We start from the raw sequence: 54,446 nt of genomic DNA, 5'->3' as shown, positions 1-54,446 counted from the left end.
CCTCTCCGTCGAGGGCATGATGCTGACCGGCGCCTTCGCGGGCGCCGCCGGGGCCCTGGCCTCGGGGAGCGCGGGGGTGGGCGTGCTGGCGGCCCTCGCCGCGGGCCTGCTCTTCGCGGCTCTCCAGGCCCTGCTCAGCGTGGTCCTGCGCGCCGACCAGATCGTCACGGGCATCACCGCGAACGCCTTGGCGCTCGGGGCGACGACGTACGGCTCCCGTGTCTTCTTCGGCGACGGGGCGGCGGACTCGGTGCCCGGGTTCGATCCGATCGCCGTTCCCGTCCTGCACCGCATACCCGTGCTGGGCCCCGCCCTCTTCGAGCAGACCGTCCTCGGTTACGCGGCGTTCGCCGTCGCCGCCGCCCTGGCCCTGGGCTTCAGCAGGCGTACGGGGTGGGGTCTGGCGGTCGACGCGATCGGGGAGGACGCGACCACGGCGGACCGCTGCGGTCTTCCGGTACGGGCCGTACGGTTCGCGGCCGTGCTGCTCACCGGGGCCGTCTCGGGCCTGGCGGGCGCCCAGCTCGCCCTGTCCGAGGTGCACGCCTTCAGCGACAACATCACCGGCGGCATCGGATACCTCGCGGTCGTCGCGGTGATCGCGGGCCGTTGGCGTGCCTGGCCCACGATCGCGGCCTGCCTCTTCTTCGGGGTCGCGCAGGCACTGCAGTTCGCGGCGCCCGCACTGGGGCTGCACCTGTCCGCCCCGCTCCTGACCACGCTGCCGTACGTCATCGCGCTGCTCGCGGTGAGCGGGCTGGTCGGCCGGAGCCGGGCGCCGTCCGTGCTCACCGTCCCCTTCCTTCGCGGCACCTGACCACTCCCCTGAGGACGTAGAGACATGACACTGATCCTGACCCGCTCGGACATCGCGGCGCTGCTCGCGGACGTACGGGAGGACGTCGAGAAGGCGGTGGCGGACTGCCATCTGGATCTGGCCCTGGGCAGGGCGGTCCTGCCTCCCCCGCCGGCGATGCCGCTGCCGGGGTCGGACGGGACGTTCCTCGCGATGGCGTCGGCCTCCGCCCCGGCCGGCCTCGCGACCGTGAAGCTCCTCGCGGACCTCCCTGCCAACCGCGAACGGGGCCTGCCCGTGCAGCGCTCGGCCGTGCTGGCGGTGTCCGCCGCGACGGGTGCGTGCGAGGCGCTCCTGGACGGCGCCGAGGTCACCCGCGCCCGGACCGCCGCCGCCACCGCCGTCGCCACCCGTGCCCTGGCCAGGCAGGACGCGCGGGTGCTCGGGCTCGTCGGGACGGGCCCGCTGGCCCGCGCCCATGCCCGTGCCCTGCTTCCCGGCCGCTCCTACGACCGGATCGTGCTGTGGGGGCGTGATCCGGGCCGGAGCCACGAGCTGGCCGCCTGGATCGGCTCGGAGCTCGGTGTGGACGCGGCGGTGCTGGCCGGACCGCGGGCCGTCGTGGAGGCCGCGGACGTCCTGTGCACGCTGACGCCGTCGCGGGAACCGCTGGTCCGGGGCGCGTGGCTCTCCCCCGGCCAGCACGTCAACGCCGTGGGCGCCCCGCCGCGCCCCGACCACCGGGAGATCGACACGGAGGGGGTCGTACGCAGCCGGATCGTCGTCGACGCCTTCACGACGGCCCGCGCGAAGTCCGGCGAGGTCCTGATCCCGCTCGCCGAAGGCGCGCTCACCGAGGACGACTTCCGCTGCGAACTCGGCGAGGTCCTCGCGGGATCGAAGCCCGGCCGGACCTCGGAGGCCGACCTCACGCTCTTCGACTCGGTGGGCGTCGGCCTCCAGGACCTGGCGGTGGCCCGGCTGCTGATCGACGCCGCCCACGAGCGGGGCACGGGCACCCGCGTCGACCTCGGCAGCTGACCCCGGAGCGGCGGCGGGCCACCCTTGCCCGCCGTCTGCCGTCCGACGGCCGACGGACGGCGGACGGCGGACGGCGGACGCCGGCCGACGGACGGCGCCGGGCCGGCTGCGACGGCAGGGGCGCCCGAAGGCCGTGCCTGCGAGGCACGGTCGACGCCCGTCCCCCGGGCGGCCGCCTGGGGAGCCGCCTACGCGCTCAGCTGCTCGGGCGCGAGGTGCCCGGCGTCCGCCGGTCCGGCCCCGTCGTCGGACCGGCTGATCTCGGCCCACACGGCGTCCAGGGAGAGGCCGAGGACGTCCGCGATCACCGCGATCGTCGGAAAGGCGGGGGTGGCCACCCGCCCCGACTCGATCTTCCTGAGCGTCTCCGGGGAGACACGCGCGGCGAGCGCGACCTCCAGCATCGAGCGTTCCCCCCGGGCCCGGCGCAGCAGGACGCCGAGGTGCCGGCCGCGTGCGACCTCTTCGGGAGTGAGCGGCAGTCTGACCATGGGGCCGATTCTAGTACCGGTATAGTTTGACCGGTATAGTTGTTGGTACCTGAGGGAAGTGGCACATGATCGAGATCCTGAACCCCGCCCTGCTGGACCGGGCGAGAGACACGGGCGCCCTGGTCGCGGAGATCCTGCGGACGATGAGGAGCCGGAGCACGGTCGGCACGAACCTCCTGGACATCGACCGGTGGACCAAAACCATGATCGCCGAAGCGGGGGCCGAATCCTGCTACGTCGACTACGCGCCGTCCTTCGGGCGCGGCCCGTTCGGCCACTACATCTGCACCGCCGTCAACGACGCCGTGCTCCACGGGCGGCCCCATGACTACACGCTCGCCGACGGCGACCTGCTCACCCTCGACCTGGCCGTCTCCAGGCGCGGAATCGCCGCGGACGCCGCCATCAGCTTCGTCGTGGGCACCGCGCGGCCCGCGGAGAGCGTCGCGATGATCGAGGCGACCGAGCGCGCACTGGCCGCGGGGATCGCCGCCGCCGGCCCGGGAGCCCGCATCGGCGACCTCTCCCACGCCATCGGCACGTCGCTCGGCCGGGACGGATATCCGGTCAACACCGAGTTCGGCGGCCACGGCATCGGGTCGACGATGCACCAGGACCCGCACGTCCCGAACACCGGGCGACCCGGACGCGGATACACCCTGCGCCCCGGCCTCCTGCTGGCTCTGGAGCCGTGGGTCATGGCGGACACCGCCGAGCTCGTCACGGACGCCGACGGGTGGACCCTCCGGAGCGCCACGGGCTGCCGTACGGCGCACAGCGAGCACACCATCGCCATCACCGAGGACGGCGCCGAGATCCTCACGCTGCCGAGGCCCTAGGGGATCGTTGTGGTGTGCGCGCGGCCGGTTCAGTAGCGTGCGGGGCATGAGCACTTCCGACGCCACACCCGTCGCGTCCTCCTCGGACGCCCACCCCCGGTTCGCGGAGGCCCTCCAGGAGCTGGGGCTCCAGGTGGAGGTACGCCGCTTCCCCGACGCCACCCGTACCGCGGTCGAGGCCGCTGCGGCGATCGGCTGCGACCTCAGCCAGATCGTCAAGTCCCTGATCTTCGAGGCGGACGGCGAGCCCGTCCTGGTTCTGATGGACGGCGCCTCGCGGGTGGACGTGGAGCTCGTACGCAGTGAGCTGGGCGCCGGAAAGGTCGGGCGGGCCCGGGCCGACCTGGTGCGGGAGACCACCGGTTACGCGATCGGCGGCGTGCCGCCCTTCGGCCACCGCACGCGGACCCGGGTACTGGCCGACCGGGGCCTGCTCGCCCACCAGGCGGTGTGGGCCGCGGCGGGCCACCCGCACGCCGTCTTCCGGCTCGACCCCGCCACCCTGATCGAGCTCGCGGGCGGCACCCTCGTCGACGTCCGCGAGCGGACCGCGTGACCCCTCTGGTGGCGGCTGCCGTCCTGGCCGCCGCGATCACGCACGCCAGCTGGAACGCCATCGCCCACGCCATCCGCGACCAGCTGCTGTCCTTCACCCTGATCTCCGGCGGCGGGGCGCTGTTCGGCCTCCTGCTGGCCTGTGCCGCGCCCCTCCCGGCGGCCGGGGCCTGGCCCTACCTGCTCGCCTCGGCGGGCCTGCACGTGGCGTACATGCTGCTGCTGATGCGGTCGTTCACCCTGGGCGACTTCGGCCAGATGTATCCGATCGCCCGGGGCACCGCTCCCCTCGTCGTGACGGTGCTGGCCGCCGTCTTCCTCGGCGAACGCCCGGACGGCTGGGCGACGGCGGGTGTGGCGGTGGCCTCCGCGGGACTCGTCGGGCTCGCCCTGTGGGGCATCCGCGGCTCCGGGGAGCGCCCCCACCGGCCGGCGGTCCTGGCGGCCCTCGCGACCGGCCTGGCCATCGCCGGCTACACGACGGTCGACGGGGCCGGGGTGCGCGCCTCGGGCACGCCTCTCGGCTACATCGGCTGGCTGATGCTCGTGCAGGGCGTCGTCATCCCCGCGTACGCCTACTGGCGCAGGCGGGGTGAACTGGTGCGCCAGGTCGCCCCCTTCACCGCGCGCGGGCTCCTGGGCGCCGCCCTGTCGGTCTCCGCGTACGGCCTCGTCCTGTGGGCGCAGACGAAGGCCCCGCTCGCTCCGATCGCCGCGCTCCGCGAGTCGTCGATCATCGTGGGCGCCGCGATCGGGACCATGGTCTTCAAGGAGCGGTTCGGCGCTCCACGGATCGCGGCCGCCGGGCTGATGGTGATCGGCATCGGGCTGATGCTGCACACGAGTTGACCGGGCGGCTCAGAACCCGCCCGTCGGGGCGACCAGCTCCACCACCACCTCGTCGTCCTCCCGCGCACCCGTGGGACGGAAGCCGAGCGAGGTGTAGAGGTGCGCGGCCACCGTGTTGGCCGGGTCGTAGGAGAGCCGGATCACCTCGCAGTCCTCGCGGCGCGCGAGCCACCCGGTGAGCGTGCGTACGGCAGCGCGGCCGAGGCCCTTGCCCTGCTCGAGACCGTCCACGACCATCCCGCCGATCCAGTACGAGCCGTCGTCGTCCCGGGCCCACATCACGTGCCCGGTCACGGTGTCGTCGCCGTGGACGGCGAGGGAGTGCCAGGTGTCCTCGTACAGGGACAGCAGCAGGTAGCGGGCGGCCAGCGGGGCGACATGGTCGCGCTGGCCGTCCAGCGGTGCGATGTCGGCGACCGCGCGCCAGTTGTCGCCGTCCACCTCGCGCAGAGTGACATGACGGCCCGTCCGGTCCGTGAGGCCGTGGTCGATGAGTCCGTGATCGGTCATCCGGGCAGGTTAGGCGGCGCGACCCGGTCCCGGCGACCCCGTTTCAGCGCTCCTCCGCCACGCGCTCCCCTGGCGTCGGCTCCCCGGCCATCGCCGTGCGGAAGCCCGTGTTGACCCCGAGGAGACCGCCGTCCACGCGCAGCGTCGTACCGGTGATCCAGGCCGCGTCCCGGGAGGCGAGGAAGGCGACGGCGGAGGCGATGTCCTCCGGCTCGCCGATCCGGCCGAGCGGGTAGAGGGCGCTCGCCCGCTCCAGCGCCGCGTCGCGGCCCGCCCAGGCGTCGGTGCGGATCGTGCCCGGCGCGACGAGGTTGACGCGGACACCACGCGGTCCGGCGTGGCCCGCGAGTGTACGGGTCAGACTCGCCAGGCCGGCTTTGGCCGCGCTGTAGGCGTGACCGCCGAAGTCCTGCTCGCCGTTGACCGATCCGATGGTGACGATCGCCCCCCGGCCGGACTCCACGAGGTGCGGCAGCGCGGCACGTGAGCAGCGGTAGGGGCCGCTCAGGGTGATGTCCAGGGTGTGTTCCCAGGATGCGTCGTCCTCGTCCTCGAAGAGCGCGGCGTCGTCGTGGTTCGCGTAGGCGCTGTTGACGAGGACGTCGAGCCGGCCGAAGGCACCCGCTGCATGGGCCACCGCCGCGTCGACCGCGTCCCGGTCGCCGACGTCGCAGGCCAGGGACTCGGCGGTGCCGCCCGCCTCGCGTATCCCGGCGGCGGTGCGGGCGGCGCGGCCGGCGTCCAGGTCGGTGACCAGGACGGCCGCGCCCTCCGAGGCGAGCCGGCGGGCGGTGGCCGCCCCGATGCCCTGTCCGGCTCCCGTGAGGAGCGCGGCGTACCCGTGGAAGCGTGGTGAAGTCATAGCGCCGACCGTACTGCCCTGACCAGGGCCTGGGCGCGGGGATCGGCGGTGACTCCCTTCTGCAGACCGTTCGTCACATAGCCCAGTGCGATGCCCGATTCGGGGTCGGCGAACCCCAGCGAGCCGCCCCGGCCGGGATGCCCGAACGAGCCGGGTCCGAGCAGCGGTGCGGACGGGCCGTGCAGCATGTAGCCGAGGCCGAAGCGGGTGCTGACGACCAGCACCCGGTCCGGGCCCGCCGACTCCTCGGTGCGGGCCAGGGTGAGGGTGGCGGGGGCGAACAGCCGGTGCCCGTCGACCTCGCCGATCATCGCGGCATAGCAGCGGGCCAGTCCGCGCGCGGTGGCGACGCCGTTGGACGCGGGGAGTTCGGCCGCGCGGTAGGCGGGGGCGTTCTCGTCGGGGAAGGGGTCGATCGCCCCGAAGGCGCGGCGGGTGAGCGAGGCCGGGTCGCCGTACGCCTCGACGACGGACCGCTTGGGGCGCATCCGCAGGGTGCCGCCGTTCTCGGCCGGCGGGGGTTCGACGGGTCCGATCCGCCCGATCCGGTGCGCCTCGTCCTCGGGGAGCCCGAACCAGAAGTCCAGACCGAGCGGACGGGCGATCTCCTCGGCGACCCACCTCCCGATGGTGCGCCCGGTGACCCTGCGCACCAGTTCGCCGACGAGCCAGCTGTAGGTCTGGGCGTGGTAGCCGTGGTCGGTCCCGGGCTCCCACTGCGGCCGCTGGGCGGCGACGGCCTCCGGCCCGGAGGTCTGGTCGGCGGCCTCCTCGGGGGTCAGCGCCGTGTCGAGGGCGGCCACCCCCGCCCGGTGGGCGAGGAGATGGCGCACGAGGACGCGTTCCTTGCCGTTCGCCTTGAACTCCGGCCAGTACGTGCCGACCGGGGCGTCCAGGTCCACCTGCCCGCGCTGGTGCAGCAGCAGCGGGACGGCCGCGGCGATGCCCTTGCCCGCGGAGCGCACGATCTGCACGGTGTCCACGGCCCAGGGTTCGGCGCCGTCGACGTCCCTCGTGCCGGCCCACAGGTCCACGACCTTGCGGCCGTGCCGGTAGAGGGCGACGGCCGCTCCCCGTTCCCCGCGCTGTTCGAAGTTACGGACGAAGGCGTCCCGTACCGCCTCGAATCCCGGTGCCACCGTGCCTCGTACGTCCACGCCTGCTCCCGCACTCCCGCTCATCCCTCCATGGTGCATCCCGCCGCAGGTGGAACGGGGGGCGGGTCACCATCTGTTCATGGACGCGGAACGGACACGGAACGCGGATCGAAGCCGAAGGGCAGCTCCAGCCGGTGGCTGCGCATGAGTGCGTCGTCGCACAGCAGGTCCTGCGTGCGGTCGTCGGCGGCGATCACCCCGTCGCTGAGGACGACCGCGCGCGGGCAGAGTTCGAGGGCGTACGGCAGGTCGTGGGTGACCATCAGCACGGTGACGTCCAGGGAGCGCAGGATGTCGGCGAGTTCGCGGCGGGAGGCGGGGTCCAGGTTGGAGGAGGGCTCGTCCAGGACGAGGATCTCCGGCTCCATGGCGAGGACGGTGGCGACGGCGACCCGGCGGCGCTGGCCGAAGGAGAGGTGGTGCGGGGGCCGTGCGGCGAACTCCTCCATGCCGACCCGCCGGAGCGCGGTGACGATCCGGTCCTCCAGTTCGGCGCCGCGCAGCCCGGCCGCGGCGGGGCCGAAAGCGACGTCCTCGCGGACCGTCGGCATGAAGAGCTGGTCGTCGGGGTCCTGGAAGACGATGCCGACGCGGCGGCGGATCTCGGCGAGGTTCCGCTTCTCGACGGGCAGCCCGGCGACCCGGACGGTGCCGGCTCCGGCGTCGAGGATGCCGTTGAGGTGGAGGACCAGCGTGGTCTTGCCCGCCCCGTTGGGCCCGAGGAGCGCGACGCGTTCGCCGCGGGCCACGGTGAGGTCGACGCCGAAGAGGGCCTGGTGGCCGTCGGGGTAGGCGTAGGCGAGGCCGCTGACCTCCAGGGAGGGCGCGGGTGCGGTGGGCAGGCTCATACGGTCCATCCCAGCAGACATACGACGAGGGCGAGCACGGGGAGTGCCGCCGCATGCGCCCACTGGGTGCGGGAGGCGGTCACCTCGTCGATCACCGGCATGGTGCCCGTGTAGCCGCGGCTGACCATCGCGAGGTGGACGCGCTCGCCGCGCTCGTAGGACCGGATGAAGAGGGCACCCGCCGTCTTGGCGAGGACCCCCCACTGCCGGACCCCGCGGGCCTCGAAGCCGCGGGAGCGCCGGGCGATCGACATGCGGCGCAGCTCGTCGGTGATGACGTCGCCGTAGCGGATCATGAAGGACGCGATCTGGACGAGCAGCGGGGGCATCCTGAGCCGCTGGAGACCGAGCAGCAGGGCCCGCAGTTCGGTGGTGGAGGCGAGGATCACCGAGGCGGCGACGCCGAGGGTGCCCTTCGCCAGGACGTTCCAGGCGCCCCAGAGTCCGGGGACGCTGAGGGAGATACCGAGCACCTCGGTCTGCTCACCGGGCACCACGAACGGCATGAGCAGCGCGAAGGCGACGAACGGCACCTCGATGGCCAGGCGCTTCAGCAGGAAGCCGGGCGAGAGCCGGGCCACCGCGGCGACGGCGGCGAGCAGCGCGGCGTACAGCGCGAAGGCCCAGACGGCCTCGCGCGGCGTGGAGACGACGGCCACGACGAAGCAGAGGACGGCGGCGAGCTTGCAGTGCGGGGGCAGGGTGTGGACGGGCGAGCGTCCGTCCCGGTAGAGCGTGTGGGCGTGGCCGGCACCCATGTCAGACGGACTCGGCGGTGCGGGCCGCGGGCGTACGGCGCTTGCGGACGACCCAGAACACCCCGGTGCCGACGGCGACCGTGACACCGACACCGATCACTCCGGCGAGGCCTCCGGAGACACGGGCGTCGGCGATGTCCTTGACGCCGTAGTCGGCCAGCGGGGAGTCGGCCGCGCCGTGCTCCTGGACCTTCTCGTCGATGCCCTTGTCGGCGGCGACCTTCTCCAGGCCGTCGGGGCTCGCGGAGGCGTAGAAGGAGACGAAGCCCGCGAGGACGAGGGCGGCGACCATGCCCGAGGCCCACACCTTGCGGGTGGAGCGGGCGGCGGCGGGAGCGGGCGAGGGAGCGGCAGCCGGGGCGTCGACGAGTTCGCCGTCGACGCGGAGCTTGAGCGGGGCGGCGAGCCCGCGGGCCCCGTGCACCAGGTCGGGGCGCACGGCGATGACGGCGCCGACGGTCAGCGCGGTGATCGCCGCCTCCCCGATGCCGATCAGGACGTGGACGCCGACCATCGCGGTGAGGACCTTGCCGATGGGGACGTCGGTGGTCCCGCCGACGGCGTAGATCAGGGTGAAGGCCACGGCGGCGGCCGGCACGGAGACCAGTGCGGCGACGAAGGCCGCGACGGTCGTCGACCGGCGGGTGCGGGGCAGGACCCGGGTCAGCCCGCGGAAGAGTGCGTAGGCGACGACGACGGTGACGACCCCCATCACCGTGATGTTCACGCCGAGGGCGGTGAGGCCGCCGTCGGCGAAGAGGATGCCCTGCATCAGCAGCACGACCGCTATGCAGAGCACCCCGGTGAAGGGCCCGACCAGGATCGCCGCCAGCGCCCCGCCCAGAAGGTGCCCGCTGGTGCCGGCGGCGACCGGGAAGTTCAGCATCTGCACGGCGAAGATGAACGCGGCGACGAGCCCGGCCAGCGGGGCGGTCCGCTCGTCCAGCTCCCGCCGGGCGCCCCGGAGACTGACGGCGACCGCGCCGGCGGCGACGACACCTGCGACGGCGGAGACGGGTGCGTTGATGAAACCGTCGGGTACATGCATGGAGTGGCTCCGCTTTCGGGCGTCAGTGCGGGCGGGGTCGGGAACCGCTCAATGATAGTGCCCTGTTGCAAACAGCTCGCAAGAGCACAGGGACGCCAAGTACCCCACCCCCGACATGCCCAAATGGGAAAATATGGGACATTAGGGGAAGAGATTTTCACACAGGAGGAGCCGGCCATGTCCCTCGTGATCCAAGAACACGCCCGAGCCCGGCTCATCACCGACGGCCCCGACCCCCGACTGGTCCCCGTCGAACTGCGCTACGACCCCGAGGAGCCGGACACCGTCCGCCTCCGGCTGCCCGGAGGCGTCGACTGGGCCTTCGGCCTCGACCTCCTGGAACGCGGCCTGCGCTCCCCCGCCACCCGCGGCGACGTACGGATATGGCCCTGCGGCCGGGCCCAGCTGGTCCTGGAGCTGCACTCACCGGAGGGCGTGGCCGTCCTCCAGTTCGACATCGGCCCCATGATCCGCTTCCTGGCGCGCACCCGCCCGAAGACGGCGAAGCGTCCGCCGGCCACCTCCGCCGCACCCGCCTCCGCCACGCCCGTCACCCGCGCCTGAAGACGACGAAGAGCCCTCGTGCCGCGTGCACGAGGGCTCTTCTCCGCTCCGGTCCCCCGTCCCCACAGGTAACCGGCGCTCCGGGGCCGCGCTCCGCTCAGACGCGGACCCCGGGGTACGGGTGGGTCACACGCGGACCAGTTCCCGCTCGCCGCCGCCCTCGGCGGGGCCGTCGGAGAGGTCCTTGCGCAGGCCCTCCCCCTCGACGTCCACGTTGGGCAGCACCCGGTCGAGCCAGCGCGGCAGCCACCAGGCACGCTTGCCGAGCAGGGCGAGCACCGCGGGCACGATGGCCATGCGGACCACGAACGCGTCGAAGAAGACGGCGATGGCCAGCGAGAAGCCGATCATCTTGATCATCTGCTCGGAGGAGCCGATGAAGCCGGCGAAGACGGCCATCATGATCACCGCGGCTGCCGTGACCACGCGTGCCCCGTGCTTGAAGCCGGTGACGATCGCCTGGCCGGAGGACTCGCCGTGGACGTATGCCTCGCGCATCCGGGTGACCAGGAAGACCTCGTAGTCCATGGCGAGGCCGAAGACCACGCCGACCATGAAGATCGGCATCATGCTCATGATCGGACCGGTCTGCTCGACCCCGAAGAGCGAGCCGAGCCAGCCCCACTGGAAGACCGCGACGACCGCGCCGAGGGCCGCGACCACCGAGAGCAGGAACCCGAGGGCCGCCTTCAGCGGGACGAGGACCGAGCGGAAGACCACCATCAGCAGCAGGAACGCCAGGCCGACGACGAGCGCCAGGTAGGGCAGCAGCGCGTCGTTCATCTTCTGCGAGAAGTCGATGTTCATCGCCGTGGCACCGGTGACGAGCACCTCGGCGCCGGTCTCGCTCTTGATGTCCGCACCCGCGTCACGGATGGAGTGGACCACGTTCTCCGTCTCGACGGAGCTCGGCCGGTCCTTGGGGATGACCGTGATCGTCGCGGTGTCGCCGGCCTTGTTGAAGGTGGCCGGGGCGACGGCGGCGACGCCACCGGAGCTCTCGATCTCGTCGGAGACCCTGCTCACCGCGGCCTTGCCGTCGGAGCTGTTCGCGGTGTCGACGACGACCATCAGCGGACCGTTGAACCCGGGGCCGAAGCCGTCGGAGAGCATGTCGTACGCCTGGCGCTGGGTGGTCGACTTCGGCTGGGCGCCGTCGTCCGGGAGGCCCATCTCCAGCGAGGCGGCCGGTACGGCGATCGCACCGAGGCCGAGGACGCCCACCAGCAGGACCCACACCGGCCTGCGCAGCACGAACCGCGCCCAGCGGGTGCCCATGTTCGGCTTCGCCTCGGGCTGGTTCTCCGCCTCGGCGGCCTTGCGCGCCTTGCGCCCCATGACCCGCTTGCCCGCGAAGCCCAGGAGTGCCGGGACGAGGGTGAGCGCGATGAGCACGGCGATGGCGACGGTGCCGGCGGCGGCGAAGCCCATCTTCGACAGCATCGGGATGTTGACGACGGCGAGGCCCACCAGTGCGATGACGACGGTCAGACCGGCGAAGACGACCGCGGATCCGGCCGTGCCCACGGCCCGCCCGGCAGCTTCCTCCCGCTCCCTGCCCTCGGCCAGTTCGGCACGGTAGCGGGAGACGATGAAGAGCGCGTAGTCGATGCCGACCGCAAGGCCGATCATCATCGCGAGCGTCGAGGTGGTGGAGCCCAGGTCCAGGACGTTGGCCAGCGCGGTGATCGTGGAGACCCCGATGCCCACCCCGATGAGGGCGGTCAGCAGCGGGAGCCCGGCCGCGATCAGCGAACCGAAGGTGATGACCAGGACGACGGCGGCGATGGCGACGCCGATGATCTCGGTGGCCCCCGTCTCCGGCATCACCTGGAGGGCGTCACCGCCGATCTCCACCTTCATCCCGCTGCTCTGGGCGTCGTGGCCGACGTCCTCCAGGGCCTCACGCGTCGAGTCGGTCAGCTCCATGGAGCTGACCTTGTAGGACACCGAGATGTAGGCGGTCGAGCCGTCCTTGCTGACGGCGTTCGCCTTGTACGGGTCGGCGACCGAGGCGACCTGGTCCGAGCCGGACTTCAGCTCGCCCACGATGTCCTGGATCTCGGCCTTGTCGGCGGCCGCGGTGACCTTCTCACCGTCGGGGGCCTGGAAGACGATCCGGGCGGACGCGCCGTCGGCGCTGCCGCCGGGGAAGCGCTCGTCCAGCAGGTCGAAGGCCCTCTGGGCCTCCGTGCCGGGGATCGAGAAGGAGCTGGAGGTGGCGGTGGCGGCCGAGGACGCGCCGAATCCGGCCAGCGCCAGCAGCGCCACCCAGATCAGGGCGACATAACGGCGGCGCCGGAAGGCGAGCCGTCCGAGTTTGTACAGGAATGTAGCCACGGAGGGGGTACTCCCGGTCAGGTCGTTGAGTGGAATTGGGCGTGAGGAACCAGCCCGACGACGAGAGCGGCGTGTCAGGTGGAGCGTCGGGGAGTCAGGTCGTACGGGAGGAAGAGGGGACGTCAGACGCCGAGGGCGGGGAACACCACGGCTTCTGCGTAGTCGGTGAGGAACGCCTGGTCGACAGGCTTCTCCTCGACCAGCTCACGAGCGGCGAAGGCGCCGATCATCATGTGCGACACAAAGGGAAGCGCTGGGTTGTCCGCACGCACTTCCCCCCGGTCCACGGCTCGCTGGAGCAGAGCACCGAGACCGGTCATCTCCGGCTCGATCATCAGCTCCCGCAGCGCCTGGAGGAGGTCGGGGTTGTTGTGGACGGCATGGGACAGACCTCGCATCAGCGCGGAGTTCCGCTCCATCTGGCAGTCGTCGGTGCGGTGCAGCACGGCCAGGAAGTCGCCGCGGAGCGAACCGGTGTCGACATCGGCAAGGTGCACCGGCTTGTCGTGCCGGAGTGCCTTGACGACCAGCTCGGCCTTGCTCCCCCACTGGCGGTAGAGGGTGGCCTTGCTGGAACGGGTGCGGGCGGCGACGGCGTCCATGGTCAGGGCTTCGTAGCCGACCTCGCCGAGCAGGTCGAGCACGGCGGTGTACAGCTCGCTCTCGCGTTCGGGCGTGAGCCGGCTGCGTGCCATGGATCGACCTCCTCTTCCTCGCGCCTGCTGGATCGTACGTCAGCCGAAGATCAACTAACGGAACGAAACTGTTTCGTACACTTCGAATGTACCCCCCTCCTCAGCGAAACGATGCGGTTTCGCTTGTGTCCTGCACCACAAGTTGCCGCGGGCCCTTCCCACCGGAAGCATTGGAGGGTGAGTGACGACGTCGCGTATCTCCGTTTCCCGCACCTCCACGAGGACTTGCTCTGTTTCGCGGCCGAGGACGACCTCTGGGTCGCCCCGCTGGCCCCGGCGGGGCAGCGGCCCGGCCGGGCGTGGCGGCTGACCGTCGACCGGACCAGGGTCGGTCATCCGCGCTTCTCGCCCGACGGCAGCCGTATCGCCTACACGACCTGGCGCACGCTCGACCCCGAGATCCACCTCGCCCCCGTCGACGGCGGGCCCGCCCGCAGACTCACCCACTGGGGTTCGACCGACGCCCGTGTCTGCGGCTGGAGCCCCGATCCCGGCGACTCCTCCCAGATCCTCGCGGTGTCGTCGCACAACCAGCCGTTCTCCTACTTCTCCTGGGCCTACAGCGTCCCCACCGACGGCAGCCCCGGCGGCAAGCTCCCCTGGGGGCCCGTCTCCGACATCGCGGTCGCCGACATCGACGGCTCCCGGCGCACCCTGCTCCTCACCGGGAAGCCGCCGCACGAGCCGGCCGCCTGGAAGCGCTACCGGGGCGGGGCGATGGGGCGGCTGTGGCTGCACGGCGAACGGCTGCTGCCGGACATCGGCGGCCACCTGGACGCGCCGATGTTCGTCGGCCGCCGGATCGCCTTCCTCTCCGACCACGAGGGCGTCGGCAATCTGTACTCCTGCCTGATGGACGGCACCGACCTGCGCCGGCACACGGACCACGACGCGTTCTACGCCCGGCACGCCTCCAGCGACGGGACCAGGGTCGTCTACCAGTGCGCCGGCGACCTGTGGCTGGTCGAGGACCTGGAGTCGCCCGACGCGGTGCCCCGGAAGCTGGAGGTGCGGCTCGGCGGTCCCCGGACCGGACGGCGCACGTACCAGGTGCCGGCGTCCAGCCATGTCGACTCGCTGGCCGTGGACGAGACGGGCAGGGCGAGCGCCGTCTCCGTACGCGGCAGCCTGTACTGGCTCACCCACCGCGACGGCCCCGCCCGCACGATCGCCGACACCCCGGGGGTGCGGGTCCGGCTCCCGGAGATGCTCGGTAGCAGCGGACAGGTCGCGTACGTGACGGACGCCGAGGGCGAGGACGCCGTCGAGATCGCCTACCTGCCCCGCGCCAGCGGTGACCGCCCGCCCCGCCGGCTGGCCGCCGGGCGGCTCGGCCGGGTCCACGAGCTGATCTCCGACCCGGAGGGCGAGCGGCTGGCCATCGCGTCGAACGACGGCCGGCTCCTGCTGCTGGACACCACGGAGGAGCCCGGGGAGCCGGGCGGGGACACGGCTCCTGCCGGTCCGGACGACGCCACGCCGCCCGAGCCCTCCGAGGGGGTCGCCCCGCCGAGAACCCTCGCCCCGCCGGGCGTCCTCACCGCGCAGGATGCCGCCGCACCGGACCCCGCCGAGGCGGCGCACGACGAGACGGCGCACGACGAGGACGGCTCCACCACGGACGAGGCCGCCGGGGACCAGAACCTCGGGGACGGGAACCTCGAGGGCGGGAACCTCGGCGACGGGAACCTCGGGGGCGGGGTCACCGAGCTCATCCGCTCCGTGAACGGACCGGTCCGCGATCTGGCCTTCTCCCCCGACGGCCACTGGCTGACCTGGTCGCACCCCGGCGTCGGGCGCTCTCTGAGGCAGATCAAACTGGCGCGGATCAGCGGCCCGGACGCCCCGGTGACGGTGGACGTCACCAACGGCCGCTTCGAGGACGAGAACCCCGTCTTCACGGGCGACGGCCGCTATCTCGCCTTCCTCTCCTGGCGCGGGTTCGACCCGGTGTACGACGTCCACACCGGCGACCTCTCCTTCCCGCTGGGCTGCCGCCCCTACCTGGTCCCGCTCTCCTCGGCCACCCCCTCCCCCTTCGCCCTGCTCCCGGACGGCAGGCCCGCGGCCGGCGGGCTGGACCCGGTGGACATCCCCGAGGGCCCGGTCGAGGGGCCCACGGTCATGGTGGAGTTCGAGGGGCTTCAGAACAGGGTGACCCCGTTCCCGGTCTCGGCCTCGAAGTACTCCGGGCTGCAACCGGTCAGCGGCGGCGGCCTGGTCTGGCTGCGCTGGCCGATCTCCGGCGCGCTGGGCGAGACGTTCGCCAACCCGGCGGACATGTCGGGCCGCCCCACCCTGGAGCACTTCAACATCTCCAAGGCCCGCAAGACCGAACTGGTCGGCCATCTCGACTGGTTCGCGGTGAGCGGCGACGCGAGCCGGCTGGTCGTCATGGACGACGGCGAGCTGCGCGCCGTGCCGTCCAACGAGCCCGGCGACAACGACACGACGGTCTTCCTCGACTTGCGGCGCATCCTGCACGACGTCGATCCGGCGGCCGAGTGGCGCCAGGCGTACGGAGAGGCGGGCCGCATCGTCCGGTCCTACTTCTGGGAACCGGACATGTGCGGCATCGACTGGGACGGTGTGCTGGAGCAGTACCGCCCCCTGCTCGAACGGGTCGCCTCCCCCGACGAGTTCGCCGACCTGCTCCGCGAGGTCCTCGGCGAGCTGGGCACCTCCCACGCGTACGTCTCGCCCGCCCGCCGCAACGAGGGGCCCCCGCACTACCAGCGGGCGATCGGCCTGCTGGGCGCCAACCTCGTCTGCCGGGACGGGGACTGGACCGTGCAGCGCATCCTGCCCGGCGACTCCTCCGACTCCAAGGCCCGTTCACCGCTCGCCGGTACGGGGATCAGGGAGGGGGCCGTGCTCACCCATGTCGACGGCCGTCCCGTCGACCCGGTGGCCGGGCCGTACCCGCTGCTGACGGCGGCGGGCGGCACGACGGTGGAGCTGGCGTTCCGCCCCGCCGGGGGCGAGTGCGGCGGCCGGTCGCGCCGCATCGCGATCGTCCCCCTGGTCGACGAGAGGCCCCTGCGCTACCAGGACTGGGTGGCCAAGCGCCGTGAGGTGGTACGGGAGCTGAGTCACGGGAAGTGCGGCTATCTGCACATCCCCGACATGGGCGGCTCCGGCTGGGCCCAGTTCAACCGCGATCTGCGGCTGGAGGTGTCCCGGCCGGCCCTGATCGTGGACGTGCGGGGCAACGCGGGCGGTCACATCAGCGAGCTGGTCGTCGAGAAGCTCACCCGCACGATCCTCGGCTGGGACCTGACCCGCAACGCCCAGGCCGTCTCGTACGCCTCCAACGCGCCCCGGGGGCCGGTCGTGGCCCTCGCCGACGAGGCGACGTCCTCCGACGGCGACATGATCACGGCGGCGTTCCGGCTGCTGAAGCTGGGCCCTGTGGTCGGCCAGCGCACCTGGGGCGGCGTGGTCGGCATGACCGGCCGGCACCGGCTGGGCGACGGCACGGTGATCACGGTCCCGATGAACGCGGCCTGGTTCGACACGTACGGCTGGTCCGTCGAGAACCACGGCGTCGAGCCCGACCTGGAGGCGCTGCGCACCCCGCTGGACTGGGCGGAGGGCCGCCACGCCGTGCTGGACGACGCCGTCAGGATCGCCCTGGACCTCCTGGCCGCCCACCCGGCGTCCACACCCCCGGGCTACGACACGGCCCCCGACCTCCGGAGGCCCCCGCTGCCCCCGAGGTGACCTCGAGGCCGGCCGGACCCACAACACCCTTGCCCAAGAGGCCACTTCCACGCGGAAAGCGCAACTTCGACACCACGCGCAGAGGCAGCTACCTTCCCCCTGGACCTCGGCGATCCCCCACGTTCGTACGGGAGTTCGTTCAGGCCGAGCCACCATCCGACGCCCGACCAGGGAGATACGCATGCCCCGACTCGCGCTGTACACATTCGGCGTCCTGAAGTCGCCACTCGCCGAACCCGCCCCTCTGACCCGCGAGTTCTACGACATCGGTGCGGTCGTGTACCGGAAGATCGGCGAGGCACCCGGGTACCTCGCTCACGCAGAACCGGCAAGCGTCGAACAGGGCATGCTCTTCGAGGCGGAGTGGGGTGCGTGGGGGGACTTCGCCGTGCCCGCCTGGTACGACAAGGGCCGCACGGCGAAGACCACCGCCCTGGCGACGACCCTGTCGCTCTGGACCGGGCTGCGCCCGGCCTTCGACGCCGTCTACACCGGTCTGCACCGTGAGGCGCTGAACCGACGCCACGACTGGTTCGAGAGGACCGGACACCCGGCCTACGTGTTCTGGTGGGTCGCCGACGGCGTGACGCCCACCTGGCAGGACGGGGTGTCCCGGCTGGAGCACCTCCACGACCACGGCCCCGCGCCGCACGCCTTCACCTTCCCCCGCCCGTTCTCCCCGGAGGGCGAGGAGGAATGAAGGCCCGACCGGTCCCGCGGCGCGGCCCGCACATGCGCGAAGGGGCGTACCCGGCAACCCGGGTACGCCCCGACAGACCACGGACGCTCAGCGGCGTCGGCCGTCAGCGCTCGGAACGCTCACGCGGACGGTCCTGGCCGCCCTGCGTGCGGTTCTGCGGCTCGGACCGACGGCCCTGAGCCTGGCCCTGGGCCTGGCCCGGGCGCTGGCCCTGGCCACCGGCGCGACGCGACGCATCGGCGGAGCGCTCGCGCGCCTCACCCTGCTTGCCACCCGCCTTCTGCTGCTTGGCCTGGTCGGCGAGCTCCTGCGCCTTGTCCTTGAACTGGTCTGCGATGCCCATGCTGTTCACTCCTATGTGGGTGCGTGGGGTCGGCCCCGGTGGGGCCTCGCTCAGACTTACACACCCGGACATTCGCCGCATTTCGATCATTGACGCTGCGTACGCGCCTCCTGGTCGGCCGCTCCGCCGGCTCCCACGAGCCCCTTGCTCACGCCGTCCAGACGGGCTCCGAAGCGCTTCATCTCCCGCTGCCCGACGGTCCCTGTCACCATCGGGAGATAGCCCCGGATCGACTGCATCCCCCGCAGCCACCACTGCGCGTACACGTGCGCGGAACGCCGCTCGATCCCCGCCACGATGCGGTCGACCGCCGGGCCCAGGGGGTAGGTGCGGTTCGTCGGCCACGGCAGCCGCTGCCTCAACTCCCGCATGACGTCGTCCTCGTCGGCGCCGCGCACCATGTCCGTGTCGGTCCAGGACAGATAGCCGACACCGACCTTCACGCCCCGGTGGCCGACCTCGCCGCGCAGGCAGTGTGCGAACGCCTCCACCCCCGACTTCGAGGCGCAGTACGCGCTCATCATCGGCGCCGGGGTGATCGCGGCCAGCGACGCTATCTGGAGGAAGTACCCGCGGCTCTCGATGAGCACGGGCAGGAACGCCCGCGCGGTCACCGCTCCGCCTATCAGGTTCACCTCCACGACCCGGCGCCACGCCTCCGGATCGGAGTCCACGAGCGGCCCGCCGGTGGCGACGCCCGCGTTGGCGACCACGATGTCGATCTTCCCGAAGCGCGCCTTGACCTCTTCGGCGACCCTGCTCATCGCCACGTGGTCGGTGACGTCGGCGTGCCAGTGGTCGCTCTCCGAGTGCAGCCGCTCCGAGACCTTCTTCAGCTCGTCCGGCTCCAGGCCGACCAGCGCCAGCGTGGCACCGCGCGCCGACAGCTTGCGGGCCAGGAGCTCGCCCACTCCCCGCGCCGCGCCCGTGACGACGACGACCTGTCCTTCGAGACTCCGCCTGCCGCTCATGCGACCTCCTCCTCGCTCACGGCTGTCGCCGTGCTGCCCGCACCGTCCACAATGACGTACGAGGCCACCAGTTCGCGGAGCTTCGCCGTGACCACTTCGGGCGCCTCGACCGGTGTCATGTGCCCCATGCCCTCCAGCTCGGTGAGCCCGAGGCCGTTCGGCAGTGCCGCGGCGATGGCCCGCGCGTGCACGGGCGGCGTCAGCCGGTCCGCCGTTCCCGCGATCACCGCGGCCGGCAGCCGCAACTCCCTGACCCGCGCCTCGAGGTCGAGCTCCGCAAGAACGCGCCCCCAGGCGACGCGTGCCCCGCGGGGACACGCATGGACGATCCTGGCACAGGTCTCCACGCGGTCCGGGGCAGAACCACGCCCCATCGTGACGTACCTGAGGATCACCTTCGACACCCCGTTGACGGGTCCGAGGGGTGCGCGGGCGGCGAGGACCGCCGCCGTCATCCGCGTACGGAGCGCGCCGGCCCGCAACGGGAGCACCAGCGACTCGGCCGTCAGGCGCGAGCTGCCGGTGCTGCACAGCAGGACCGCCGCCCCGTGCTCCCGCACGGCGTCGCGCCCGGCGGCCGCCATGATCGTCATCCCGCCCATGGAGTGCCCGCCGAGCACCGCCTTCTGCCCGGGTGCGAGCGTCGCCCGCAGGACCGCTTCGAGGTCGTCGGCCAGCGCGCGCGTGCTGTACCCGTCGGGGCCCGCCGCAGGGGAACGGCCGTGGCCCCGCTGGTCGTAGACGACGACCCGGTGGTCCACCGCCAGGTCACGCACCTGGGCGTCCCAGAAGCGGGTGTTGCAGGTCCAGCCGTGCGCCAGGACCACGGCGGGCGCACCCTCGGGTCCGTGGACTTCGACGTGGACGCGCGAGCCGTCCGCGGAGACGACGCTCAGTTCGCGTTCGGGCACGGGGGCGGACGCGGTGGCCGCCGTCTGCGTCAGCCGGCTCATCGTGCTGCCTCCTCGGTGACGGCCTGCGCCACGGCGCGGGCGGCAGGGGGGCGGATGACGTCGTACTCGCCGAGGTCGACCGCGCGCGTGGCCCGCCGGAACTCGGCGGTCGTGCCCGGCCAGACGGTGGTGTTGCGCCCGTTGGCGTCGAGGTACCAGCTGGTGCAGCCGCCGGTGTTCCAGACGGTCCGCTTCATCCGCTCCTGGACCCGGTGGCTCCAGGCGCCCACGGCGGAGGGCCGCGCGTCGAGCGCCGCGCGTCCGCCCAGGACGTCCAGCTGGCGCATGTAGTCGGCCATGTAGTTCAGCTGGGACTCGATCATGAGGATCATGGAGGAGTTCCCGAGCCCCGTGTTGGGGCCGATGATCGTCATCCAGTTGGGGAAGCCGGCCACCGTCGCACCGCGCAGCGCCTGCATCTCACCCTTCCAGGACTCGGCGAGGGTGATGCCGTCGGCGCCGACGACCCGTGTGGCGATCGGCATGTCCGTCACGTGGAAGCCGGTGCCGAGGATGATCACGTCGGCCTCGGTCTGCGAGCCGTCCGACCCGACCAGGGTGGAGCCGCGGACCTCGGACAGGCCGGAGGCGACCACGTCCACATTCGGCTGGGCGAGCGCGGGGTAGTAGGCGTTGGAGAGCAGGATGCGCTTGCATCCGATGCGGTACGAGGGGGTCAGCTTGGCCCGCAGCGCGGGGTCCTTGATGGCCCGCGCCATGTTGGACTTGGCTATGGTCTCGACGAGTCCGAGCTGGTTGGGGTGCTTGGTGAAGGCGCCGACCTGCAACTCCCTGATGCCCCAGAGCAGTCCGCGGCGCGCGGTGGCGGTGAAGGGCAGCGCCCGGTGCAGCCACTTCTCGGCCCCGCTGATCGCCCGGTCCATGCGCGGCATCACCCAGGGCGGGGTCCGCTGGAAGAGCGTGAGGCGGCCGGCCCCGCGCTGGATCTCCGGGACGATCTGGATCGCGGAGGCGCCCGTGCCGATCACGGCGACGCGCTTGCCGCTCAGGTCGTAGTCGTGGTCCCACTGCGCGGAGTGGAAGACCTTGCCGGGGAAGTCGGCGAGCCCGGGGATGTCCGGCAGCTTGGGGTCGGAGAGCGGGCCGGTGGCGGAGACGACGGCGTCGGCGGTGATCGTGGTGCCGTTCGTCGACTCGATCACCCAGTGCAGCTCGTCGTTGTCCCAGCGCATGACCGAGACCTCGTGGCCGAGCCTGAGGTGCGGGCGCAGCCCGAAGGTGTCGGCGACGCGCTCCAGATAGTTGCGGATGTGCTGCTGCCCGGAGAAGGTGCGCGGCCAGTCCGGATTGGGCGCGAACGAGAAGGAGTACAGGTGGGACGGCACGTCGCAGGCACAGCCCGGGTAGCTGTTGTCCCGCCAGGTGCCGCCGACGGCTCCGGCCCGTTCGAGGACCAGGAAGTCGGTGATGCCTTCACGACGGAGGCGGACCGCGGCTCCGAGGCCCCCGAATCCGGATCCGATCACCGCCACTCGTACGTGCTCGTGCTGGGCCATGCTGCCGCCTCCCCGCGGTACGTGCCACGACTCTGCCAGCAATCACTGGCATGGTTGGGAGGGTAGAGCAGCTCCGTACCGATGGGTAGGGGTCGGGACGAGGAAAGTTACCGGCGGTACAACATAGGGTGCGAGGGTGGCTGAAGGACGCGAGCACCGTGAGTACCGCATGGAGGAGCTGGCCGAGAAGGCCGGTATCACCGTGCGCACCCTGCGCTTCTACCGGGAACGCGGCCTGATCCAGCCACCCCGCCGCGAGGGCCGTATCGCCTGGTACGACGACCACCACCTGGCCCGGCTGCGCACCGTCACGGGCCTGCTGGAGCGGGGCCACACACTCAACGGGATCGCCGACCTCGCCGCCACCTTCGACAGCGGCCGCGACGTCGCCGAGGTGCTGGGCCTGGGCGAACCGACCGAGGAGACCCCGGTCCGCCTCACCCCTGAGCAGCTGGCGGACTACTTCCAGGACCAGGCCACGGCGGAGAACCTCGCCGCGTCCATGGAGCTGGGCTACCTCGGCATCGACGGCGACGAGATCGTCCACATCAGCCGCCGCCTCCTGGAGGCGTCCTCCGAACTGGTGCGCGCCGGGGTCCCGCTCGACGCCGTGCTCTCCGCCGGCCGCCACGTCCGCGAGCACGCGGACGCCCTGGCCGACCTCTTCGTACGGGTCCTGCGCGCCCACACGTCGCAGACCGGGCCGGACCAACTGCGCACACTGGCCCAGGCGGTGGTGGACGCCGAGCTCTCGATGGCCCTGGACCGCCGGCTGCGGGACGACAAGGCCGCGGGCGGCGACCAGGCCGCGCCTTGAGAACGGCGCACGACGGGGTCGGCCGCGTTCCGATCGAAGGAAGCGCCGTGGTTGACCCCGCGCTGAAGCACTCCTTGCGCCACCTCCGCTCCGTGAAGTCGCATCCGCCGCCCACGGCGGACTCCGTCGAGTTCGCCGACTGGAAGGAGGAAGTCGCCGGTGCCTTGGAAGCGTTGGCCTGCGTGCTGGCCTTCGAGGCTGACCGCGCCAGGGCCAGGGCGGAGGCAGCCGCTGCGCGGGAGCAATCCGCAGAGATTCGACGCCGGTGCGGGTTCGGGGCCACTCGGGTGTGAGTGGTCGGCGTACCGGAAGTCCCGGCGAGAACGATCAGGGTCCGGTCGCCGGCTCAGGGAGCCGGCTCCGACGCTTCGCGCAGCTGCGGCAGCGGAGTCAGCCCTGCGCCTGCCGGGCGGGAAGGGCATGCGACAAGAGGAACTCGGTCGCCCCGGCGATGGCCTCGGCGGAGGAGGCGTGGACGGCCTCGGATTCCTTCTCCTGCTGGTCCGCCGCGGTGGCGGTGAACCACCAGGCGTCGGCATCCGAGTCGTGGTGGATGACGGCGGCGCCGCCCGCGTACTGAAGCGGGACGGACTCGCCGGCAGCCTTCTTGGCCACTGCGTGCGGCCACTTGAGACGGGCCGACTGGCGCTTGATGCCACCCCAGGCCGCGCCCAGCTGCGCGTAGTTGGCTCCGCTGCGGCCCGCGACGGTGGCGGCGCTCTCGGCCAGCCGGTCGACGGACAGCTTGGCTTCGTACAGCGCCCTCAGCACGGCCAGCTGCACATCGGGAGCGGCCATGAGCGCGGTATCGAAGGGCTTGTCGGCGGCGCGATAGGCGAGAGCACGGGTCGAGATCCCCTCGGCCAGCACCCGCACCGCTTCCAGCACCTTGTCATCCATGGAGAACGAGTCGCCCTCGGCGGGCTCGCACCAGGCGGGCTCCACCGGAGTCATCACGGTGGTCCAGAAGTTCTCGTCGTCCCTGTCAGGGGTCGGGATCACATCATTCATGCGACAAGGTTACCTGTCACCATCTTGAGTGACAAGGAAAACTGTCGATGACGGTTGCGGGGCGCCCAGGTGGGATGCCCTGGCGCCCGGCCCCGGCACGCGCCTCAGCGAACCCACAGAGCGGCGGTCTCGCTGTCGGCGCCGTAGTACTGAGCACCCGCCTTCTTCGTCCCCTGGCTCTGGTCGCGGTCGGCATGGCAGGCGGGAGCGGCATCTCCGCCGGCGCCGACCGGACGAGAGGGTCGCGCAGATGGCGGCGGACGTCACCGTCGAGGCAGGACGGCAGGCCGGTGAACCCCGCCCGGACGTGACGAGCGCCCCGCCCGCGAGCCGGTCGCCCCACCTCCGGCCGCCCCCCGCCCGACGGACGCGCGGGCGTGCCGCGGGGGATCGGTCCGCGACCCCTGGTAGGACAGCAGCCGTGAACTGGAATGACAGAACGAAAGCACAGACCCGGGCCCTCGCAGAGGCGGGCACCCTGCTCATCGAAGCCCGCCGCAAGGCCGCGGACCTGGTACGCGCCTCGGGCGCGGAGCTGTCCCCCGAGGAACGCGACTGGGTCGGCCGCCCCTGCATGGCCGCACTGGAGCCCCCGCCGACCCCGCACTCCTGCGGCTGCGAGAACTACGGCGGCTCGGGCGGCGAAGAACCCTGCCTGAACACCTGGACCGACTTCACCGGCCCGGATTTCGGCACGGGATCGCCCACCAGGACCTGCGAGCACACGGAGTCCGAGCACGTCGAGATCTGACCGGGCAGGAGAGCGCGGACGTCCGGGGTGCGGGAACTGATCGACGGCCCCTGATCCGAGACACGGGGTTCGGCCCGGGGCCGAAACCGCCGCCGCACCGGCGGCACGTTCGCAGACTCCACGGCGGCACGCTCCCGGACCCCGCCCCGGACCCAGGTCCCGCGTTCCCGGACCCAGGTCCCGCGCTCCCGGACCCCGCCCCGGACCCAGGTCCCGCGCTCCCGGACCCCGCCCCGGTCGCGGGACGGAGCCACCGCTCAGGACACGGCCTACCGCTCGTACGTAGCCGTCACCGGCGCGTGGTCGCTCCACCGCTCGCCGTGCGTGGCGGCGCGCTCCACCCACGCCTTCACCGCGCGTCCGGCGAGACCCGGGGTCGCCACCTGGTAGTCGATGCGCCAGCCCGCGTCGTTGTCGAAGGCGCGGCCGCGGTAGGACCACCAGGAGTACGGCCCCTCCTGCTCCGGGTGCATGGCCCGGACCACGTCCACGTACGCCGCCTCCTCGAAGACCCGGGTCAGCCACGCCCGCTCCTCGGGGAGGAAGCCGGAGTTCTTCTTGTTGGCCTTCCAGTTCTTGAGGTCCGCCTCCTGGTGGGCGATGTTCCAGTCGCCGCACACGACGACCTCGCGCCCCTCGGCGGCCGCCCGGACCTTGAGCCCCTGGAGGTAGGGGAGGAAGGCCGCCATGAAGCGCTCCTTCTCCTCCTGCTTCTCGGTGCCGACCTCACCGGAGGGCAGATAGAGGCTGGCGACGGTCACGCCCGGCAGGTCCACCTCGGCGTACCGGCCTGAGGTGTCGAACTCCTCACTCCCCGGGACCCCGAACCCGCCGAACCCGATCTGGACGCGCTCCGGCGCGTGCCGCGTGTAGACGGCGACGCCCGCACGCCCCTTGGCGGCGGCCGGGGCGTACACGACGTGCCAGCCCTCGGGCTCACGGAGCTCCTCGGGGAGCTGCTGCACCTCGGCGCGGACCTCCTGGAGGCAGATCACATCGGCCTCGGTACGCCCCAGCCACTCGACGAAGCCCTTCTTGGCGGCGGCACGGAGCCCGTTCACGTTCACGGTGGTAACAGTCAGCATCCAGGTACAGTACCTACACGACACCTGCGCATACATGTACCATGAACCGTATGAATATCCAGCCTCGGCCGTTCGACCACCCTGACGCCGTGAAACTCAACGACCTGGTGCAGCTCGAATACGTCGAGCGCTACGGCGACGGGGGCGATGTCACCCCGCTCGACCCCACCATGTTCGACCCGCCCCGCGGACTGTATCTGCTCGCCTACGACGAGGAGGGCCGCCCCCTGGCCACCGGCGGCTGGCGCAGCCAGGAGACGAACGCAGAGGGGTACTCCGACGGCGACGCCGAGATCAAGCGGATGTTCGTGATCGCCGAGGGCCGCGGCCGGGGCCTCGCCCGCCGCATCCTCGCGGCCCTGGAGGCCGACGCCCGCGCGGCGGGCCGCACGCGCATGGTCCTTGAGACCGGCGACCAGCAGCCCGAGGCGATCGCGCTGTACACGTCGAGCGGCTACACGCCCTGCACGAAGTTCGGCTACTACCGCACCTACGCCAGCAGCATCTGCATGGCCAAGCCGCTGGACTGAGCGCGGCTTCCCTCGCAAGCGAGGAACCCGCGCGCATCCGTACGGGAGGCGCGCCGCGCCCTCCGCGGCGAGGTGGCCGGAACCCGACCGGCACCTGTGCCGTGGTGAGAGGGTGCACGGCATGACCGAACTCCCTCCCGCCCCCTCCGGAACCCAGGACACCCTGTTCGGCGAGATGCACGTCCGGATCGAAGGCCAGGAGCGAGTGACCGTCTCCGGGGAGAACGTGCCGACCACGGTCCTTGAGCGCGACCCGGCGTCGGAGGCCGACGCGCAGATCGCCATCGGCACCCGGGACGCCGCGCACCTCACGCTGACCGTCGACGGCGTGCGGGTACCCCTGTGGCCGGCCAGGGGAAGGCTGCGCCGGAGGACCTACCGGGTCGAGACCGAGTACGACGGCGCCCGCTACGCCCTCGTCCCGGACTCGGTCCCCAGCAGCAGGCTCACCCGCGACGGCACCCGCCTCGGTGACTTCTCCAGCGACGGCGACGAGACCGTCGTCGCCGAGTGGGTGCAGGGCCACACCGCGCCCACCGCACGCCCCGCGGACGCGTCGATCGGCTACGCCCTGGCGGCGGCCTTCGGCACCGGGGGGCAGCCCGCCTGGATGATGCTGGCCGACATGGTGAGCGCGGCCATTCCCTGAGCCCGCCGCTCACGGCATCCCGGGGAGCGGGAATCGCTCTACGGGACCCGCGCCACCCCCACGTAGAAGCCGCTCCGCTCGTACTCCGGCGCAGCCCCCTCCCGGTACCACTCGGGCGCCGTCACGAGCCCCGGCTCGACGAGCTCCAGCCCCTCGAAGAACGGCTCGACCTCGGCGCGCGTCCGCATCCGCAGGGAGATCGCGCCCTTCTTGTACGCGGACTCCGTCTCCTGCTTCAGCTCCGGATGCTGGTCGGCCGTGCCGTGCGAGAGGACGAGGTAACTCCCCGAGGGGAGCGTCTCGACCAGCGTGCGGGTGATGCCGTACGGATCCTGCTCGTCGGGCAGGAAGTGCATCAGCGCGATGAGGGACAGGGCCACGGGCCGCTCGAAGTCCAGGAGCTTCGCCGCGCTTTCGAGGATCTCCCCCGGCTGCCGGACATCCGCGTGGATGTAGTCGGTCGCACCCTCGGGACGGCTCACCAGCAGCGCCTCCGCGTGGCGCAGGACGATGGGGTCGTTGTCCGCGTAGACGACCCTGGCGTACGGGGTGACGTTCTGGACGATCTGGTGGAGGTTGGGAGCGGTGGGGATGCCGGTCCCGATGTCCAGGAACTGGTCGACCCCCTGCCGGGCCAGCCAGGCCGACGCCCGGTGCATGAACGCCCGGTTCCGCGCCGCGTTCGCCCGTGCTTCGGCAGGCAGCTTCTCGGCGACCTCCTGGTCGACCGGGTAGTTGTCCTTCCCGCCGAGCAGCCAGTCGTAGACCCGCGCCGGGTGCGGCTTGCTGGTGTCGATACGGGAGCTGGGTATACCGGCTGTCACAGGGCGCCCTCCATACGGAACCACGAACTGGCACACCCCGCACCTGACCTGCGCACCCTTCAACAGCGGTCACCGGCAAGGCGGGTGAGCGAGGACGGCCCAGGTTACCCGGTGGTCGCCACGGCCGGAGCGGCGCGTTCGACCGGAGGGACCGCGACCTCGGCCCACACGGTCTTGCCCGGCGCCCCGTCCCGCTCCACGGCACCCCACGCCGCGGCGAGCGCACCGACCAGCAGCAGTCCGCGCCCGGACTCCACGTCGCCGGGCAGGCCCGTACGGACGAGAGGCCACCGCTCGCCCCGCGTATCGGCCACCTCCACACGGACCCGCACGCCTCCGACGAGCTCCAGCCGGAGCGACGCGTCCCGTCCCGGCACCAGCCCGTGCGTGACCGCGTTCGCCGCGAGTTCGGCGACGACCAGGCTCACGCGGTCGTTCGGCTCGGAGCCGTAGCGGTGGCCCCACTGGTGGACCCGGTGCGAGGCCAGCCGCCGGGCGAGCCGGGCGCCCCTCGGGGTGGAGGAGAAGCGGAGCTCGAACATGTCGCCGACGGGCGGCGCGAGGGTCGTCATACGTCGAAGATCGCGCGCCAGGGACCGCTCCGACCAGCAACAACACCCGTACGGCGATGGTTTGTCGGGGTCCGTACGGCGCCTGTCGGGGCTGTACGGGCGCTCCTCGTCCTCACCCGCACGACGGGCATGCGGCCGAAACCGCCTCCCACCGGAGCGGGCGGTCCTAACCTGCTGCCACGGAGTGCCGGGAGCGGGAGCGAGGAAGCATGGACGGTGCGGTGACCACCGGTGCCGCCGAGAGCGCCGCCGACCCGGGAGCGGGGTTCCTGCGGAGCTTCGGCCGCCAGGTGAAACTGCTGCGCGAGGCGGCGGGACTCACCCAGGCCGAGCTGGGCACGAGCGTCGGATACGGCGAGGCCCACATCGCCTCGGTCGAGCAGGGACGGCGCATCCCCAAGGCGGAGATGGTCGACGCGGTGGACCGGGCCGTGGGCGGGCGCGGAGTGCTGGTGGCGATGAAGGGCGAGGTGGAGCGGGCGCGGTATCCGTCGTTCTTCAGGGAGTTCGTCAGGCTCGAAGCCGAGGCGGCCGAACTCCACGCCTACGACGCACAGGTGGTGAACGGCCTCCTCCAGAGTGAGGAGTACGCACGGGCCGTATTCGCCATGTGGCGGCCGCTGCTGGACGAGGAGACCATCGAGCAAAGGGTGGCCGCACGGCTGGACCGGCAGAAACTCCTGACCAGGCGCCCGGCCCCGCTGCTGAGTTTCGTCGTCGAGGAATCGGTCGTACGGAGACCGCTCGGAGGCACCCGCACCCTGCGCAGCCAGCTGGAACAGCTGCTGTTCGTCGGCCACCAGCGGAACGTGGAGATCCAGATCATGCCGACGAACAGGGACGAGCACGCCGGTCTCTCCGGACCGTTCACGTTGATCCTCGCCAGGAACCAACGGAGGATGGCTTATGTGGAGGCGCAGAGCCACGGCGTGGTGCTCACGGACCCGGCGAAGGTGCAGACGCTCGAATCCACTTACGGCGTCCTGCGGGCCCAGGCTCTGACACCGAAGGAGTCATTGGCCCGGATCGAGAAGCACTTGGGAGAGTTGTGAAGAGGAACGTGGACGAGGCGGCCGAGCCCGTCTGGACGAAGAGCAGCCACAGCTCCGGGGACGGCGGGCAGTGCGTCGAGGTGGCCACCACCCCCGTCTCCGTCCGCATCCGCGACTCCAAGCGTCCGGACGGCCCGGTCCTGGCTGTCGGACCGGACCAGTGGGCGGCGTTCGTGCGGATGTCGGCACGGGGCTGACAGCAGGCGCGAAGGAGCCCCGGCCGCGTGCGCGGCCGGGGCTCCTTCGCGCTCAGGGCGTCCGGAGCTTCTCGCGGAGGAGGCGCGTGTGGGCCTCGATGTCGCGGCCTGCGAACTGTCCGGCGTCCGTCACCACTGCCCCGGCTCGACGTCCGCGCCCCGGAGACGCGGGGGGCCCGGCAGCCAGGTACCGGCTCCCTCAGCCGCGCCACCGGTCGCGGAGGTGCCAGGCGAGCCGCCGGCCGAGGTGGTGACGCCAGAGCCACCACGGCAGTCGGCGGTGCGGGACATAGCTCCACAGGTCGTCGTCCGCCTCGTTGCCCCGGGGATGAGATTTCAGGAGCTCCAGGCAGCGGCGGTCCACGGTGCCGTGCAGCCGGGCGACATGGGCCAGCGCGACACGGCTCTGCGGACGCAGTGCGGCGTCCGGCGACTCCAGCGCCCTTGCCACCCTGGGCAGGATCGCGTCCGCGTCGGGGTGCTGCAACGCCAGGCCGATCACCGCGATCCCGGCCAGCTCCTCGCCCCGGTCGAGCGCCGCATCGACCTCTTCGGGCCGGTCGGTCCCCAGCAGCGCTGAACCACTCTGCCAGTTCATGCCCTGGCCGGAGGCGGCGCGGCGGAGGAGGAACTCCTCCCGCCCGGCGGCCAGCCGGCGCAGCGCCTCCCCGTCGGGAGCGGCCACCAGGCGCGCGGCGTCGGCGTCCCCGCTCGCGGCCAGCTCGCCGAGCAGACGGCCGCGCTGCCCGCCGGGGCGCGAACCGGCCCAGCTCAGGGCCAGATACGCCCAGACCCGCCCGGCCCCGGCGTCCTCGTCCGAAAGCCGACGGCACAGGACGGGGAGTTCGGGCGCGGAAGGCTCCAGCTCCGCGATCGCCTCGAAGCCGCCCGCTCGCTCCCGCAGGTCGCACCGCCGCAGAAAGGCGAGGCGTACGGCGTCCTCCCCGGTCAGCCAACCGGCCACGTGGCCGTGCCCGACCTCGGCCGGCTCCAGCGCCACGGCGAAGCGGACGAACTCCGCAGGGACGGGGAAGGGCGCGCCATCGGGTTCCTCGGACATACCGGCCGACCCTACCGAGCGGGCCCGCCCGTGGGTGGAAGATCGCTTGCCACCGGGCCCGTCGAGCGACTGCGGTCCACGGAGGGCAGCTCCGGAAACGACGAGATCCCGCCCGATCTTGCGATCGGACGGGATCTCGTGTGTGCGGTGGACCTGTGGGGATTTGAACCCCAGACCCCCTCGATGCGAACGAGGTGCGCTACCAGACTGCGCCACAGGCCCTTGCAACGAGTGAAACTCTAGCACCCTCATCGGGGTGCTCGGAAATCCGTATCCCGGCAGGTCACCGAGTCGGGTTCGCCGGGGCTCTCACTCGTTGGCGGCGCGCGGCCTGTCCTCGTCGTCGTACTGGTCGAAGAGAGGGGTCCGGCCTCGGTCACGGGTGCGCTTCGGCTGGTTCCCGCGGCGACGGGGGGCCGGGTCGGCGTCGGGCGCGGTGGCGTCCTGGGAGTCGCGGTTCCCCGGGCGGGTGGGCTCGGCCGGACTGGAGCGCGCCGCGCTCCAGGTCTCCGGGTCGCCGACCTCGACCCCGCCCGTGGCGCGCGGGGCGACCGGGGCGGTGACGTAGGTGGGCAGCGGGACGGGTACGGGCTCCCAGCTGTCCCCCTGGGCCGGGCCGCGCTCGCGCTGCTGGTCGACCCACTCCGCGTGGTCCGTCTGCTCGACGAGCGCGCGGCGGCCGGCCTCCTGGGGGGAGACCGTGGGGGCGGGCACGGCCGCTTCGGGTTCCTCGTCGGGCTCGGCGGGGGCCGAGGACGCGGGCTGGTGCCTGCGGGGGCGGTTCTCACGGAGCCGCTGCGCGGCCACCTCGGCGCGGCGCCGGTCCATGGTGAAGACGAACCGGCGGCGCTCCTGGCCCCGCAGATGCACGATGTAGCTGCTCAGCAGCACGGCGGGGACGGCAGGCGCCCACAGGAACCGGAGCCCGCCGACCGCGGCGACGACCGCGCCGAGCGTGAACGCCATGAAGAGGACCGTGGTCGTGCGCCGACGGCGCGCCAGGACCTGCGAGCGCTGTCGCCGCTCGCGCTCGGACTCCGCACCGGAAGGCCGCCGGCCTTCGCGCCGCGCGGGCGCCGGGCGGGCCGGCCGGTCGCGCGGGCGCTCCGGGTCCGGCCGGTCCTGCGCGGGGTCGCGCAACCGCGCTTCCGTGTGGGCCGGGGGCGCGGAAAAGGCCCGGACGTCGACGGACTCCAATCGGTCCGTGACGGCATCCGGGTCCGCGTGGCCAGGCGCCTCCTCGGCATCCCGCTCCCGCAGCTCCTTGGCGTAACGGCGCTCCATGGCCGCCCGTCCGGACAGCAACCGGATGGCGGTGCTGAAGCGTTCCGTGGGGCGGGCTTCATTGAGCTCGTCCTGCCTGCGGAGCCACATCGGCACCAAGTAGGCGGCCCAGGCCCCGACAATGACTGCGTAGATCAGGCCGCTGCTGCTCACGCTCACACCGTAGAGGGGTTTGCACGGCAGCATCCGCCAATTGGCCCGGTGTGTCGCACGATCCGGCTGATATGACGGACTTTTTTTGTGATTCTTCGGGTCAACAGTCGACGAAAGTGAGGCTCATTACCATCAGCGAGCGATCAAATTCGAACACCTATTTCATTTCTCCGGGCGTGCCCGTCGCACCCGGGGTACCCGGCCGCACCCTGCGCCAACGCCGCAGCAGCCCGTCCGGGACCTCCTCGGCGGTGAGAGCGAAGATCAGGTGGTCCCGCCATGCTCCGTCGATGTGGAGATAGCGCGGGCGCAGCCCTTCCGCCCGGAATCCGAGTTTCTCCACGACCCTGCGGCTGGGAGTGTTCTCGGGCCGAATGCACACCTCGATCCGGTGCAGCCCGACCGTGCCGAAACAGTGGTCGACGGCGAGCGCCACCGCGGTCGGCATCACACCGCGGCCCGCCACCCCCCGGTCGACCCAGTAGCCGACATGGCCCGAGCACATCGAGCCCCAGGTGATGCCGGCCACCGTCAACTGGCCGACGAGGCGACCCTCGTACTCGATGGCGAACGGCAGCATCCGCCCGGCGTTCGCCTCGGCGCGCAGGTGCCGGACCATCTGACGGTAGGTCGGGCGCTGGGCCACCGGGCCGCCCGGGGCGGGCGGCGGGACGGTCGCCTCCCAGGGGCGCAGCCAGTCGCGGTTGCGCCGGTTGACCTCGCGCCACATGCTCTGGTCGCGGAGCTTTATCGGGCGGAGGGTGACGGCGCCGTCGGTCAGGATCACCGGCCAGGTCCGGACGTTCAGCTCGGGCTCCCCGGTCGGGGGTGGTCTCCGCCGCGCAGCTGGTCGACGGCGTGCACCAGAAGCCTGCTCAGGACCGCGAGCCCGTCGCGTACACCGCCGGTCGAGCCGGGCAGGTTCACGACGAGGGTGCGGCCCGCGATGCCCGCGAGGCCGCGGGAGAGTGCGGCGGTGGGCACCTTGTCCCGGCCCTCGGCGCGGATCGCCTCGGCGATGCCCGGGATCTCGCGGTCCAGGACCTTGCGGGTGGCTTCGGGGGTGCGGTCGGTGGGCGAGATGCCCGTACCGCCGGTGGTGACGATCACGTCGTAGCCCGCCGCCGCGCCGGCCCGCAGGGCCGCTTCCACCGGATCGCCGTCGGGCACGACCTGGGGGCCGTCGACGGCGAACCCGAGACCGGTGAGGGCCTCGGCGATGAGAGGGCCGCCCTTGTCGGCGTACACACCGGCCGAGGCACGGTTCGAGGCGGTCACGACGAGGGCGGAGTACGGGGCGGCCAGAGCTCCGCCGGGCGAGTCCTCCCCGGTGCCGGACGTGGTCATGCGTCCGCCCCCTCCGGCGTGGGGCGCCGGTAGTCGCCGGACTTGCCGCCCGACTTCGCCTCGACCCGCACGTCCGTGATCACCGCGCTCTTGTCCACGGCCTTGATCATGTCGATCACGGTGAGCGCGGCGACCGAGACCGCGGTCAGGGCCTCCATCTCCACGCCCGTGCGGTCGGTCGTCTTCACGGTGGCCAGGATCTCCACCGCGTCGTCCGCGACGCTCAGGTCGACCTTCACGCCCGAGACGGCCAGCGGGTGGCAGAGCGGGATGAGGTCCGGGGTGCGCTTGGCCCCCATGATCCCGGCGATGCGCGCGGTGGCGAGGGCGTCGCCCTTGGGGACGCCCTCGCCCCTGAGGAGCTCGACGACACGCGGTGACACGAGGACCCGGCCGCTCGCCCGGGCGACACGTGTCGTGACGTCCTTCTCCGACACGTCGACCATGCGGGCCGCGCCCGCCTCGTCGATGTGCGTCAGCCTGTTCTGCGTACTCAACTCACTCCGCCTAGCGGTAGGGCGCCGGTTGCCCGCCCGTCCCGCACCGGGGCGCGGACCGAGGGGCCGGGGGGCTTCCCCCGGTAAGGCACAGCGCCAGATACCGTACCGCCACCGCGCGGAAGTCAGCGGAGGAGGATCACCTCGGTCTCCGTGCCGGGCTCGGCGGAGGTGACGTCCTCGGGCAGCACGATCAGCGCATCCGCCTGCGCGAGGGCTGCGATCAGATGGGAGCCGGCTCCCCCGACGGGGGTCACGGTGCCCGCCTCGGCGTCGTACGTCCCGCGCAGGAACTGCCGCTTGCCGGACGGGGAGGAGAGCGCGGCACCGGTGCTGAGCGTGGCCCGCACCCTGGGGCGGTGGACGTCGTCGAGGCCCATCAGCGTCAGGATCGCCGGCCGGACGAAGAGCTCGAAGGAGACGTACGAGGAGACCGGATTACCGGGCAGCGCCATCAGCGGCGTGTGGTCGGGGCCGATCGAGCCGAACCCCTGGGGTTTGCCCGGCTGCATGGCGAGCTTGCGGAAGTCGACGCCGCCGCCGGCCTCGTCCTCGTCGCCCACGGAGGACAGCGCCTCCTTGACCACGTCGTACGCGCCGACGCTGACCCCACCGGTGGTGACGACGATGTCGGCCCGGATCAGCTGGTCCTCGATCGTGGCCCGGAGCGTCTCCGCGTCGTCGGCGACGGCGGGGACGCGATAGGCGATGGCCCCCGCGTCCCGGGCGGCGGCCGTCAGCGCGAAGCTGTTGGAGTCGTAGATCCGGCCGGCGGTCAGCTCCTCGCCGGGCTGGACCAGCTCGCTGCCCGTCGACAGCACGACGACACGCGGACGGGGCCGCACCCGCACCGTGGACCGGCCGATCGCCGCGAGCAGCCCGATCTGCGGCGGCCCGACGACCGAACCCGCGCGCAGCGCCAGGTCACCGGGGTGTACGTCGCTGCCCTTGGCCCGGACATGGGCACGGGGCTTGACGGGGCGGTGGACGCGGACCTCGCCGCTCGCGCCCTCCGGGGCGTCGCTGTGCGCCCGCATGGCGACGGCCGGACCGCCGCCCGTGCCGCCGTCGGTCCACTCCACCGGGACGACCGCCTCGGCACCCGCGGGCAGCGGCGCACCGGTCATGATGCGCGCGGCCTCGCCGGGTCCGACGGCCCGGCCGTCCGGCAGGCCGCCGTCGCCCGCCGCGACATCGCCGACGACGGTGAGGACGGCGGGGAACTCCTCGCTGGCCCCTTCCACATCGGAGACCCGGACGGCGTATCCGTCCATCGAGCTGTTGTCGAAGGGCGGCAGGGCGACCTCCACCACGACGTCCTCGACCAGGACGCAGCCCTGGGCGTCGGGCAGTTGCAGCTCGATGGGTTCGAGCGGCTTCACCGCGGCGAGGATGTCGTCGAGGTGTTCGTCGACCGACCAGATCGTGCTGCTCAAGCTGTTACAACTCCTCGGTGACGTAACTGCGGAGCCAGGTCCGGAAGTCCGGCCCCAGGTCTTCACGTTCGCACGCGAGTCTGACAATGGCACGCAGATAGTCACCGCGGTCACCGGTGTCGTAGCGGCGGCCCTTGAAGACCACGCCGTGCACCGGGCCGCCGATCTTCTCGTCCTCGGCGAGCAGTTGGAGAGCGTCGGTGAGCTGGATCTCGCCGCCGCGGCCGGGCTCGGTCCTGCTCAGTATGCCGAAGACCGCGGGGTCCAGGACATAGCGTCCGATGACGGCGAGATTGCTGGGCGCCTCGGACGCTTCGGGCTTCTCCACGAGCCCCGTGACCCGGACGACGTCGCCGTCGGTGGTCGCCTCGGTGGCCGCGCAGCCGTACATGTGGATCTGTGCGGGATCCACCTCCATCAGGGCGACGACGCTGCCGCCCTCGCGCTCCTGGATCTCGACCATCCGCGCGAGCAGCGGGTCACGCGGATCGATCAGGTCGTCACCGAGGAGCACGGCGAACGGCTGGTCACCGACGTGCGGGGCTGCGCACAGGACGGCGTGGCCGAGCCCGCGCGGGTCGCCCTGGCGTACGTAGTGCATGGTCGCCAGGTCGCTGGACTCCTGGACCTTGGAGAGCCGTTCGGCGTCTCCCTTGCGGGTCAGCGCGGACTCCAGCTCGTAGTTCCGGTCGAAGTGGTCCTCCAGGGGACGCTTGTTGCGACCGGTGATCATCAGCACGTCCGAGAGGCCCGCGGCGACCGCTTCCTCGACCACATACTGGATGGCGGGCTTGTCGACGACAGGCAGCATCTCCTTGGGAGTGGCCTTGGTCGCCGGGAGGAACCGGGTGCCGAGACCTGCAGCTGGGATGACAGCTTTGCTGATCCTCGGGTGCGACTGAGTCATGCGCTGCACTCTAACCGGTGCTAATGGGCGGAAGATGAGCGTCCGGTTAACTTCGTTCTCATACATCCACATAAAAGAACTATGCGAGCACCCATTGAACGATGACATGTCCCGAAAGCAGCTGCTACGGCGTGAACTGCTCGCCGCACGGCGGCTCCTCACCTCTGAGGACGTGAGAACGGCCGCCGCGGTTCTCGCCTCGGCGGCCGGAGATCTTCCCGAACTGGCCGGTGCGCGGACCGTGGCGGCCTACGTGTCCGTGGGCCGCGAACCGGGAACCCACGCCCTCCTGGACACCCTGCGCGCACGGGGCGTACGCGTGCTGCTGCCGGTGCTCATGGCCGACAACGACCTGGACTGGGCCGCGTTCGAGGGAGCGGAGCACCTCGCGCCGGCCGGCCGGGGCCTGCTGGAACCGGACGGCGCGCGCCTGGGCCCGCAGGCCGTCCTGGACGCGGACGCGGTCCTGCTGCCGGGACTGGCCGTGGACGGGCGCGGGATGCGGCTGGGGCGCGGCGGGGGCAGCTACGACCGGGTGCTCGCCCGGCTGGCGGCGGGCGGCGCCCGCCCCGCCCTGGTCGTCCTGCTGTACGACGGCGAGGTGGTCGCACGGGTTCCGGAGGAACCGCACGACCACCCCGTGGATGCCGTGGTCACACCGGCCGGAGCGCGTCGCTTCCCGCGCGGAAGCGGGGCGGGGAACGCGGCCCCGGCCGGTTCCTAGACGCCGGCGCCCGAGCGCTCCGGACCCGCGGCGACCGCGACACCGGCGGCGGTCCCCTCGTGGACGGCGGAAGGGCTCGCGCCGCCCTGCGGTACGGCCGGTCCGGCGGATGCCGCTGCCGTGCGCGGGGCCCGCAGGAGGACGAAGGCGAGTACGGCGGCCAGGAAGCTCAGCGCCGCGGCGACGATCAGGCACAGGCGCATGCCGTCGAGGAAGGAATCTCCGACGGCGGCCCACACCCGGCCCGCCTCCGCGCCCAGCGGCACCCCGGCGGCGCCGCCGAGACCGTTGGCCCCCACGGCCTCCGCGACGCGGGCGCTCGTCGCACCCGAGACCCCGGCGTCGGCGAGGTGGCCGGGCAGCGCGTCGGCGGCGCGGCTGGAGAGCAGGGCCCCGAGGACGGCCGGCCCGAGGGCGCCGCCGACCTGCCGGAAGGCGTTGTTCCCCGCGGCAGCCATCCCCGCGAGCTGGTACGGGACGGATCCGACGGCCGTCGCCGTCATGGGCGTGGTGACCAGGCCCATGCCGAGGCCGAGCAGGATCAGCCGCCACGACAGCGACCCGAAGGACGTGTCGGCCGCGGCGCCCAGCAGGAACAGCAGCGAGGCCGTCACCATCAGCAGGCCGACGGTGATCATGGCTCGCGTGGACAGACGGTGCATGAACCGGCCGGCCGGACCGCTGACGACGAGGGCCGCCCCGGTCACCAGCAGCATCCGCCAGGCCGCGTCGAGGGTGTCGAGGTGCTGCACCATCCCGAAGTACAGGCTCAGGACGAAGAAGAACCCGATCATGGCCATGAACATCACCATCGCCACGAGGGTGGTCGCGGCGAAGCCCGGGCTGCGGAACAGCGACAGGTCGAGCATGGGGCTCGCGGAGCGGCGTTCGACGACCACGAACAGCACACCGCCGACCAGGGCCACGGCGAGCGCCGCCAGGACCTGGGGGTCGCCGAAGGAACCCGCTCCGCCCTCGATGACGCCGTAGACGAGCCCGGTGATCGCGAGAGCGGCGGTGATCTGGCCGGGCCAGTCGAGACGGCGCCCGTGCGGTGCGCGCGAGTCGGCGAGCATCCGTACGGCGACGGCGAAGGCGATCAGCGCGACGGGGATCGGCGCCACGAAGATCCAGCGCCACTCGGTGCGGGACACGACGGTCCCGGCCAGGAGCCCGCCGACGGCGAGCGCGCCGAGCAGGCACATCGCCCATATGCCGATGTACTTGCCCCGCTCCCTGAAGTCGGGCACGGCGTGACTGATGAGGGCGAGGGTCGTCGGCAGCAGGGCCGCCGCACCGAGGCCCGACAGCGCCTGGCCGATCCACACGACCTGCACGGTGCCGGCGCTCAGCGCGGTGGCCGCCCCGGCGGCCGTCAGCAGGAGGCCGGCGAGGAAGACCCTCTTCCGGCCGTGGACATCGCCGAACACCCCCGCCGTCAGGATGAACGCGGCCATGGGCAGGACGAACGCGGACGAGACCCAGGAGAGTTCGGAGGTCGATGCGCCCAGCGCCTGCTGGATCGCCGGGAGGCTCACCGACACCGTCGTCACCGGCAGGTAGGCGACGAAGACCCCCAGGCAGGCCATCAGGATGGTGGCGCGCCGGTGGGAGACCGCCGGCGGGGACGCCTGGCGACCGGACACGGTGGTCTGGCCGGGCACGGCGGCCGGACTGCTGTGGGACACGTGGAAGCTCCTTCTGAGCACGGGGCTGTGTGGACGGCCGCCCGGCGACTACTTCGCGTCGGGCCGGACCGCCGGGCAGCCTGATCCGCACGGGCGTGCGGACACAGCTGTCCCGACGGCCTCACCGCGCGCCCTTCGTGAGGGTGCGCGGTGGTCCGTCCGGTCGGAATCGGTGCGGCCACCAGGACGGACCACCACGCCGGGTGGTCCCGCGTCCTGGGTGCCTGGCCTCGCTCGGCACGGCGGGCGGCCACGACGAGGGCGCTCCCCCGCGCGGTCCGGCACCGGTCGGCCCGGTCCCCCTCGCCCGGTCACGGCCGACCCGGCCTTGATCGCCCGGATCCGTGACCGACGACGGCCCGCGCGCGGCGGTCCGGCCGCACCTGATTCCTGGACCAGTGTCCGGCAGGCGGCGCGGAACCACCCTCCCGTCTCGGCTCCGGCGTACGAAACTGGCATCAGAGGGTCGATCAAGAGATATTCACTCCATGGTCGACGCCGTGGACACCCGAATCCTCCACTCTCTCCAGATCGCGCCCCGGGCCCCGTTCCGCTTGATCAGCGAGGTCGCGGGAGTCTCCGAGCAGACGGTGGCACGGCGCTTCCAGGCGCTGCGGCGCCGAGGCGTGGTGCGCGTGATGGGCCTGGTGAACCCGGCGGTCCACGGTCAGGCCACCTGGGTCGCCCGTGTCACATGCCGTCCGGACCGGGTCGACGCGATCGCGGAGGCACTGACCCGCCGTCCCGACGTGTCCTACTCGCACCTCGCCTCCGGCGGTGCGGAGATCATCTGCACCCTCAACGCGCCGATCGCCGAGGAGCGCGGCCCCGACCTGCTGCCCCGGCGTCTCCAGCGTTCCTCCGGAGTGCTCGGCGTCGACATGGCCCTGATGATGCACTCGTTCTCCGCACCCTGGGCCCACTGGACGGGCTTCGGGCCCCCGTTGAGCACGGAGGCGGTCGCGCTGCTGACCGCGCACGACCCGCGGTCCGAACGCCGGCCGGAGGTCGCGCCGGTCCCGCCGAGGGAGGAGGATCTGCCGTTGCTGGCCGCGCTCGCGGAGGACGGCCGTGCGAGCCACGCCCGGCTGGCACAGCTCACCGGCTGGTCCACCAACCGCGTCGGGCGCCGCCTGGAGAACCTGGAGGAGGCCGGGACCCTCTACTACGACGTCGACCTGCTGTCCCAGCGCCTGGGCTGGAACCTCCAGGCCACCCTGTGGCTGCGCACGGCACCCGCCCACCTCCATCAGGTCGGCTCCGCCCTGGCCCACCACCCGGAGGTCGCCTTCGCAGGCGCCCTGGCGGGCGAGCACAACCTCATGGCCGTCGTCATCTGCACCGACGCGCAGGACTTCTACCGCTACGTGACGACGAGCCTCGCCGCGATCGCGGGCGTCGACGCCTACACCGTCAGCATCCGCGTGCGCCATCTCAAGCAGGCGGCCTCCCTCGTCACCCAGGGGCGGCTGGTGCACTACCCGGGCGCGGGATGAGGGACACGGCATGACGACGGGCGGCGACGGGCTGTCCACCACCACGCAGGGGGTGGGCAGCCCGTCGCCGCCCGCTGGAACCGTCGGATGCCGCCGGCCGGAACTACTGGGGTTTCTTGAGGGTGAGGGTGTCCGTCGTTGACTTCTTCACCGCGTCCTCCCCGAAGGACCAGTCGAGCAGTTCGCCGTCGACCCACTTGTCGGTCTGATCGGTGTAGTGGGCGCTGAACGCGTGCCCGGAGGCGCCGGTGAGGTTGATCCAGCGGGACTTGTCCCAGTCGCCCACGTTGACGACCATCCGCATCGACGGCACCCAGATGACCTCGTAACCGCCGGCCGCGTTCCAGCCGGTGGCGTCGACCGCCGCCTCACCTCCACCGAGGTCCCAGGGACCGCGGTTCAGGGCCCGCTGGAGGAGGTCGGGGCCTTCCTTGCCGAGCGTCTGGTTGCGCAGGGTCAGCTGGTGCAGCCGGCCCCAGCTCCAGGTGGTGATGTCCTTGCCGAGCTCGGCGGTGAGCTCCCAGCGCGCGTCCTCCATGGCGCGGGCGAAGAGCTCGTCACGGCTGTCGATGGCCGCTTCGCGCCCCTTGGCCGGGACCTTCCACCAGTCGTTGTCCTGGTCGTCCAGGATGCTCTCGACCACCTCGTACCAGCGGTCCCCGCCGTCCGGCTGCGCCGCGTCCGGGGCGCGCTGGCCGCATTCGCGTACGAGCTTGTTCTGCTCGTCCACCGGCCCGGTGCCGGCGGCCCGCTCCACGTAGATGCAGTCGCCCTTGGCCCGCATCTCCTTGGGGAGCTTGTTGCCGAAGGCCAGCATGAGGATGTTGCGCCACACACCGTTGAAGTACGCGGCGGCGGCCGAGTCGGACTCCTGGGTGTAGTCCCAGCCCTCGAGCAGCTTCTGGGCCTCGCGGACACTCTTGTCGGAGATGGCGATGTTCTTGAGCTTCGGCACCAGCTTCGCGGCGATCGCGCTCTGGTTGTCCATCTGCATCGTCTGCATGTCGTCGGTGGAGATCTTCTCGCCACCCTTGATCTTGTCGTGGATCAGGTCGTTGATCCGCTGACTGCGCGTGCCGTAGCCCCAGTCCTTGGTCAGCATGTGGTCGTAGCCCTCGCCGATGACCGCCTGGTTGGCGGTGACGATGTAGCCACGGTCGGGGTTGTACTCGTACGGCAGCTCGTCGAAGGGGATGGGGTCCTTCTCCCAGCCGTACTTCGGGTCCCAGCCGGGGCTCGGCATCGTGCCGTCGCCCTTGAGGCGGACCGGGATCGTGCCGGGCGCCTGGTAGCCGATGTTGCCCTTGGTGTCCGCGTAGATGAGGTTCTGCGAGGGCACCTCGAAGTGCGCCGCGGCCTTGCGGAAGGTGGTGAAGTCCTTCGCCTTGTTGAGCTCGAAGACCGCGTCCATGGACTTGCCGGGCTGGAGCGCCGTCCACTTCAGGGAGACCGCGTAGCCGTCGCCGCGGTCGGGCGCGGAGTTGGTGACGGGAGCCTTCTTGCCGACCTTCTCCAGCTCGCCGCTGCGGTCGGAGACCAGCGGGCCGTTGTTGGTCTCCCGGACGGTGATCTTCCGGTCCCTGCCGCCTGCGACCTTGATGGTCTCCTCGCGGCTGATGAAGGGCTCGGTCTTCCCGTCGTACTGGTAGCCGTCGCCGGAGACCTTCTCCAGGAAGAGGTCGGTGACGTCGGCACCGAGGTTGGTGAAGCCCCAGGCGATGTCCTGGTTGTGGCCGATGACCACACCGGGCATCCCGGAGAACGTGTAACCCGCCGTGTCGTACTGGCAGGACGCCGAGACCTGACGGCAGTGCAGCCCCATCTGGTACCAGAGCGAGGGCAGCTGGGGCGCCAGGTGCGGGTCGTTGGCCAGCAGCGGCTTGCCGGTCGTCGTATGGGCGCCGGAGACGACCCAGGAGTTGGACCCGATGCCGTTGCCGTTGGGCCCGAGCAGCGCCGGGATCTCGTCGAGGGTGTCGGAGAGCGCGGAGAGCTGGGTGTTCAGGCCCTCGGTGGCACCCTCGGGCGTCTGCGTCCCGATGCTGTCCGCCGGTTCGGCCTCCGGGTCGAACGTGCCGGTGACCGGGGAGACCGCGCCCCCGTCGACGATCGGCTTGTTCTTCTCGTACGGGTAGTCCGGGTAGAGGTCCTCGATCTGCTTCGCGCTGAGCCGGCTGGTCATCAGCGAGCGGTCGATCTCGTCCTGCATGTTGCCGCGCAGGTCCCAGGCCATCGCCTTGAGCCAGGCGACCGAGTCGACCGGATCCCACTTGGTGGGCTTGTAGTCGTTGGTCAGCCCGAGCGCCGCGTACTCGACGGAGATGTCCTTGCCGTCCTTGCCGTCCAGATACGCGTTCACCCCCTCCGTGTACGCCTGGAGGTTCTTCTTGGTGTCCTCGTCCAGCTTGGTGTCGTACTCCTCCTGGGCCACCTTGCGCCAGCCCAGCGTGCGCAGGAAGGCGTCGGTCTCGACCTGGCCGGAGCCGAACATCTCGGAGAGGCGTCCCGACGTCATGTGACGCCGTACGTCCATCTCCCAGAAGCGGTCCTGGGCCTGGACGAAGCCCTGGGCACGGAAGAGGTCGCTGTCGGTGTCCGCGTAGATCTGCGGGACCCCGTAACTGTCACGTCTGACGTCGACGTCGCCGGACAGACCCTTGAGCTCGGCCGAACCGGTGGTCTGCGGGTACGAGGCCCGGACCGTGGAGACGGACCAGTACGCGCCGTACCCGACACCCGCGACAAGCGCCAGCACCAGGACGATCACGAACAGGCGGGCGCGTCGCCCCTTCTTCCTGCCGGTCTTCTTCGCATCGGAAGACCCGGAAGGGGCGGTTGTGTTGGCGGGCATCGCTGTCCTTCGAGGGGCAGGGTGGTCCTGGGAGTGCAGGAGCAACCATAGGCGCCCCGCCGAAGCCACTCGGACGCGGTATGGAGATGCAGCCATTTGCGCCCCGGTTCGTACGAACACTCGAAGGCGTCAAGAAAACGTTAAAGATTAGGTAAGGTAACGAAGTACTGGCCACCGGAGGCCGATCCGGAAGGCGTACGCAGGGAAGGAACGGACCCTGACTGTCCACGCGCTCAACGAACTTCTGCTCGTCTGCTCAGTCGTCCTGCTGGTCGCCGTCGCGGCCGTACGCATCTCGTCCCGCAGCGGGCTCCCCAGCCTGCTCCTGTACCTCGGCATCGGGATCGCCATGGGTCAGGACGGCATCTTCGACGTCAAGTTCGACAACGCCGAGCTGACCCAGGTGATCGGCTACGCCGCCCTGGTCGTCATCCTGGCCGAGGGCGGTCTGGGCACGAAGTGGAAAGAAGTGAAACCGGCGCTGCCGGCTGCGGCCGTCCTGTCGACCGTCGGTGTGGGCATCAGCGTGGGCGTCACCGCGAGCGCGGCGCACTACCTCGTCGGACTCGACTGGCGGCAGGCCCTGATCATCGGCGCCGTCGTGTCGTCCACCGACGCCGCGGCCGTCTTCTCCGTCCTGCGCAAGGTGCCCCTCCCCTCCCGGATCACCGGCGTCCTGGAGGCCGAATCCGGCTTCAACGACGCCCCCGTGGTCATCCTGGTCGTGGCGTTCTCCGCTGTCGGCCCCGTGGAGCACTGGTACGTGCTGGTGGGCGAGATAGCCCTGGAGCTGGCCATCGGCGCGGCCATCGGCCTCGCGGTGGGCTGGCTCGGGTCCTTCGGGCTGCGCCACGTGGCGCTGCCCGCGTCCGGGCTCTACCCGATCGCCGTGATGGCCATCGCCGTGTCCGCGTACGCCGCGGGTGCCATGGTCCACGGGAGCGGCTTCCTGGCCGTCTATCTGGCCGCGATGGTCCTCGGCAACTCCAAGCTCCCGCACTGGCCGGCCACCCGGGGCTTCGCCGACGGGCTCGGCTGGCTGGCGCAGATCGGCATGTTCGTCCTGCTCGGCCTGCTGGTCACCCCGCACGACCTGATCGCCGACTTCTGGCCGGCCGTGGTCGTGGGCCTGGTACTGACCGCCGTCGCACGGCCGTTGTCGGTCTTCATCAGCCTCGCGCCGTTCCGGCTGCCGCACCGGGAGAAGGCCCTGATGTCCTGGGCCGGGCTCCGCGGCGCCGTGCCCATCATCCTGGCGACCATCCCGATGGTGTCCGGGATCGAGGGCAGCACCCGGGTCTTCAACATCGTCTTCGTGCTCGTCATCGTCTACACGCTGATCCAGGGCCCGACCCTGCCGTGGGTCGCCAAGGCCCTCAAGATCAGCGACGACCCGTCCGAGACGGCCGACCTCGGGATCGAGTCGGCGCCGCTGGAGCGGCTCCGCGGCCACCTGCTCTCCGTGGACGTCCCCGGAAGCTCCAAGATGCACGGTGTGGAGGTCGGCGAGCTGCGGCTGCCCGCCGGGGCCGCCGTCACCCTCGTCGTACGGGACGGCAAGAGCTTCGTCCCGGCGCCGTCGACCGTGCTGCGGCGCGGGGACGAGCTGCTGGTCGTCGCGACCGATCCGGTCCGCGACGCGACGGAGGCACGGCTGCGGGCGGTCGGCGAGGGCGGCAAGCTGGCCGGCTGGCTCGGGACGGGCGGGGCCGCCCGCCGGAACGACGGCGCGGCCGACACCCCGCACCTCGCGCGGCTCGCCAAGAGGCTGGGCAAGGGCGGCGAGGACCGTCCGGGGGACAGGACGACCGGCAGCCGGGCCCACCACTGACCCAGGCGGCGGGGCCCCGGCCGGTGCCGGCCGGGGCCCGCCACCGGCCGGGAGCGCGGACGTGTGTCCGCGCACAATCGCAGGTTCACCGGCGTTCGGACCTGTAAGATGAAGGACCGGATCTCTTGATCCACTCGATGTGAACCTGATCGACCAACTCTGTCTGATGCAGAGCTGGCGCGACCGTATGGCGGTCGTGGCGTCCTTTCGCCTCTGGAGCGAGCGCCCGGCATCTACCGCAGTCCCGCGCGAAGAGGACAGCTCTCGGCAGCTCCCGCACGCCCCGCACCCCGGTGCGAAGGTCCGGGGAGCACGGCCACCAGGCGGCAGAAAGGCATGGACCGTGGCGTCCACGGTCTCCGACCGCCCCGGTTACGGGCAGTTGCTGCGCACCCCGGGTGCGTGGACCTTCCTCCTCCCGGGCTTCGCCGCCCGGCAGCCCTTCGCGATGCTGACCATCGGCATCGTGCTCCTGGTCCAGCACACCACCGGCTCCTACGGCAGCGCGGGCGCCGTGGCGGCCGCCTCCGGTGTCTCCATGGCCCTGTTCGCGCCCCAGAGCGGCAGGCTCGCCGACCGGTTCGGCCAGCGGGCCGTGCTGCTGCCCGGCGTCCTCGTGCACTCCGCCTCCGTCGGCGCCCTCACGGCGCTCGCCCTGGCGGACGCGCCCCTGTGGGTGCTCTTCCTGGCGGCGGTGCCCACCGGCGCCTCCGTCCCGCAGATCGGCCCGATGGTGCGCGCCCGGTGGGCGGCCCGGCTCGGCGCGGCCCCGGGGCGCCCCGCCTCCCCGCTGATGACGACGGCCGCGGCTTTCGAGTCCGTGACCGACGAGTTCACCTTCGTCGTCGGCCCGGTGCTCGCGACGGCGCTGTGCACCGGCGTGCACCCGGCGGCCGGACTGATCGCCGAGGCGGCTCTGACCCTGCTGGGCGGCGTCCTGTTCGCCGCGCAGCGCTCCACCCAGCCGGCTCCCCGGGGCGCCGCCACGGCGGCCGAGCCGCACCGCTCGGCGCTCTCCGTGCCCGGTGTGCGGGTGCTGGCGATCACCTTCCTGGGCATCGGCTCCGTCTTCGGCGGCATGCAGGTCTCCCTCACGGCGTTCGCCGAGGAGATGGGCCGCCCGGGCGTCAACGGGCTGCTGTACGGGATCTTCGCGGCCGGCAACATGCTGGCCGGCATCGCCTGCGGGGCCATCGCCTGGAAGAGCGGCCCGCGCCGCCGGCTGATCATCGGCTACGCGGGCCTGACGCTGACCGCGTCCGGGCTCTGGGCCGTGCACTCCGTCCCGCTGCTGGCGGGTCTGGGGCTGCTGGTCGGTCTGTGCATCGCCCCCGCCCTGATCAGCGGCTACACGCTGGTCGACGCGCTGGTCCCCGCGTCCGCCAGGACCGAGGCCTTCACCTGGCTGACGGGCGCCGTGGCACTCGGCCAGGCGGCGGCCGTCACGGTGTCCGGACAGCTCGCGGACGCCCATGGCGCGAGCACCGGTTTCCTGGTCCCGCTGGCCGGTACGGTGCTGGCGCTGGCGACCCTGCTGGCCCTGCGTTCCCGGCTGACACCGCGCCCCGCAGGACGGACCGTGGCACGTGGGATCGGTCACCGCGAGCCGGTCACGGTGGACTGATCGCTCGGAATACGTCAGTATGGAACGTCGTTAGCACTCACTGAGTGAGAGTGCCAGGAGGAGCAAGTGCCGACTTACCAGTACCAGTGCACCGAGTGCGGCGAGGGCCTCGAAGCGGTGCAGAAGTTCACCGATGATGCCCTGACCGTGTGCCCGAACTGCGAGGGACGCCTGAAGAAGGTGTTCTCGGCCGTCGGCATCGTCTTCAAGGGATCCGGTTTCTACCGGAACGACAGCCGCGGCTCCTCGTCGAGCAGCACGCCGGCCACGTCGACCGCCAAGGCGTCGGACTCGTCCGCCGGTTCGTCCTCCGCCTCGTCCTCGGCGAAGACCGAGTCGAAGCCGGCAGCGTCGGCCTCGTCCTCGGCCTCCTCGTCGGCTTCTTCCTCGTCGTCGAGCGGTACGTCGGCCGCCTGAGGCCGCTCCCGCACCCGTACGTCCCACCCGGACCCCGCTGATCGACTCGGCGGGGTCCCGGTCGTGCGCGCCCGGTTAGTGTGACCGCATGGTGAACGCAGAAACGGGTACAGCGGAAATCGGTGTCATCGGCGGATCGGGCTTCTACTCCTTCCTGGAGGACGTGACCGAGATCCAGGTGGACACCCCGTACGGAGCACCGAGCGACTCCGTCTTCCTCGGTGAACTCGCCGGCCGCCGGGTGGCCTTCCTCCCGCGCCACGGCCGTGGCCACCATCTCCCGCCGCACCGGATCAACTACCGCGCCAACCTCTGGGCCCTGCGCTCCCTGGGCGTACGCCAGGTCCTCGGCCCGTGCGCCGTCGGCGGCCTGCGCCCCGAGTACGGCCCCGGCACCCTGCTCGTGCCGGACCAGATGGTGGACCGGACCAAGACGCGGACGCAGACGTACTACGACGGCGAACCGCGGGCCGACGGGACCCGGCCCGCGGTGGTGCACCTCGGCTTCGCCGACCCGTACTGCCCCGAGGGCCGCAAGGCGGCCCTGGCAGCGGCACGCGGACGCGACTGGGAACCGGTCGACGGCGGAACCCTGGTGGTCGTCGAGGGGCCGCGCTTCTCGACGCGCGCGGAGTCGCGCTGGCACGCGGCGATGGGCTGGTCGGTCGTCGGGATGACGGGGCACCCGGAAGCGGTCCTCGCCCGTGAACTGGAGCTCTGCTACACGACGTTGACCCTGGTGACGGACCTGGACGCGGGGGCCGAGGCCGGCGAGGGCGTCAGCCACGCGGAGGTCCTGGAGGTGTTCGCGGCCAACGTGGACCGGCTTCGGTCGGTGCTCTTCGACGCGGTGGCGGCGCTGCCCGCGAGCAAGGACCGCGACTGCGTCTGCTCCCACGCGCTGGACGGCCTCGACCCGGGCTTCGAACTGCCGTAGGACCGCTGCTGAGCGGCTCCCACCTCTTCCGGGTGACCGGGTTGTCCACATCATGTGGACCGTCCACAGGCCGGAGCGGGATCGGCGCGGACGGTGGATCGTGAGGGGGGTCCGGCGGGGGTCGCACCCTGCGGGGCTCCCTCCGTCCCATGCCCGGATGTCCCTCGCGGACCTCCCCCACGCCAGGTGGTGTCGGCCATGTTCCCTTCTGCGCCCGAAACACGTCCCGTCCTTCCCGCACCGTGCGGGGTCCCCGCCTTCGGGCCCCTGCGGGTGCGGGGCGGTGGAGGGCGGCGGATCCGGCGGGCGCTGCGCGGGCGGCGCCGGGCGCTGGCCGCGGGCTTCGCCCTGACCTCCGCCGTGCTCGCCGTTTCCGGGCTCGGCGGTGAGAAGGGCGCCGGGGCCGCTCCCGGAGACGCGCCACCGGGCCCCGCACGACGGCCCGTGGAGCTGGTCGCCGCCCCGGTGCGGATCGCCGACGCGGAGACGGTCGGGCTGCTGCGGCCCGGTGACCGCGTCGATGTGATCGCCTCGGTCGACGGGGACACCGACGCGAGGGTGGTGGCGCGCGACGTGCGGGTGGCGCAGGTGCCGCGCGGGGCGGTCGCCGGGGAGCCGTCGTTCCCGGCGGCGGACGGCGGGGCGGGCCCGGGAAGCGGCGCCCTGGTGGTCCTCTCGGTACGGCGGGACACGGCGGCGGCCCTGGCCGGCGCCGGCGCCTCGGGGCGGCTCGCGGTGGCGGTCTCCCATGCCGAATAGAACTGGTATCGCGTCAGCTCACTCGTGGGGCGTACCCGATTGGACAGTGCGCCCTTCCGCCGCCTCATGTGGCGGGGCGGTTCGCTCCCCCGACGGCACGCGCGGAGAAGGGCTCACCTGTGAGCGAGAAGAAGGCCGGCCTGCTGGAGGGGTTCAAAGCATTCCTGACGCGCGGCAATGTGATCGACCTCGCGGTGGCCGTCGTCATCGGCGCCGCCTTCACGAACGTGGTGAACGCGGTCGTGAAGGGACTCATCAATCCGGTGGTGGGCGCCTTCGGCACCCAGGACCTCGAGAAGTACCGGTCCTGTCTCCGCGGTCCCTGCGGTGCGGACCCGGACACCGGCAGGGCGGAGGGCATCGAGATCCTGTGGGGCTCGGTGCTCAGCGCCGCCCTGAGCTTCCTGATCACCGGCGCCGTCGTCTACTTCCTGATGGTGCTGCCGATGGCGAGGTACCTCGCCCGGCGCGCGGCCGCACAGGCGGCGAAGGAGGGCGTGCGGGAGACCCTGGAGGTGACCGAGCTGGAAGTGCTGAAGGAGATCCGCGACGCACTCGTCACCCGGCAGGGCCCGGCGCAGCCGGGGGACGGCTGATCCAGGGCTCCCCGCCCCGCCGGCGGGACTCAGATGTGGTGGGGCGGCTTCTCGTCGAGGAAGCGCGCCAAGTCGGCCGCACCGCTGCCCGGAGCCCGCTCGCCCCATCCCTGGTCCGTGTCGTCCGAGGACTGCCGGTCCAGCGGATCGTCGAAGACCAGGGCCGGCGGCCTGGGCCTGGACTCCGGCCGAGGCTGCTCCGGCCGCGTCTGCTGCTGCGGCTCCGACTCTCGCGGTCCGGGGGCGGGGGCGGTACTCATACGTCCAGGGTACGGCCGGGCTCAGCGATCCTTCGGATCGAGCAGCCACAGCCCCAGCACGACGAGGAACGACAGGCACAGAAAGCCCGCACCCCACCAGGCCGTGCCGGTGTCGCCTTCCATCCAGACGTTGACGACCTCCGTCAGGGCCCACAGCTGCCCGACGACGACGCTCAGCGCCAGCACCAGGCGGGCCGTCAGCTTCGCGGAACGCTCGGGTTCCTGCTCCGATCCGGCGCCGGGCCCCGGACCGGTGTGGCGCACCCGCGGGTCGGCGTAGCCACTGGTCGGCCGGATCTGGGGATAGCGCTCGTGGACGGGGCGGTTCAGCTCGGCGCGCGCGCTGCCGGGGGTGTATTCGGGATAGGCCGATCCGGCGGAGGCGGGGGGCCGCGGCGGCTCGACCGGGTCCAGGGGCTCGGTCATGTCCGGGCCCCTGTGCTCGCGGCACCGGACGGGGCCGTGGCGGGCGGGGCCTGTGCGGGCGGGGCCTGTGCGGGCGGGGCCTGCCCGGACGGGGACTCCGCGCCGCCTCCGGTGCCTGGGCATCCGATCCGTTCGGCGAGATCCGGGCGGTCCTGGCCGAGCTGGCGGCACAGCCCTTCCGCGATGCTCTCCCCCGAGCGGGTCGTCCCGACGGCCCAGATGCTGCCGTCCTCCAGCTCGGTCAGTGCCACCTTGGGCAGCCCGCGGGGCGGCGGGCCGGCGGTGACCTCACCGGTGCGGGCGTCGAAGACTCCCTCGTGGCACGGGCAGTACAGCTCGCCCTCGGTGCCCCGGTCCTTGCGCCAGAGCACGGCGCAGGCCAGATGGGTGCAGACGGCGGAGTAGCCGACGAGGGTGCCGTCGTCCATCCGCACCGCAACCGCGCGGTCCTCGTCGCCCGGGTAGCGGAAGGCGAGGGACTCCCCGGGCAGCAGCTGCGCGGCGATCTGCTTGGGGGCCGGTGCCTTCCCGTCCTCCGTCTCGCCGTGCCGGTGGAGGATGCCGCCCGCCACGGCCAGACCGCCCACCGCGAGACCGCCGGACACCGTGGCGACGATCCGGAGGTAGTCGCGCCTGGTGGTCAGCGAGTCGGCGGCGATCCGGTCGTGCAGCGCCTCACGCGGGTCGCCGCCGGATCCGTGGTCGGGGCCCGGCTGCTGCTGTTCGGTGACGCTCATCGCCGGACGTCCTTCCCGTTGATCTCGACGACGGGAAGTCCGCCGGGCACCGGCCACCGGACCCGCTCCGCGGGCACCACCATGGCCACCCCCGTACGGACCTCGCTCTCGCCGAAGACGAAGGTGTCGGCGACCTGCACACCGGGGCGCTCCGCCTGGAGCTCCTCGACGGTGCCGTAGTAGAGCGCGCCCGTGGGGCAGACGGTGGCGCACATCGGAGCGAGCCCGTAGGCGGTGCGGTCGTAGCAGAGGTTGCACTTCATCTGCAGCTTCGCCTGGAGGTCGATCTTCGGAACACCGAAGGGGCAGGCGTTGACGCAGTTGGCGCAGCCGATGCAGCGGGTGGTGTCGGCCTGCTGCACGACGCCGTCGGCGGTGACGAGGATCGCGTCGGCCGGGCAGACCTCGGCGCAGGGGGCCACCGGGTCCTCGCAGTGCATGCAGACCGTGGGAAGGGAGGCGACGGAGGTGCCCTCGTCGGTGTAGTCGAGGTGGATCATCGACTTGCCGCGGTGGGAGTCGCATTCCCGGCAGGCGGAGACACAGGCCTGACAGCCGATGCAGCGCCCCGGGTCGATGAACATCGTTCTGCCCATCATCCGGGCATCAGCTCCTTTCCGAGGTGCCGCGGCCCTGCGGGGCCGTGGGTGGCAGCGGGTCGGTACGGGAGACCTGGGTCTCGGGATAGGCCACGTGGCCGGGGGCGACGGGGGGCGCGGGGACCTCGTCGATCGCTCCGGCGTGCTCGATGCGGCAGGCGCAGACCTTGTACTCGGGGATCTTGGAGCGGGGGTCGAGGGCGTCGATGGTGAGGGCGTTGGCCGCTGTCGGGACGGGCCAGTGATAGGGGATGAAGACGGTGTCGGGCCGGATCGCCTCGGTGACGAGGGCGGGGAAGACCTCGCTGCCGCGCCGGGTGACGACGCGCACGGGTTCGCCGTTGCGGAAGCCGTGGGAGGGGTGGACCTCCGCCCAGGGCCGCGGGGTCTGCTCGACGAGGGCCCCGAGCCTCCGGGTCTGGTTGCCCGAGAGGAAGTGGGCGACGGTGCGCCCGGTGGTCAGCGTCATGGGGTGCTCGTCGTCGTACGGGTCCGCCGGCGGATGCCACTCGACGACCTGCATGTGGATCTTGCCGTCGGCGTGGTAGGTCCTGCCGTCCTCGAACAGCCGGGGGGTGCCGGGATGGTCGGTGGAGGGGCAGGGCCAGGCGATCCCGCCGGTCTCCTCCAGCCGCTCGTAGGTGATGCCGGAGTAGTCGATGATGGTCCCCGCGGATGCCCTGCGCAGTTCGTCGAAGACCTCACGGGAGCCGTTGAAGGCGAATTTGTCCCCGGCGCCCAGGCGCCGGGCGAGTTCGCACATCACCCAGGTGTCGGTCCGCACGCCGGCCGGCGGCTCCTGCGCCTTGTTGTGCTTGACGACGCGCGCCTCGGCGTTGGCCATGACCCCTTCGTCCTCGGCCCAGATGGTGACGGGGAAGACGACGTGCGCGTTGGCGGCGGTCTCGGAGAGGAAGAAGTCGAACTGGGCGTGGAATTCGGTGGTGTCGTACCCCTCCTTGACCACGGCGTAGTTCGGGAGGGAGACGAAGGGGTTGTTGCAGATGCCGATCAGGCCGCGGATCTCGCGGCGCTGCATCTGCCAGATCATCTCCATCATCGAGGTCCCGGCGGCCGGGAGTTCGGACTCCCCGATGCCCCAGATCTCGCAGATCTGCCGGCGGTGCTCCTCGTTGAGGATCGAGCGCCCACCGGGGAGGAGGTCGGCCTTCTGGCCGTGCTCGCGGCCGCCCTGCCCGTTCCCCTGGCCCGTGAGGGTGCCGTAGCCCGCTCCGGGCTTGCCGATGTGGCCGGTGGCGGCGCAGAGGTTGATCACGCTGAGGCAGTTCTCGACGCCCTGCGTGTGGTGTTCGATGCCCCGGGCGTGGAAGGCCATGGCCTTGGGCGCGCGGGCGAAGGCGCGGGCGACCTGGACCACCTGTTCCGCGGGGATCCCGCAGATCTCGGCGGCGCGGGACGGCGGGTACGCGGCGACGTTGGCCTTCACCTCCTCCCAGCCGGTGACATGGTCCGCGAGGTAGGTCTGGTCGGTGAGCCCTTCCTCGATCACGACGTTGAGCACGGCGTTGAAGAAGGCCGAGTCCGTCCCCGACTTGAGCGCGACGTGGATGTCGGCGGTGCGCGCGACCGCCGTCTCCCGGGGGTCGACCACGATCAGGGTGGCTCCGCGGTCCCGGGCGCCCCAGACGTACTGGGTCAGGACGGGGAAGCACTCTCCGACGTTGGCTCCCGCGAGCAGGAGGCAGTCGGTGAGAAGGATGTCGGAGAAGGGGTTGCCCGCCCGGTCGATGTTGAAGGCCAGCTTGTTGGCCCCGGCGGCGCTGACCATGCAGAGCCGGCCGTTGTAGTCGACGTGCCTGGTCTTCAGCGCCACCCGGGCGAACTTGCCGACCAGGTAGGTCTTCTCGGAGAAGAGGCTCGCCCCGCCGAGTACGCCGAAGGCGTCCCTCCCGTGCTCCTGCTGGATGCGCTTGATCTCGGAAACGGTGAAGTCGAGCGCCTCGTCCCAGGAGACCTCCCGCAGTTCCTCGTCGCGGGAGCGGCGCATGAGAGGGGCGGTCAGCCGGTCCGGGTGGTTGACCTGCTGGTAGGCGTTGATCCCCTTGGGGCAGAGCCGCATGCGGTTGATGTCGTGGTTGCGGGGCTCCACGCCGAAGACCTTGCCCCCGCGGTCCACCCGGAGGTACATGCCGCACTGGACGCCGCAGAAGCAGCAGTGCGTGGGCACGAGCGTCTCGCCGTTCTGGTCGGCGTGCCATCGGTCGGCCGGGATGCCGCCCGCGTCCCGGAAGCCGCGGGTGCCCGGCGGGGCCAGGGCGGGGTCGAGGGGGAGGACGGTACGGCCGTCGGCCGCGCGTGGGTCCGCGGTCACTTGAAGCCCTTCTTGACCTGGGTGAGATAGGCGTTGCCGCGCAGCACCCGCTTGCAACGGGGGCAGTACTCGGCCCATGCGTCGAAGCCGAGTTCGAGGTCACGCATGGTGCCGCGCAGGTTCTCGACGTACGGGCCGGTGTCGATGGGTTCCCCGCAGCGGCGGCAGGCGAAGACCTCGTCGTCCTGGCGTCCGGTGTACTTGAAGAGCTGCATGCCGACCGCCGCCGGTCGCTGCACGATGTGGAAGAACTTCCCGAACGGGATGTAGATGAGGGTGAAGACCACCGCCACCATGTGGAGGATCGCCAGGAACTCGTAGCCTCCGCCGTGCAGGAAGATCGACGAGAAGGTCAGCAGCAGACCCGTCACGGAGATGATGATCAGGGCGAGCAGCGGCACCATGTCGTAGGCGAACCGCTGCCCCGTGATGGCCCCGCGGTCCTTCATGCGGCGCCAGAGGAAGTACCCGGCGCCGGGGATGACGAGCACCGCGGCGATGTCCAGGCCGTGGAACATCAGCCAGCCGATGAAGTTCAGCGAGTCGAAGCCGATGATCTTGATGCCCCAGATGCGCATCTCGTAGCCGGGCCCCGAGCCGCTGCCGGAGGTGAAGGTGAACCAGCCCCAGGTCAGCGGGAAGGTGATCAGGGCGGCGAGGATGCAGCCCCAGAAGATCAGCTGGTGCGCGATCCACCGCGCGTGGGAGCGGGCCCCGAGGAACTTCTGGAAGCCCAGATAGGTCGCGATCATCTTCGGCAGCGCCGTGGGGGCCGCACGGAAGTTCTCGGCCGAGAACAGGCTGCTCCAGCCCTTCCTGAAGAGCCGTCGGGCTCCGGGGGCCGACACCCAGACCGTGTAGCGGTAGGCCACGCCGAAGGCCAGGAACACGGAGGCGACGGCGTACGGGAGCAGGGCCGAGTCGAAGTCGTGCAGCAGGCGGCTGCCGAACACGATGGCGAGGACCAGGAGGCCGGACACGACGGCGCCGGCCAGGGTCGCGCGGCCGGAGAGCGACCGCGGCAGTGTCCCGGCCATCCTCGCGGCGACGGAGGGGCCCGGCCCGGACGGCGGGGAGCCCGCCCCTCCGGACGTGCCACCGGACGCGTCGTCGGACGCCCCGGTGGTGGTGCCGGTGCGGGCACCGGAATCGGGCTGCTCGGCTGCGGCGGGCGGTTCTGGTGGCTCGGTCACCCGGCCACCGTAGGGCCGCTATGAGCGTTTGGTCCCGTTATATGCACCTGTGGTGTGACCGCGTCGCCCAGGTGGCCCGTGTGCACCCGGTGTGGCCGGACGCCCCCGCTCCCCCGGCCGCCGCCTGTACGTTCACCGGTACGGCACCACCGGACCCCACGAGGAGCTCGAACATGACCGAGGACCTGCCCGCCCCTGGCCCGCTGGACGCGCTGACGGACGTGGCCGGGATCCGCGTCGGGCA

At 72.0% G+C, this 54,446-nt stretch carries 55 protein-coding genes and 1 tRNA gene (2 of these 56 running past the window's edge); 23 read left to right on the top strand and 33 right to left on the bottom strand.

The features are described from left to right. On the top strand, positions 1–817 hold the 3' portion of the coding sequence (locus tag ACFC51_RS23330; protein ID WP_376530600.1) for an ABC transporter permease. It extends 107 nt beyond the left edge of the window; only the last 817 of its 924 coding nucleotides appear in the window; the start codon falls outside the window, past its left edge; the stop codon is at positions 815–817. Between the two features lie 24 nt (positions 818–841). Further along, positions 842–1,837, top strand: coding sequence for an ornithine cyclodeaminase family protein (locus ACFC51_RS23325; protein WP_376380944.1), 996 nt, complete (start codon positions 842–844; stop codon positions 1,835–1,837). A gap of 188 nt (positions 1,838–2,025) precedes the next feature. Here ACFC51_RS23325 and ACFC51_RS23320 read toward each other — a convergent pair whose 3' ends face one another. After that, entirely contained in the window at positions 2,026–2,328 is a 303-nt protein-coding gene (locus tag ACFC51_RS23320) for a helix-turn-helix transcriptional regulator (RefSeq protein WP_376378760.1), read from the bottom strand. A gap of 65 nt (positions 2,329–2,393) precedes the next feature. Here ACFC51_RS23320 and map point away from each other — a divergent pair, with 65 nt between their 5' ends. From map to ACFC51_RS23305, 3 genes are read left to right on the top strand one after another with little or no spacing between them, the layout of a single operon-like run. After that, positions 2,394–3,167 carry a type I methionyl aminopeptidase gene (gene map / locus ACFC51_RS23315; RefSeq protein ID WP_376530598.1) on the top strand — a complete coding sequence of 258 codons (774 nt, stop codon included), beginning with the start codon at positions 2,394–2,396 and terminating at the stop codon, positions 3,165–3,167. Between the two features lie 46 nt (positions 3,168–3,213). Further along, positions 3,214–3,723, top strand: coding sequence for a YbaK/EbsC family protein (locus ACFC51_RS23310; RefSeq protein WP_376378754.1), 510 nt, complete (start codon positions 3,214–3,216; stop codon positions 3,721–3,723). After that, positions 3,720–4,571, top strand: coding sequence for an EamA family transporter (locus ACFC51_RS23305; RefSeq protein WP_376530596.1), 852 nt, complete (start codon positions 3,720–3,722; stop codon positions 4,569–4,571). The genes ACFC51_RS23310 and ACFC51_RS23305 overlap by 4 nt, the downstream gene beginning before the upstream one ends. 9 nt (positions 4,572–4,580) lie before the next feature. On the opposite strand, the gene ACFC51_RS23300 is transcribed toward ACFC51_RS23305, so the two are convergent. The 6 genes from ACFC51_RS23300 to ACFC51_RS23275 all read right to left on the bottom strand — a co-directional run bounded on the left by ACFC51_RS23300 (position 4,581) and on the right by ACFC51_RS23275 (position 9,754). Continuing rightward, a complete protein-coding gene (locus ACFC51_RS23300) occupies positions 4,581–5,081 on the bottom strand; it encodes a GNAT family N-acetyltransferase (RefSeq protein ID WP_376378748.1) in 501 nt (166 codons plus the stop codon). A gap of 43 nt (positions 5,082–5,124) precedes the next feature. Then, a complete protein-coding gene (locus tag ACFC51_RS23295; RefSeq protein WP_376530593.1) occupies positions 5,125–5,943 on the bottom strand; it encodes an SDR family NAD(P)-dependent oxidoreductase in 819 nt (272 codons plus the stop codon). Beyond that, the gene (locus ACFC51_RS23290) at positions 5,940–7,100 is read right to left on the bottom strand and encodes a serine hydrolase domain-containing protein (protein ID WP_376378766.1); all 1,161 of its coding nucleotides are present in this window, start codon (positions 7,098–7,100) and stop codon (positions 5,940–5,942) included. Before ACFC51_RS23290 ends, ACFC51_RS23295 begins: the two co-directional genes overlap by 4 nt. 77 nt (positions 7,101–7,177) lie before the next feature. Continuing rightward, complete coding sequence (locus ACFC51_RS23285) at positions 7,178–7,948, bottom strand: energy-coupling factor ABC transporter ATP-binding protein (protein WP_376378742.1); 771 nt, start codon at positions 7,946–7,948, stop codon at positions 7,178–7,180. Beyond that, positions 7,945–8,706 carry a cobalt ECF transporter T component CbiQ gene (gene cbiQ / locus ACFC51_RS23280; RefSeq protein WP_376378739.1) on the bottom strand — a complete coding sequence of 254 codons (762 nt, stop codon included), beginning with the start codon at positions 8,704–8,706 and terminating at the stop codon, positions 7,945–7,947. Before cbiQ ends, ACFC51_RS23285 begins: the two co-directional genes overlap by 4 nt. A gap of 1 nt (position 8,707) precedes the next feature. Further along, on the bottom strand, positions 8,708–9,754 hold the full coding sequence (locus tag ACFC51_RS23275) for an energy-coupling factor ABC transporter permease (protein ID WP_376378737.1): 1,047 nt from the start codon (positions 9,752–9,754) through the stop codon (positions 8,708–8,710). Positions 9,755–9,931: 177 nt separating this feature from the next. Between ACFC51_RS23275 and ACFC51_RS23270 the strand changes: the two genes are divergently transcribed. Continuing rightward, complete coding sequence (locus ACFC51_RS23270; protein ID WP_376378734.1) at positions 9,932–10,318, top strand: SsgA family sporulation/cell division regulator; 387 nt, start codon at positions 9,932–9,934, stop codon at positions 10,316–10,318. 126 nt (positions 10,319–10,444) lie between these two features. Here the strand turns inward: ACFC51_RS23270 and ACFC51_RS23265 are convergent, their stop codons facing one another. Both ACFC51_RS23265 and ACFC51_RS23260 read right to left on the bottom strand, forming a co-directional pair. Next, complete coding sequence (locus ACFC51_RS23265; protein ID WP_376378731.1) at positions 10,445–12,658, bottom strand: MMPL family transporter; 2,214 nt, start codon at positions 12,656–12,658, stop codon at positions 10,445–10,447. A gap of 122 nt (positions 12,659–12,780) precedes the next feature. Then, positions 12,781–13,353, bottom strand: coding sequence for a TetR/AcrR family transcriptional regulator (locus ACFC51_RS23260; protein ID WP_376378728.1), 573 nt, complete (start codon positions 13,351–13,353; stop codon positions 12,781–12,783). Between the two features lie 177 nt (positions 13,354–13,530). Between ACFC51_RS23260 and ACFC51_RS23255 the strand changes: the two genes are divergently transcribed. Together ACFC51_RS23255 and ACFC51_RS23250 are read left to right on the top strand one after the other, a co-directional pair. After that, positions 13,531–17,076 (top strand): S41 family peptidase, encoded by a 3,546-nt coding sequence (locus tag ACFC51_RS23255; protein ID WP_376530590.1) that lies wholly within the window; start codon positions 13,531–13,533, stop codon positions 17,074–17,076. Positions 17,077–17,257: 181 nt separating this feature from the next. After that, on the top strand, positions 17,258–17,776 hold the full coding sequence (locus ACFC51_RS23250; protein WP_376378722.1) for a DUF3291 domain-containing protein: 519 nt from the start codon (positions 17,258–17,260) through the stop codon (positions 17,774–17,776). A 103-nt stretch (positions 17,777–17,879) separates the two neighbouring features. Here the strand turns inward: ACFC51_RS23250 and ACFC51_RS23245 are convergent, their stop codons facing one another. From ACFC51_RS23245 to ACFC51_RS23230, 4 genes are all read right to left on the bottom strand, one after another. Then, positions 17,880–18,119 carry a hypothetical protein gene (locus ACFC51_RS23245; protein WP_376530588.1) on the bottom strand — a complete coding sequence of 80 codons (240 nt, stop codon included), beginning with the start codon at positions 18,117–18,119 and terminating at the stop codon, positions 17,880–17,882. 86 nt (positions 18,120–18,205) lie between these two features. After that, positions 18,206–19,090, bottom strand: coding sequence for an SDR family oxidoreductase (locus tag ACFC51_RS23240; protein ID WP_376378717.1), 885 nt, complete (start codon positions 19,088–19,090; stop codon positions 18,206–18,208). After that, positions 19,087–20,043 carry an alpha/beta fold hydrolase gene (locus ACFC51_RS23235; protein ID WP_376530585.1) on the bottom strand — a complete coding sequence of 319 codons (957 nt, stop codon included), beginning with the start codon at positions 20,041–20,043 and terminating at the stop codon, positions 19,087–19,089. The genes ACFC51_RS23240 and ACFC51_RS23235 overlap by 4 nt, the downstream gene beginning before the upstream one ends. Beyond that, positions 20,040–21,560, bottom strand: coding sequence for a flavin-containing monooxygenase (locus tag ACFC51_RS23230; RefSeq protein WP_376530582.1), 1,521 nt, complete (start codon positions 21,558–21,560; stop codon positions 20,040–20,042). The genes ACFC51_RS23235 and ACFC51_RS23230 overlap by 4 nt, the downstream gene beginning before the upstream one ends. Before the next feature lie 169 nt (positions 21,561–21,729). Here ACFC51_RS23230 and ACFC51_RS23225 point away from each other — a divergent pair, with 169 nt between their 5' ends. Beyond that, entirely contained in the window at positions 21,730–22,377 is a 648-nt protein-coding gene (locus ACFC51_RS23225; RefSeq protein WP_376378763.1) for a MerR family transcriptional regulator, read from the top strand. A 390-nt stretch (positions 22,378–22,767) separates the two neighbouring features. Here ACFC51_RS23225 and ACFC51_RS23220 read toward each other — a convergent pair whose 3' ends face one another. Further along, positions 22,768–23,388, bottom strand: a complete 621-nt coding sequence (locus ACFC51_RS23220) for a hypothetical protein (protein WP_376530580.1) — start codon at positions 23,386–23,388, stop codon at positions 22,768–22,770. A 421-nt stretch (positions 23,389–23,809) separates the two neighbouring features. Here ACFC51_RS23220 and ACFC51_RS23215 point away from each other — a divergent pair, with 421 nt between their 5' ends. Next, a complete protein-coding gene (locus tag ACFC51_RS23215) occupies positions 23,810–24,139 on the top strand; it encodes a DUF6422 family protein (RefSeq protein ID WP_376378706.1) in 330 nt (109 codons plus the stop codon). A 269-nt stretch (positions 24,140–24,408) separates the two neighbouring features. Here ACFC51_RS23215 and ACFC51_RS23210 read toward each other — a convergent pair whose 3' ends face one another. Then, positions 24,409–25,224, bottom strand: a complete 816-nt coding sequence (locus ACFC51_RS23210) for an exodeoxyribonuclease III (protein WP_376378703.1) — start codon at positions 25,222–25,224, stop codon at positions 24,409–24,411. Between the two features lie 50 nt (positions 25,225–25,274). Between ACFC51_RS23210 and ACFC51_RS23205 the strand changes: the two genes are divergently transcribed. Both ACFC51_RS23205 and ACFC51_RS23200 read left to right on the top strand, forming a co-directional pair. Next, positions 25,275–25,754 (top strand): GNAT family N-acetyltransferase, encoded by a 480-nt coding sequence (locus ACFC51_RS23205; protein ID WP_376378700.1) that lies wholly within the window; start codon positions 25,275–25,277, stop codon positions 25,752–25,754. Positions 25,755–25,875: 121 nt separating this feature from the next. After that, positions 25,876–26,403, top strand: a complete 528-nt coding sequence (locus ACFC51_RS23200; RefSeq protein ID WP_376530577.1) for a hypothetical protein — start codon at positions 25,876–25,878, stop codon at positions 26,401–26,403. Positions 26,404–26,441: 38 nt separating this feature from the next. Here ACFC51_RS23200 and ACFC51_RS23195 read toward each other — a convergent pair whose 3' ends face one another. Together ACFC51_RS23195 and ACFC51_RS23190 are read right to left on the bottom strand one after the other, a co-directional pair. Further along, entirely contained in the window at positions 26,442–27,227 is a 786-nt protein-coding gene (locus ACFC51_RS23195) for an SAM-dependent methyltransferase (protein WP_376378695.1), read from the bottom strand. A 104-nt stretch (positions 27,228–27,331) separates the two neighbouring features. Continuing rightward, positions 27,332–27,799 (bottom strand): ATP-binding protein, encoded by a 468-nt coding sequence (locus ACFC51_RS23190; protein ID WP_376530575.1) that lies wholly within the window; start codon positions 27,797–27,799, stop codon positions 27,332–27,334. Between the two features lie 209 nt (positions 27,800–28,008). Here ACFC51_RS23190 and ACFC51_RS23185 point away from each other — a divergent pair, with 209 nt between their 5' ends. Together ACFC51_RS23185 and ACFC51_RS23180 are read left to right on the top strand one after the other, a co-directional pair. Next, positions 28,009–28,851 carry a Scr1 family TA system antitoxin-like transcriptional regulator gene (locus ACFC51_RS23185; protein ID WP_376530572.1) on the top strand — a complete coding sequence of 281 codons (843 nt, stop codon included), beginning with the start codon at positions 28,009–28,011 and terminating at the stop codon, positions 28,849–28,851. Then, complete coding sequence (locus ACFC51_RS23180) at positions 28,848–29,048, top strand: DUF397 domain-containing protein (RefSeq protein WP_376378687.1); 201 nt, start codon at positions 28,848–28,850, stop codon at positions 29,046–29,048. The genes ACFC51_RS23185 and ACFC51_RS23180 overlap by 4 nt, the downstream gene beginning before the upstream one ends. Before the next feature lie 199 nt (positions 29,049–29,247). On the opposite strand, the gene ACFC51_RS23175 is transcribed toward ACFC51_RS23180, so the two are convergent. From ACFC51_RS23175 to galU, 8 genes are all read right to left on the bottom strand, one after another. Continuing rightward, the gene (locus ACFC51_RS23175) at positions 29,248–30,108 is read right to left on the bottom strand and encodes a hypothetical protein (protein WP_376377625.1); all 861 of its coding nucleotides are present in this window, start codon (positions 30,106–30,108) and stop codon (positions 29,248–29,250) included. Positions 30,109–30,256: 148 nt separating this feature from the next. Next, positions 30,257–30,330: transfer RNA gene (locus ACFC51_RS23170), tRNA-Ala, on the bottom strand. An 87-nt stretch (positions 30,331–30,417) separates the two neighbouring features. Then, positions 30,418–31,578, bottom strand: coding sequence for a gephyrin-like molybdotransferase receptor GlpR (gene glpR / locus ACFC51_RS23165; RefSeq protein ID WP_376530570.1), 1,161 nt, complete (start codon positions 31,576–31,578; stop codon positions 30,418–30,420). A gap of 124 nt (positions 31,579–31,702) precedes the next feature. Next, a complete protein-coding gene (locus ACFC51_RS23160; protein ID WP_376377629.1) occupies positions 31,703–32,332 on the bottom strand; it encodes a GNAT family N-acetyltransferase in 630 nt (209 codons plus the stop codon). A gap of 17 nt (positions 32,333–32,349) precedes the next feature. Beyond that, positions 32,350–32,892, bottom strand: a complete 543-nt coding sequence (locus tag ACFC51_RS23155; RefSeq protein ID WP_376530568.1) for a molybdenum cofactor biosynthesis protein B — start codon at positions 32,890–32,892, stop codon at positions 32,350–32,352. After that, positions 32,889–33,389: a cyclic pyranopterin monophosphate synthase MoaC gene (gene moaC, locus ACFC51_RS23150; protein ID WP_329229841.1), complete on the bottom strand. Its 501-nt coding sequence runs from the start codon at positions 33,387–33,389 to the stop codon at positions 32,889–32,891. The genes ACFC51_RS23155 and moaC overlap by 4 nt, the downstream gene beginning before the upstream one ends. 125 nt (positions 33,390–33,514) lie before the next feature. Continuing rightward, positions 33,515–34,825, bottom strand: coding sequence for a gephyrin-like molybdotransferase Glp (gene glp / locus ACFC51_RS23145; RefSeq protein ID WP_376377633.1), 1,311 nt, complete (start codon positions 34,823–34,825; stop codon positions 33,515–33,517). 4 nt (positions 34,826–34,829) lie between these two features. Next, a complete protein-coding gene (galU, locus tag ACFC51_RS23140; RefSeq protein ID WP_376377635.1) occupies positions 34,830–35,732 on the bottom strand; it encodes a UTP--glucose-1-phosphate uridylyltransferase GalU in 903 nt (300 codons plus the stop codon). A 106-nt stretch (positions 35,733–35,838) separates the two neighbouring features. On the opposite strand from galU, the gene ACFC51_RS23135 reads away from it, so the two are divergent. After that, entirely contained in the window at positions 35,839–36,456 is a 618-nt protein-coding gene (locus tag ACFC51_RS23135; protein ID WP_376377637.1) for a 5-formyltetrahydrofolate cyclo-ligase, read from the top strand. Here the strand turns inward: ACFC51_RS23135 and ACFC51_RS23130 are convergent. Further along, the gene (locus ACFC51_RS23130; protein ID WP_376530697.1) at positions 36,453–38,045 is read right to left on the bottom strand and encodes an MFS transporter; all 1,593 of its coding nucleotides are present in this window, start codon (positions 38,043–38,045) and stop codon (positions 36,453–36,455) included. The genes ACFC51_RS23135 and ACFC51_RS23130 overlap by 4 nt on opposite strands. A gap of 599 nt (positions 38,046–38,644) precedes the next feature. Here ACFC51_RS23130 and ACFC51_RS23125 point away from each other — a divergent pair. Further along, positions 38,645–39,640, top strand: a complete 996-nt coding sequence (locus ACFC51_RS23125) for an Lrp/AsnC family transcriptional regulator (RefSeq protein ID WP_376414695.1) — start codon at positions 38,645–38,647, stop codon at positions 39,638–39,640. 103 nt (positions 39,641–39,743) lie between these two features. Here the strand turns inward: ACFC51_RS23125 and ACFC51_RS23120 are convergent, their stop codons facing one another. After that, complete coding sequence (locus ACFC51_RS23120; RefSeq protein WP_376530567.1) at positions 39,744–42,491, bottom strand: penicillin acylase family protein; 2,748 nt, start codon at positions 42,489–42,491, stop codon at positions 39,744–39,746. Between the two features lie 244 nt (positions 42,492–42,735). Between ACFC51_RS23120 and ACFC51_RS23115 the strand changes: the two genes are divergently transcribed. From ACFC51_RS23115 to ACFC51_RS23090, 6 genes are all read left to right on the top strand, one after another. Further along, positions 42,736–44,322, top strand: coding sequence for a potassium/proton antiporter (locus ACFC51_RS23115; protein ID WP_376377685.1), 1,587 nt, complete (start codon positions 42,736–42,738; stop codon positions 44,320–44,322). A 343-nt stretch (positions 44,323–44,665) separates the two neighbouring features. Next, positions 44,666–45,946: an MFS transporter gene (locus ACFC51_RS23110; RefSeq protein WP_376377643.1), complete on the top strand. Its 1,281-nt coding sequence runs from the start codon at positions 44,666–44,668 to the stop codon at positions 45,944–45,946. Positions 45,947–46,012: 66 nt separating this feature from the next. Further along, positions 46,013–46,363 (top strand): FmdB family zinc ribbon protein, encoded by a 351-nt coding sequence (locus ACFC51_RS23105; RefSeq protein ID WP_376377645.1) that lies wholly within the window; start codon positions 46,013–46,015, stop codon positions 46,361–46,363. 88 nt (positions 46,364–46,451) lie between these two features. Further along, positions 46,452–47,300 (top strand): S-methyl-5'-thioadenosine phosphorylase, encoded by an 849-nt coding sequence (locus ACFC51_RS23100; protein WP_376377647.1) that lies wholly within the window; start codon positions 46,452–46,454, stop codon positions 47,298–47,300. A gap of 198 nt (positions 47,301–47,498) precedes the next feature. Then, the gene (locus ACFC51_RS23095) at positions 47,499–48,059 is read left to right on the top strand and encodes an RcpC/CpaB family pilus assembly protein (protein WP_376377649.1); all 561 of its coding nucleotides are present in this window, start codon (positions 47,499–47,501) and stop codon (positions 48,057–48,059) included. Between the two features lie 119 nt (positions 48,060–48,178). Beyond that, entirely contained in the window at positions 48,179–48,655 is a 477-nt protein-coding gene (locus tag ACFC51_RS23090) for an MscL family protein (RefSeq protein WP_376377651.1), read from the top strand. A gap of 29 nt (positions 48,656–48,684) precedes the next feature. Here ACFC51_RS23090 and ACFC51_RS23085 read toward each other — a convergent pair whose 3' ends face one another. From ACFC51_RS23085 to ACFC51_RS23060, 6 genes are read right to left on the bottom strand one after another with little or no spacing between them, the layout of a single operon-like run. After that, entirely contained in the window at positions 48,685–48,915 is a 231-nt protein-coding gene (locus tag ACFC51_RS23085; protein ID WP_376377653.1) for a hypothetical protein, read from the bottom strand. A 21-nt stretch (positions 48,916–48,936) separates the two neighbouring features. Then, a complete protein-coding gene (locus ACFC51_RS23080; protein WP_376377655.1) occupies positions 48,937–49,341 on the bottom strand; it encodes a hypothetical protein in 405 nt (134 codons plus the stop codon). After that, positions 49,338–50,078, bottom strand: coding sequence for a ubiquinol-cytochrome c reductase iron-sulfur subunit (locus ACFC51_RS23075; protein ID WP_376377657.1), 741 nt, complete (start codon positions 50,076–50,078; stop codon positions 49,338–49,340). The genes ACFC51_RS23080 and ACFC51_RS23075 overlap by 4 nt, the downstream gene beginning before the upstream one ends. Then, positions 50,075–50,677: a 4Fe-4S dicluster domain-containing protein gene (locus ACFC51_RS23070; protein ID WP_376377658.1), complete on the bottom strand. Its 603-nt coding sequence runs from the start codon at positions 50,675–50,677 to the stop codon at positions 50,075–50,077. The genes ACFC51_RS23075 and ACFC51_RS23070 overlap by 4 nt, the downstream gene beginning before the upstream one ends. A gap of 7 nt (positions 50,678–50,684) precedes the next feature. Further along, positions 50,685–53,009: a molybdopterin oxidoreductase family protein gene (locus ACFC51_RS23065; protein ID WP_376530564.1), complete on the bottom strand. Its 2,325-nt coding sequence runs from the start codon at positions 53,007–53,009 to the stop codon at positions 50,685–50,687. Beyond that, on the bottom strand, positions 53,006–54,046 hold the full coding sequence (locus tag ACFC51_RS23060; protein ID WP_376377687.1) for an MFS transporter: 1,041 nt from the start codon (positions 54,044–54,046) through the stop codon (positions 53,006–53,008). The genes ACFC51_RS23065 and ACFC51_RS23060 overlap by 4 nt, the downstream gene beginning before the upstream one ends. Before the next feature lie 329 nt (positions 54,047–54,375). Between ACFC51_RS23060 and ACFC51_RS23055 the strand changes: the two genes are divergently transcribed. Continuing rightward, positions 54,376–54,446, top strand: the 5' end (the start) of a protein-coding gene (locus tag ACFC51_RS23055) for a P1 family peptidase (RefSeq protein WP_376530561.1). Its footprint extends 1,051 nt past the window's final position; the window shows 71 of its 1,122 coding nt (coding positions 1–71); it begins with the start codon at positions 54,376–54,378; its stop codon lies off the right edge, out of view.

Origin of the sequence: Streptomyces sp. NPDC055962 (genome assembly GCF_042270185.1) — a bacterium.
GTDB lineage: Bacteria > Actinomycetota > Actinomycetes > Streptomycetales > Streptomycetaceae > Streptomyces.
The sequence above is the reverse complement of the archived record's forward strand: the minus strand, read 5'-3'. Positions and strand labels throughout refer to the sequence as shown.

What these genes read in the sequence shown, in the direction of transcription:
- ACFC51_RS23325 (WP_376380944.1), top strand. Translation starts at nt 842, where the DNA reads ATGACACTGATCCTGACCCGCTCGGACATCGCGGCGCTGCTCGCGGAC.
- ACFC51_RS23320 (WP_376378760.1), bottom strand. Translation starts at nt 2,328, where the DNA reads ATGGTCAGACTGCCGCTCACTCCCGAAGAGGTCGCACGCGGCCGGCAC.
- map (WP_376530598.1), top strand. Translation starts at nt 2,394, where the DNA reads ATGATCGAGATCCTGAACCCCGCCCTGCTGGACCGGGCGAGAGACACG.
- ACFC51_RS23310 (WP_376378754.1), top strand. Translation starts at nt 3,214, where the DNA reads ATGAGCACTTCCGACGCCACACCCGTCGCGTCCTCCTCGGACGCCCAC.
- ACFC51_RS23300 (WP_376378748.1), bottom strand. Translation starts at nt 5,081, where the DNA reads ATGACCGATCACGGACTCATCGACCACGGCCTCACGGACCGGACGGGC.
- ACFC51_RS23295 (WP_376530593.1), bottom strand. Translation starts at nt 5,943, where the DNA reads ATGACTTCACCACGCTTCCACGGGTACGCCGCGCTCCTCACGGGAGCC.
- ACFC51_RS23285 (WP_376378742.1), bottom strand. Translation starts at nt 7,948, where the DNA reads ATGAGCCTGCCCACCGCACCCGCGCCCTCCCTGGAGGTCAGCGGCCTC.
- cbiQ (WP_376378739.1), bottom strand. Translation starts at nt 8,706, where the DNA reads ATGGGTGCCGGCCACGCCCACACGCTCTACCGGGACGGACGCTCGCCC.
- ACFC51_RS23275 (WP_376378737.1), bottom strand. Translation starts at nt 9,754, where the DNA reads ATGCATGTACCCGACGGTTTCATCAACGCACCCGTCTCCGCCGTCGCA.
- ACFC51_RS23270 (WP_376378734.1), top strand. Translation starts at nt 9,932, where the DNA reads ATGTCCCTCGTGATCCAAGAACACGCCCGAGCCCGGCTCATCACCGAC.
- ACFC51_RS23260 (WP_376378728.1), bottom strand. Translation starts at nt 13,353, where the DNA reads ATGGCACGCAGCCGGCTCACGCCCGAACGCGAGAGCGAGCTGTACACC.
- ACFC51_RS23250 (WP_376378722.1), top strand. Translation starts at nt 17,258, where the DNA reads ATGCCCCGACTCGCGCTGTACACATTCGGCGTCCTGAAGTCGCCACTC.
- ACFC51_RS23245 (WP_376530588.1), bottom strand. Translation starts at nt 18,119, where the DNA reads ATGGGCATCGCAGACCAGTTCAAGGACAAGGCGCAGGAGCTCGCCGAC.
- ACFC51_RS23240 (WP_376378717.1), bottom strand. Translation starts at nt 19,090, where the DNA reads ATGAGCGGCAGGCGGAGTCTCGAAGGACAGGTCGTCGTCGTCACGGGC.
- ACFC51_RS23235 (WP_376530585.1), bottom strand. Translation starts at nt 20,043, where the DNA reads ATGAGCCGGCTGACGCAGACGGCGGCCACCGCGTCCGCCCCCGTGCCC.
- ACFC51_RS23230 (WP_376530582.1), bottom strand. Translation starts at nt 21,560, where the DNA reads ATGGCCCAGCACGAGCACGTACGAGTGGCGGTGATCGGATCCGGATTC.
- ACFC51_RS23225 (WP_376378763.1), top strand. Translation starts at nt 21,730, where the DNA reads ATGGAGGAGCTGGCCGAGAAGGCCGGTATCACCGTGCGCACCCTGCGC.
- ACFC51_RS23220 (WP_376530580.1), bottom strand. Translation starts at nt 23,388, where the DNA reads ATGAATGATGTGATCCCGACCCCTGACAGGGACGACGAGAACTTCTGG.
- ACFC51_RS23210 (WP_376378703.1), bottom strand. Translation starts at nt 25,224, where the DNA reads ATGCTGACTGTTACCACCGTGAACGTGAACGGGCTCCGTGCCGCCGCC.
- ACFC51_RS23205 (WP_376378700.1), top strand. Translation starts at nt 25,275, where the DNA reads ATGAATATCCAGCCTCGGCCGTTCGACCACCCTGACGCCGTGAAACTC.
- ACFC51_RS23200 (WP_376530577.1), top strand. Translation starts at nt 25,876, where the DNA reads ATGACCGAACTCCCTCCCGCCCCCTCCGGAACCCAGGACACCCTGTTC.
- ACFC51_RS23190 (WP_376530575.1), bottom strand. Translation starts at nt 27,799, where the DNA reads ATGACGACCCTCGCGCCGCCCGTCGGCGACATGTTCGAGCTCCGCTTC.
- ACFC51_RS23185 (WP_376530572.1), top strand. Translation starts at nt 28,009, where the DNA reads ATGGACGGTGCGGTGACCACCGGTGCCGCCGAGAGCGCCGCCGACCCG.
- ACFC51_RS23175 (WP_376377625.1), bottom strand. Translation starts at nt 30,108, where the DNA reads ATGTCCGAGGAACCCGATGGCGCGCCCTTCCCCGTCCCTGCGGAGTTC.
- glpR (WP_376530570.1), bottom strand. Translation starts at nt 31,578, where the DNA reads ATGCTGCCGTGCAAACCCCTCTACGGTGTGAGCGTGAGCAGCAGCGGC.
- ACFC51_RS23155 (WP_376530568.1), bottom strand. Translation starts at nt 32,892, where the DNA reads ATGACCACGTCCGGCACCGGGGAGGACTCGCCCGGCGGAGCTCTGGCC.
- galU (WP_376377635.1), bottom strand. Translation starts at nt 35,732, where the DNA reads ATGACTCAGTCGCACCCGAGGATCAGCAAAGCTGTCATCCCAGCTGCA.
- ACFC51_RS23135 (WP_376377637.1), top strand. Translation starts at nt 35,839, where the DNA reads ATGTCCCGAAAGCAGCTGCTACGGCGTGAACTGCTCGCCGCACGGCGG.
- ACFC51_RS23130 (WP_376530697.1), bottom strand. Translation starts at nt 38,045, where the DNA reads ATGGCCTGCCTGGGGGTCTTCGTCGCCTACCTGCCGGTGACGACGGTG.
- ACFC51_RS23120 (WP_376530567.1), bottom strand. Translation starts at nt 42,491, where the DNA reads ATGCCCGCCAACACAACCGCCCCTTCCGGGTCTTCCGATGCGAAGAAG.
- ACFC51_RS23100 (WP_376377647.1), top strand. Translation starts at nt 46,452, where the DNA reads ATGGTGAACGCAGAAACGGGTACAGCGGAAATCGGTGTCATCGGCGGA.
- ACFC51_RS23095 (WP_376377649.1), top strand. Translation starts at nt 47,499, where the DNA reads ATGTTCCCTTCTGCGCCCGAAACACGTCCCGTCCTTCCCGCACCGTGC.
- ACFC51_RS23085 (WP_376377653.1), bottom strand. Translation starts at nt 48,915, where the DNA reads ATGAGTACCGCCCCCGCCCCCGGACCGCGAGAGTCGGAGCCGCAGCAG.
- ACFC51_RS23080 (WP_376377655.1), bottom strand. Translation starts at nt 49,341, where the DNA reads ATGACCGAGCCCCTGGACCCGGTCGAGCCGCCGCGGCCCCCCGCCTCC.
- ACFC51_RS23075 (WP_376377657.1), bottom strand. Translation starts at nt 50,078, where the DNA reads ATGAGCGTCACCGAACAGCAGCAGCCGGGCCCCGACCACGGATCCGGC.
- ACFC51_RS23070 (WP_376377658.1), bottom strand. Translation starts at nt 50,677, where the DNA reads ATGATGGGCAGAACGATGTTCATCGACCCGGGGCGCTGCATCGGCTGT.
- ACFC51_RS23060 (WP_376377687.1), bottom strand. Translation starts at nt 54,046, where the DNA reads ATGGCCGGGACACTGCCGCGGTCGCTCTCCGGCCGCGCGACCCTGGCC.